At 55.2% G+C, this 56,783-nt stretch carries 56 protein-coding genes and 1 pseudogene (1 of these 57 running past the window's edge); 32 read left to right on the top strand and 25 right to left on the bottom strand.

Annotation, left to right across the window (positions count from 1 at the left end):
- A protein-coding gene (locus FHW74_RS16885; protein ID WP_183171535.1) for an OprD family outer membrane porin crosses the window boundary here: on the bottom strand, positions 1-1,114 show its 5' portion. It extends 284 nt beyond the left edge of the window; 1,114 of the gene's 1,398 nt are visible here — the first part of the coding sequence; it begins with the start codon at positions 1,112-1,114; its stop codon lies off the left edge, out of view.
- A gap of 497 nt (positions 1,115-1,611) precedes the next feature.
- On the opposite strand from FHW74_RS16885, the gene acnA reads away from it, so the two are divergent.
- A complete protein-coding gene (gene acnA, locus FHW74_RS16880) occupies positions 1,612-4,287 on the top strand; it encodes an aconitate hydratase AcnA (protein ID WP_183171534.1) in 2,676 nt (891 codons plus the stop codon).
- A gap of 46 nt (positions 4,288-4,333) precedes the next feature.
- On the opposite strand, the gene ribA is transcribed toward acnA, so the two are convergent.
- Positions 4,334-4,927 carry a GTP cyclohydrolase II gene (ribA, locus tag FHW74_RS16875; RefSeq protein WP_161658841.1) on the bottom strand — a complete coding sequence of 198 codons (594 nt, stop codon included), beginning with the start codon at positions 4,925-4,927 and terminating at the stop codon, positions 4,334-4,336.
- Positions 4,928-5,130: 203 nt separating this feature from the next.
- Here ribA and pgpB point away from each other — a divergent pair, with 203 nt between their 5' ends.
- The 5 genes from pgpB (at position 5,131) to yciH (ending at position 8,764) form a co-directional block, all read left to right on the top strand.
- Positions 5,131-5,892 (top strand): phosphatidylglycerophosphatase B, encoded by a 762-nt coding sequence (gene pgpB, locus FHW74_RS16870; RefSeq protein ID WP_183171533.1) that lies wholly within the window; start codon positions 5,131-5,133, stop codon positions 5,890-5,892.
- A gap of 152 nt (positions 5,893-6,044) precedes the next feature.
- Positions 6,045-6,350, top strand: a complete 306-nt coding sequence (locus FHW74_RS16865; protein ID WP_183171532.1) for a LapA family protein — start codon at positions 6,045-6,047, stop codon at positions 6,348-6,350.
- A 4-nt stretch (positions 6,351-6,354) separates the two neighbouring features.
- Complete coding sequence (lapB, locus tag FHW74_RS16860) at positions 6,355-7,524, top strand: lipopolysaccharide assembly protein LapB (protein WP_183171531.1); 1,170 nt, start codon at positions 6,355-6,357, stop codon at positions 7,522-7,524.
- A gap of 182 nt (positions 7,525-7,706) precedes the next feature.
- Positions 7,707-8,441, top strand: a complete 735-nt coding sequence (gene pyrF / locus FHW74_RS16855) for an orotidine-5'-phosphate decarboxylase (protein WP_183171530.1) — start codon at positions 7,707-7,709, stop codon at positions 8,439-8,441.
- Positions 8,438-8,764 carry a stress response translation initiation inhibitor YciH gene (gene yciH / locus FHW74_RS16850; RefSeq protein WP_183171529.1) on the top strand — a complete coding sequence of 109 codons (327 nt, stop codon included), beginning with the start codon at positions 8,438-8,440 and terminating at the stop codon, positions 8,762-8,764. The genes pyrF and yciH overlap by 4 nt, the downstream gene beginning before the upstream one ends.
- A gap of 108 nt (positions 8,765-8,872) precedes the next feature.
- Here yciH and osmB read toward each other — a convergent pair whose 3' ends face one another.
- From osmB to FHW74_RS16835, 3 genes are all read right to left on the bottom strand, one after another.
- Positions 8,873-9,088 carry an osmotically-inducible lipoprotein OsmB gene (gene osmB, locus FHW74_RS16845; protein ID WP_183171528.1) on the bottom strand — a complete coding sequence of 72 codons (216 nt, stop codon included), beginning with the start codon at positions 9,086-9,088 and terminating at the stop codon, positions 8,873-8,875.
- A 254-nt stretch (positions 9,089-9,342) separates the two neighbouring features.
- Positions 9,343-10,101, bottom strand: coding sequence for a DNA-binding transcriptional regulator YciT (locus tag FHW74_RS16840; protein ID WP_183171527.1), 759 nt, complete (start codon positions 10,099-10,101; stop codon positions 9,343-9,345).
- 176 nt (positions 10,102-10,277) lie between these two features.
- Positions 10,278-10,460 carry a hypothetical protein gene (locus FHW74_RS16835; RefSeq protein ID WP_183171526.1) on the bottom strand — a complete coding sequence of 61 codons (183 nt, stop codon included), beginning with the start codon at positions 10,458-10,460 and terminating at the stop codon, positions 10,278-10,280.
- Between the two features lie 209 nt (positions 10,461-10,669).
- Here FHW74_RS16835 and FHW74_RS16830 point away from each other — a divergent pair, with 209 nt between their 5' ends.
- Entirely contained in the window at positions 10,670-11,539 is an 870-nt protein-coding gene (locus FHW74_RS16830; protein WP_183171525.1) for a crotonase/enoyl-CoA hydratase family protein, read from the top strand.
- Here the strand turns inward: FHW74_RS16830 and pdeR are convergent.
- The 11 genes from pdeR to pspF form a co-directional block, all read right to left on the bottom strand.
- The gene (pdeR, locus tag FHW74_RS16825; protein WP_183171524.1) at positions 11,536-13,527 is read right to left on the bottom strand and encodes a cyclic di-GMP phosphodiesterase; all 1,992 of its coding nucleotides are present in this window, start codon (positions 13,525-13,527) and stop codon (positions 11,536-11,538) included. The two genes, FHW74_RS16830 and pdeR, sit on opposite strands and share 4 nt — an antisense overlap.
- 299 nt (positions 13,528-13,826) lie before the next feature.
- Positions 13,827-15,761 carry an exoribonuclease II gene (locus FHW74_RS16820; protein WP_183171523.1) on the bottom strand — a complete coding sequence of 645 codons (1,935 nt, stop codon included), beginning with the start codon at positions 15,759-15,761 and terminating at the stop codon, positions 13,827-13,829.
- 100 nt (positions 15,762-15,861) lie between these two features.
- On the bottom strand, positions 15,862-17,022 hold the full coding sequence (locus FHW74_RS16815; protein ID WP_183171522.1) for a carboxymuconolactone decarboxylase family protein: 1,161 nt from the start codon (positions 17,020-17,022) through the stop codon (positions 15,862-15,864).
- 206 nt (positions 17,023-17,228) lie between these two features.
- Positions 17,229-18,017, bottom strand: coding sequence for an enoyl-ACP reductase FabI (gene fabI / locus FHW74_RS16810; RefSeq protein WP_183171521.1), 789 nt, complete (start codon positions 18,015-18,017; stop codon positions 17,229-17,231).
- Positions 18,018-18,252: 235 nt separating this feature from the next.
- Positions 18,253-18,723: a helix-turn-helix domain-containing protein gene (locus FHW74_RS16805; protein WP_183171520.1), complete on the bottom strand. Its 471-nt coding sequence runs from the start codon at positions 18,721-18,723 to the stop codon at positions 18,253-18,255.
- A 693-nt stretch (positions 18,724-19,416) separates the two neighbouring features.
- Entirely contained in the window at positions 19,417-20,223 is an 807-nt protein-coding gene (gene sapF / locus FHW74_RS16800; protein WP_183171519.1) for a putrescine export ABC transporter ATP-binding protein SapF, read from the bottom strand.
- A 1-nt stretch (position 20,224) separates the two neighbouring features.
- On the bottom strand, positions 20,225-21,217 hold the full coding sequence (sapD, locus tag FHW74_RS16795; protein ID WP_183171518.1) for a putrescine export ABC transporter ATP-binding protein SapD: 993 nt from the start codon (positions 21,215-21,217) through the stop codon (positions 20,225-20,227).
- Complete coding sequence (gene sapC / locus FHW74_RS16790; RefSeq protein ID WP_183171517.1) at positions 21,217-22,107, bottom strand: putrescine export ABC transporter permease SapC; 891 nt, start codon at positions 22,105-22,107, stop codon at positions 21,217-21,219. Before sapC ends, sapD begins: the two co-directional genes overlap by 1 nt.
- Complete coding sequence (gene sapB, locus FHW74_RS16785; protein ID WP_183171516.1) at positions 22,094-23,059, bottom strand: putrescine export ABC transporter permease SapB; 966 nt, start codon at positions 23,057-23,059, stop codon at positions 22,094-22,096. Before sapB ends, sapC begins: the two co-directional genes overlap by 14 nt.
- The gene (gene sapA, locus FHW74_RS16780) at positions 23,056-24,696 is read right to left on the bottom strand and encodes an ABC transporter substrate-binding protein SapA (RefSeq protein WP_183171515.1); all 1,641 of its coding nucleotides are present in this window, start codon (positions 24,694-24,696) and stop codon (positions 23,056-23,058) included. Before sapA ends, sapB begins: the two co-directional genes overlap by 4 nt.
- Before the next feature lie 90 nt (positions 24,697-24,786).
- Positions 24,787-25,767, bottom strand: coding sequence for a phage shock protein operon transcriptional activator (gene pspF / locus FHW74_RS16775; protein ID WP_183171514.1), 981 nt, complete (start codon positions 25,765-25,767; stop codon positions 24,787-24,789).
- 175 nt (positions 25,768-25,942) lie between these two features.
- Here pspF and pspA point away from each other — a divergent pair, with 175 nt between their 5' ends.
- From pspA to tyrR, 7 genes are all read left to right on the top strand, one after another.
- Positions 25,943-26,611, top strand: a complete 669-nt coding sequence (gene pspA / locus FHW74_RS16770; RefSeq protein WP_183171513.1) for a phage shock protein PspA — start codon at positions 25,943-25,945, stop codon at positions 26,609-26,611.
- Between the two features lie 56 nt (positions 26,612-26,667).
- Positions 26,668-26,892 (top strand): envelope stress response membrane protein PspB, encoded by a 225-nt coding sequence (gene pspB / locus FHW74_RS16765; protein WP_125294389.1) that lies wholly within the window; start codon positions 26,668-26,670, stop codon positions 26,890-26,892.
- Positions 26,892-27,251, top strand: coding sequence for an envelope stress response membrane protein PspC (gene pspC, locus FHW74_RS16760; protein ID WP_183171512.1), 360 nt, complete (start codon positions 26,892-26,894; stop codon positions 27,249-27,251). The genes pspB and pspC overlap by 1 nt, the downstream gene beginning before the upstream one ends.
- Before the next feature lie 18 nt (positions 27,252-27,269).
- Positions 27,270-27,494, top strand: a complete 225-nt coding sequence (gene pspD / locus FHW74_RS16755; RefSeq protein WP_183171511.1) for a phage shock protein PspD — start codon at positions 27,270-27,272, stop codon at positions 27,492-27,494.
- 102 nt (positions 27,495-27,596) lie between these two features.
- The gene (locus FHW74_RS16750; RefSeq protein ID WP_183171510.1) at positions 27,597-28,994 is read left to right on the top strand and encodes a YcjX family protein; all 1,398 of its coding nucleotides are present in this window, start codon (positions 27,597-27,599) and stop codon (positions 28,992-28,994) included.
- Positions 28,991-30,043, top strand: a complete 1,053-nt coding sequence (locus FHW74_RS16745; RefSeq protein ID WP_183171509.1) for a YcjF family protein — start codon at positions 28,991-28,993, stop codon at positions 30,041-30,043. Before FHW74_RS16750 ends, FHW74_RS16745 begins: the two co-directional genes overlap by 4 nt.
- 148 nt (positions 30,044-30,191) lie before the next feature.
- Positions 30,192-31,754, top strand: coding sequence for a transcriptional regulator TyrR (gene tyrR / locus FHW74_RS16740; protein WP_183171508.1), 1,563 nt, complete (start codon positions 30,192-30,194; stop codon positions 31,752-31,754).
- Positions 31,755-31,806: 52 nt separating this feature from the next.
- Here tyrR and tpx read toward each other — a convergent pair whose 3' ends face one another.
- Positions 31,807-32,310 carry a thiol peroxidase gene (tpx, locus tag FHW74_RS16735; RefSeq protein WP_161658871.1) on the bottom strand — a complete coding sequence of 168 codons (504 nt, stop codon included), beginning with the start codon at positions 32,308-32,310 and terminating at the stop codon, positions 31,807-31,809.
- A 137-nt stretch (positions 32,311-32,447) separates the two neighbouring features.
- On the opposite strand from tpx, the gene ycjG reads away from it, so the two are divergent.
- Positions 32,448-33,413, top strand: a complete 966-nt coding sequence (gene ycjG, locus FHW74_RS16730; protein WP_183171507.1) for an L-Ala-D/L-Glu epimerase — start codon at positions 32,448-32,450, stop codon at positions 33,411-33,413.
- On the opposite strand, the gene mpaA is transcribed toward ycjG, so the two are convergent.
- A complete protein-coding gene (mpaA, locus tag FHW74_RS16725; RefSeq protein ID WP_183171506.1) occupies positions 33,404-34,117 on the bottom strand; it encodes a murein tripeptide amidase MpaA in 714 nt (237 codons plus the stop codon). The two genes, ycjG and mpaA, sit on opposite strands and share 10 nt — an antisense overlap.
- 204 nt (positions 34,118-34,321) lie before the next feature.
- On the opposite strand from mpaA, the gene FHW74_RS16720 reads away from it, so the two are divergent.
- Together FHW74_RS16720 and zinT are read left to right on the top strand one after the other, a co-directional pair.
- Entirely contained in the window at positions 34,322-35,941 is a 1,620-nt protein-coding gene (locus FHW74_RS16720; protein ID WP_183171505.1) for an ABC transporter substrate-binding protein, read from the top strand.
- Positions 35,942-36,069: 128 nt separating this feature from the next.
- The gene (zinT, locus tag FHW74_RS16715) at positions 36,070-36,717 is read left to right on the top strand and encodes a metal-binding protein ZinT (RefSeq protein WP_255459935.1); all 648 of its coding nucleotides are present in this window, start codon (positions 36,070-36,072) and stop codon (positions 36,715-36,717) included.
- A 50-nt stretch (positions 36,718-36,767) separates the two neighbouring features.
- Here zinT and FHW74_RS16710 read toward each other — a convergent pair whose 3' ends face one another.
- Together FHW74_RS16710 and FHW74_RS16705 are read right to left on the bottom strand one after the other, a co-directional pair.
- Entirely contained in the window at positions 36,768-37,115 is a 348-nt protein-coding gene (locus FHW74_RS16710) for a hypothetical protein (protein ID WP_183171503.1), read from the bottom strand.
- Positions 37,116-37,129: 14 nt separating this feature from the next.
- On the bottom strand, positions 37,130-37,732 hold the full coding sequence (locus tag FHW74_RS16705) for a helix-turn-helix transcriptional regulator (RefSeq protein ID WP_183171502.1): 603 nt from the start codon (positions 37,730-37,732) through the stop codon (positions 37,130-37,132).
- A gap of 43 nt (positions 37,733-37,775) precedes the next feature.
- Between FHW74_RS16705 and FHW74_RS16700 the strand changes: the two genes are divergently transcribed.
- Both FHW74_RS16700 and FHW74_RS16695 read left to right on the top strand, forming a co-directional pair.
- Entirely contained in the window at positions 37,776-38,471 is a 696-nt protein-coding gene (locus tag FHW74_RS16700; protein WP_183171501.1) for a B3/4 domain-containing protein, read from the top strand.
- Between the two features lie 205 nt (positions 38,472-38,676).
- Positions 38,677-38,943, top strand: coding sequence for a DksA/TraR family C4-type zinc finger protein (locus FHW74_RS16695; RefSeq protein ID WP_125294408.1), 267 nt, complete (start codon positions 38,677-38,679; stop codon positions 38,941-38,943).
- Here FHW74_RS16695 and FHW74_RS16690 read toward each other — a convergent pair.
- Positions 38,940-40,094, bottom strand: a complete 1,155-nt coding sequence (locus tag FHW74_RS16690; RefSeq protein ID WP_183171500.1) for a membrane-associated sensor domain-containing protein — start codon at positions 40,092-40,094, stop codon at positions 38,940-38,942. The genes FHW74_RS16695 and FHW74_RS16690 overlap by 4 nt on opposite strands.
- A gap of 183 nt (positions 40,095-40,277) precedes the next feature.
- Between FHW74_RS16690 and zntB the strand changes: the two genes are divergently transcribed.
- Both zntB and FHW74_RS22890 read left to right on the top strand, forming a co-directional pair.
- Positions 40,278-41,261, top strand: a complete 984-nt coding sequence (gene zntB, locus FHW74_RS16685) for a zinc transporter ZntB (RefSeq protein WP_183171499.1) — start codon at positions 40,278-40,280, stop codon at positions 41,259-41,261.
- Positions 41,262-41,536: 275 nt separating this feature from the next.
- Positions 41,537-41,668 (top strand): hypothetical protein, encoded by a 132-nt coding sequence (locus FHW74_RS22890; protein ID WP_255459938.1) that lies wholly within the window; start codon positions 41,537-41,539, stop codon positions 41,666-41,668.
- 29 nt (positions 41,669-41,697) lie between these two features.
- Here FHW74_RS22890 and ttcA read toward each other — a convergent pair whose 3' ends face one another.
- Positions 41,698-42,633 (bottom strand): tRNA 2-thiocytidine(32) synthetase TtcA, encoded by a 936-nt coding sequence (gene ttcA / locus FHW74_RS16680; protein ID WP_183171498.1) that lies wholly within the window; start codon positions 42,631-42,633, stop codon positions 41,698-41,700.
- A gap of 191 nt (positions 42,634-42,824) precedes the next feature.
- Between ttcA and FHW74_RS16675 the strand changes: the two genes are divergently transcribed.
- The 8 genes and pseudogenes from FHW74_RS16675 (at position 42,825) to dbpA (ending at position 47,984) form a co-directional block, all read left to right on the top strand.
- The gene (locus FHW74_RS16675) at positions 42,825-43,151 is read left to right on the top strand and encodes a four-helix bundle copper-binding protein (protein WP_183171497.1); all 327 of its coding nucleotides are present in this window, start codon (positions 42,825-42,827) and stop codon (positions 43,149-43,151) included.
- Between the two features lie 130 nt (positions 43,152-43,281).
- Positions 43,282-43,587: a DUF4156 domain-containing protein gene (locus FHW74_RS16670; RefSeq protein WP_183171496.1), complete on the top strand. Its 306-nt coding sequence runs from the start codon at positions 43,282-43,284 to the stop codon at positions 43,585-43,587.
- 8 nt (positions 43,588-43,595) lie between these two features.
- Positions 43,596-43,766 (top strand): annotated as a pseudogene (locus tag FHW74_RS22885) (hypothetical protein); the annotation flags it as partial.
- Between the two features lie 161 nt (positions 43,767-43,927).
- Entirely contained in the window at positions 43,928-45,073 is a 1,146-nt protein-coding gene (locus FHW74_RS16665; RefSeq protein WP_183171495.1) for an HNH endonuclease, read from the top strand.
- Between the two features lie 15 nt (positions 45,074-45,088).
- Complete coding sequence (locus FHW74_RS16660; protein WP_183171494.1) at positions 45,089-45,589, top strand: YrhA family protein; 501 nt, start codon at positions 45,089-45,091, stop codon at positions 45,587-45,589.
- Between the two features lie 227 nt (positions 45,590-45,816).
- On the top strand, positions 45,817-46,206 hold the full coding sequence (locus FHW74_RS16655; protein WP_183171493.1) for a DUF943 family protein: 390 nt from the start codon (positions 45,817-45,819) through the stop codon (positions 46,204-46,206).
- A gap of 104 nt (positions 46,207-46,310) precedes the next feature.
- Positions 46,311-46,508 carry a hypothetical protein gene (locus tag FHW74_RS16650; protein ID WP_183171492.1) on the top strand — a complete coding sequence of 66 codons (198 nt, stop codon included), beginning with the start codon at positions 46,311-46,313 and terminating at the stop codon, positions 46,506-46,508.
- Positions 46,509-46,610: 102 nt separating this feature from the next.
- Positions 46,611-47,984 carry an ATP-dependent RNA helicase DbpA gene (dbpA, locus tag FHW74_RS16645; protein WP_183171491.1) on the top strand — a complete coding sequence of 458 codons (1,374 nt, stop codon included), beginning with the start codon at positions 46,611-46,613 and terminating at the stop codon, positions 47,982-47,984.
- Between the two features lie 54 nt (positions 47,985-48,038).
- On the opposite strand, the gene nifJ is transcribed toward dbpA, so the two are convergent.
- A complete protein-coding gene (gene nifJ / locus FHW74_RS16640; protein WP_183171490.1) occupies positions 48,039-51,569 on the bottom strand; it encodes a pyruvate:ferredoxin (flavodoxin) oxidoreductase in 3,531 nt (1,176 codons plus the stop codon).
- Between the two features lie 262 nt (positions 51,570-51,831).
- On the opposite strand from nifJ, the gene FHW74_RS16635 reads away from it, so the two are divergent.
- The gene (locus tag FHW74_RS16635) at positions 51,832-52,098 is read left to right on the top strand and encodes a DUF333 domain-containing protein (protein ID WP_183171489.1); all 267 of its coding nucleotides are present in this window, start codon (positions 51,832-51,834) and stop codon (positions 52,096-52,098) included.
- Here the strand turns inward: FHW74_RS16635 and hslJ are convergent.
- Complete coding sequence (gene hslJ / locus FHW74_RS16630; protein WP_183171488.1) at positions 52,095-52,517, bottom strand: heat shock protein HslJ; 423 nt, start codon at positions 52,515-52,517, stop codon at positions 52,095-52,097. The two genes, FHW74_RS16635 and hslJ, sit on opposite strands and share 4 nt — an antisense overlap.
- 91 nt (positions 52,518-52,608) lie before the next feature.
- A complete protein-coding gene (locus FHW74_RS16625) occupies positions 52,609-53,598 on the bottom strand; it encodes a 2-hydroxyacid dehydrogenase (protein WP_183171487.1) in 990 nt (329 codons plus the stop codon).
- Between the two features lie 212 nt (positions 53,599-53,810).
- Between FHW74_RS16625 and FHW74_RS16620 the strand changes: the two genes are divergently transcribed.
- Entirely contained in the window at positions 53,811-56,450 is a 2,640-nt protein-coding gene (locus FHW74_RS16620) for a YdbH family protein (RefSeq protein ID WP_183171486.1), read from the top strand.
- Complete coding sequence (locus FHW74_RS16615; protein ID WP_183171485.1) at positions 56,447-56,653, top strand: YnbE family lipoprotein; 207 nt, start codon at positions 56,447-56,449, stop codon at positions 56,651-56,653. The genes FHW74_RS16620 and FHW74_RS16615 overlap by 4 nt, the downstream gene beginning before the upstream one ends.
- Positions 56,654-56,783: the final 130 nt, after the last annotated feature.

The raw sequence follows: 56,783 nt of genomic DNA, 5'->3' as shown, positions 1-56,783 counted from the left end.
CAAACCCGGCTAAATCCCAGTTGCTCAGATCGTACATTGCGCCAACGTACACGGCCTTTTCACCGTTGGCGTTAAAGTCGGAGCGGTTATCCCACCAGATATCGAGGCGGCCGTTGGAGGAAGCATAGGTTGGCGTCATACGTTGCAGGAAATAGCCCTGTTGGCCGTCAGCCTTAACCCAGGTGCCTTCGAGACGCAAATCCACCTGCCCGAGCTTATAGCCGAAGGTCAATGCCTGAAGCCACGCGGTACCGTCATAAATATCGTTAATGCCGCCGTTATCCACTTTATCGCGCGTGCCATAAAACTGATAACTGGTGGTCAACGGGTTTTTGCTGATAGGCCATTTGTAGCTGGCTTTAGCAAAATATTGATCGACATAGCCCTGCGCCTGTCCAAAGGCGGCTTCCAGTATCAGATCGTTTTTAAAATCATATTTCGCGCCAACGGAATGGAGATAGTCCACATGGGTGGTTTTATCGTTCTGATAAAAATCATCCATTTCCAGATGCCACGGCGATTTATATTCGTTGGTCCACATATACGAGAAGCTCAGCGCGCCAGCATCGCCGTAGTCAAAATTCGCGCCTGCCTCTGCGCCCTGATAGGTGCCAGGCATAAAACTCCAGTGCGGTGCCAGTAGCGTCTGGCCGGTTGGCTGAATATAACCGGCGCGCGCCCACACCGGGCCCAGTTTCATTTTCGCCGCAGCCTTATACAGGCTTATGCCGCTTTTATCCCCGGACCAGTCCTCGTCATACGCTTTATTGCTTGAGGAGAAGGCGATTTCGTTAGGATGCGCGCTGTCTCCCGCTTCTGCCATTTCAAGAGCAGTAAATGCCGCGATATCCAGACCAAAAACATCATTGATATAACCCGATTGAAAATCCAGGTTCGCGTTCCAGGTGGCATGGGAAAGATTGGTTTTGTATTTATCTTCGATAACATCTTTGCGGTCGCGCTCGCGCTGCCAGTAATAAATACCGCCCGTTAATGTTGAGTCTTCAACAAATCCTGCAGCGACGGCGTGGGGAATGAAAAAGCCGGATGATCCTGCGCTCAGGCAAAGTAACGCCCAGCCGAAGGCACGTCGTTTATTATTAAACGAATGCATAATAATTCCTTTTAAAATAATGAGAGAATAGAGGTATCAATTTTCTGAAATTAAAAATGATCTACAGGTGCGTGAATTCCTTTGTGGCGATGAAGTACATCAACCTTATTTTTCGCGACGCGAATTATCAATAGCCTTTAAGCAAGATATTTTGGCTTTATGATGTGGCGCACAAATTCTTGCTATTTAAGCGCGGATTTATGTTTTGGGATTGGTTTAGAATTATTATCTTAATATTTGCGTTAAATTATATTTTTATAATGTTATAAATTATAATTCTAGTTATTAATGCTAAATCTTGAGAAGGCAATCATTCAGCCAGATGCTGGGTTTATTATCATTAATTCGCATCGCGAATAATATCATTAACCCCCCATCTGTGCCGTCGATTTATCAATTTGGGTTGTTATCAAAACGTTACGATATGTATGTGTTATCTTTAATACAAACCCTGATTATCGTCAGGGTATCGCATCTCAGCTATTAAGGAGGAGCATATGTCGTCGACACTACGCGAAGCCAGTAAGGATACGCTGCAGGCACTCGATAAAACTTACCACTATTACAGTCTGCCGCTGGCTTCCAGGGTACTTGGGGATATTTCGCGCTTGCCCAAGTCGTTAAAAGTGCTGCTGGAGAACCTGTTGCGCTGGCAGGACGAAGATTCCGTTACCCATGAAGATATCGTGGCGCTGGCCGGTTGGCTGGAAAACGCCCATGCCGACCGGGAAATAGCCTACCGCCCGGCACGTGTGCTGATGCAAGACTTTACCGGCGTGCCCGCGGTAGTGGATCTGGCCGCCATGCGTGAAGCGGTAAAACGCCTGGGCGGTGATGTTTCTAAGGTGAACCCGCTCTCGCCGGTGGACCTGGTCATCGACCACTCGGTGACGGTTGACCATTTCGGTAACGATGACGCGTTTGAAGAGAACGTGCGTCTGGAAATGGAGCGCAACCATGAACGCTATGTGTTTCTGCGCTGGGGACAGCAGGCGTTCAGCCGTTTCAGCGTGGTGCCGCCGGGCACCGGCATTTGCCACCAGGTAAACCTGGAGTATCTCGGTAAAGCGGTATGGAGTGAATTGCAGGACGGCGAAATGGTGGCCTACCCGGATACGCTGGTCGGCACCGACTCCCACACCACCATGATTAACGGCCTCGGCGTCCTCGGCTGGGGCGTGGGCGGCATTGAGGCGGAAGCGGCTATGCTCGGCCAGCCGGTTTCTATGCTGATTCCGGATGTGGTGGGCTTCAAACTCACCGGTAAATTACAGGAAGGGATCACCGCCACCGACCTGGTGCTGACGGTGACGCAAATGCTGCGCAAACATGGCGTAGTGGGAAAATTCGTCGAGTTCTACGGCGATGGCCTGGACGATTTGCCGCTGGCGGACCGAGCGACCATTGCTAACATGGCGCCGGAATATGGCGCGACCTGCGGGTTTTTCCCGATTGACGGCGTAACCCTGAACTATATGCGGCTCAGCGGGCGCAGCGAAGAGCAGGTGGCGCTGGTGGAAGCCTATGCCAAAGCCCAGGGTATGTGGCGCAATACCGGTGATGAGCCGGTGTTCACCAGCACGCTGGCGCTGGATATGGCCGAGGTACAGGCGAGCCTTGCCGGGCCGAAACGCCCGCAGGATCGCGTGGCGCTGAATGAGGTGCCTGCCGCGTTTGCCGCCAGCAACGAGCTGGAGGTCAACCGCAGCCAGAAAGACCGCGAACCGGTGGATTATGTGATGAACGGGCAGCAGTATCAGTTGCCTGACGGGGCGGTGGTGATTTCCGCGATCACCTCCTGTACCAACACCTCCAACCCCAGCGTGCTGATGGCCGCCGGGCTGCTGGCGAAAAAAGCAGTTACCCTGGGGCTTAAACGCCAGCCGTGGGTAAAAGCCTCGCTGGCCCCGGGGTCGAAAGTGGTGTCTGATTATCTGGCCCAGGCGAAGCTGACCCCTTACCTCGACGAACTTGGCTTTAACCTGGTGGGCTACGGATGTACCACCTGTATCGGTAACTCCGGGCCGCTGCCGGATCCTATCGAGCAGGCCATCAAAAAAGGCGATTTAACCGTGGGGGCGGTGCTTTCGGGTAACCGTAACTTCGAAGGCCGCATTCATCCATTGGTTAAAACCAACTGGCTGGCCTCACCGCCGCTGGTGGTGGCTTATGCGCTGGCGGGCAATATGAACGTCAACCTGGCCACCGATCCGCTGGGCCATGATAAAAAAGGCGATCCGGTCTATCTGAAAGATATCTGGCCGTCATCGCAGGAGATCGCCCGGGCGGTAGAGCAGGTTTCCACCGATATGTTCCGCAAAGAGTATGCCGAAGTGTTCGAAGGCACCGACGAGTGGAAATCCATTGAGGTTGAACGCTCTGATACCTACGGCTGGCAGGATGATTCGACCTATATTCGCCTGTCGCCGTTCTTCGACGAGATGCTGGCGGAGCCGAAGCCGGTTGAGGATATCCACCAGGCGCGCATACTGGCGATGCTGGGCGATTCGGTCACCACCGACCATATCTCCCCGGCAGGCAGTATCAAACCCGATAGCCCGGCAGGCCGTTATCTGCAAAGCCACGGGGTAGAGCGGGGCGATTTCAACTCTTACGGCTCTCGTCGTGGTAACCATGAAGTGATGATGCGCGGCACCTTTGCTAATATCCGCATCCGCAACGAAATGGTGCCGGGCGTAGAAGGCGGAATGACGCGCCTACTGCCAGGCGATGAAGTGATGTCGATTTACGACGCGGCGATAGCCTATCAGGCCAAATCCACTCCGCTGGCGGTGATTGCCGGGAAAGAGTACGGTTCCGGATCCAGCCGCGACTGGGCGGCTAAAGGCCCACGTCTGTTGGGCGTGCGGGTAGTCATTGCCGAATCGTTTGAACGAATCCACCGTTCTAACCTGATTGGCATGGGCATCCTGCCGCTGGAGTTCCCGCAGGGCGTGACGCGTAAAACGCTGAATCTGACCGGGGAAGAGCAGATCGACATCAGCGGGTTGCAATCGCTGACGCCGGGCGCGACGGTGCCAGTGACGTTTACCCGGGCCGATGGCCGTAAAGAGGTGGTGGATTGCCGCTGCCGCATCGATACCGGCAATGAGCTCACCTATTACCAGAACGACGGCATCCTGCACTTTGTCATACGCAATATGCTGACTTAAAAGCAAAAGGCCTGCAAATGCAGGCCTTTTTGATCGTCTCGAAAACTCAGTCGCGGGACAGAAGATGGCCCATTTTCGCGGCTTTGGTATCCAGATAGTGTTCGTTGTTTGGGTTGCGCCCCACAATCAGCGGCACGCGTTCGACGATATTGATCCCCGCCTCGCTGAGGATTTCCACTTTGCGTGGATTATTGGTCAGCAGTCGGACTTCATTGACGCCCAGCAGCTTGAACATATCAGCACACAGGGTGAAATCTCGCTCATCAGCGGCAAAGCCGAGCTGGTGATTGGCTTCCACGGTATCGTAACCCTGGTCCTGTAACGCGTAGGCACGGATCTTATTCAGCAGGCCAATATTACGGCCTTCCTGACGATGGTACATCAGGATGCCGCGGCCCTCTTCAGCAATGTGGGACAGCGCGGCTTCAAGCTGAAAGCCGCAGTCGCAGCGCAGGCTGAACAGCGCATCGCCGGTTAAACATTCGGAATGTACGCGTGCCAACACCGGCGCGTCGCCAGTAATATCGCCGAACACCAGTGCGACATGATCGTGACCGGTAGCCAGTTCTTCAAAGCCTACCATCAGGAAATCGCCCCAGGGGGTTGGCAATTTGGCTTCCGCCACACGTTTAAGCTGCATGTGATTCTCCGGATCGTTATAGGGCGTTTTCACGCCAGCCATTATTTTGGCTTTCTGTTATTGACGCTATTTTGCCACAATGCACTGCCGTTCGCCTACTGTGAGCCCGGTCACGCAAATGTTAAGCGCACAAAACGGACGGTAAATGGGTGAATGTTAAATTTTCGGTTATCCTTGTGTGACAAAAAGAGGAAGGAGAGGTCATGCTGTCGATTGCTAAGCGCACCACCTTTGGCGCGGGATTGTTATTGGTGATGCCGCTGCTGGTTTGGATCTCCGGCTGGCAATGGGAGCCCACCGCCGGCTCATGGTGGCTAAAGGGCATGTTCTGGATCACCGAAACCGTTACCCAACCCTGGGGGATCATTACGCATGTGCTACTCTGCGGCTGGTTTTTATGGTGTTTGCGTTATCGCCTGCGCGCTGCGGTTGTGCTATTCCTGATCTTAGGCGCTGCCATTTTGATTGGGCAGGGCGTCAAATCCTGGATCAAGGATTCGGTACAGGAACCGCGGCCTTTTGTTATCTGGCTTGAAAAAACGCGCCACGTTCCGGTAGACGACTTCTACAATTTAAAGCGTAAAGATCGCGGGCACTTAGTCAAAGAGCAGTTGCAGAACGAGGCGAGCATTCCGGGCTGGTTACGCAAACACTGGCAGAAAGAGACCGGTTTTGCGTTTCCTTCGGGTCATACCCTGTTCGCCGCCAGCTGGGCACTGCTGGGCGTGGGGCTGTTATGGCCGCGCCGCCGCACCATTACGCTGGCGGTGCTGTTAGTGTGGGCCAGCGGCGTGATGGCCAGCCGTATGTTGTTGGGTATGCACTGGCCGCGTGATCTGGTGGTCGCCACGCTGATTTCCTGGCTGCTGGTCACACTGGCGGTTTGGATAGCGCAGAGATTATGTGGGCCATTCACGCCGCCGATGGAAGAGAAAAAAGAGATCGCGGAACGCGAAAATGAATAGCGTTGGCTTGAAAAGCGGGTGTCAGAACCGCATTTATTCCCTTTGTGATGGCGTATTCTGATTTCCCGATTAGCCAGGAAATGTTAATTTATAGCGTTACAAGAAAGGGTTGAACACGATTTATTCGCTCAAACCACATAACGGGAAGTAATGTGAAATATTTACTCATTTTCTTACTGGTATTAGCGATATTTGTCATTTCCGTCACGCTGGGTGCGCAAAATGACCAGCAGGTAACCTTCAATTATCTGCTGGCTCAGGGTGAATATCGTATCTCTACACTACTGGCCGTGCTGTTTGCGACGGGGTTTATCATTGGCTGGTTAATCTGCGGGCTGTTCTGGCTGCGGGTACGCGTGCAACTGGCGCGTGCCGAGCGCAAAGTTAAGCGCCTGGAAAACCAGCTCTCTCCGCTGCCGGAAACCACGCCGCCTGCCGCGCCAGCGGTAAAAGGCTGATTCGATGCTGGAACTGTTATTTCTGTTGCTGCCTGTTGCCGCCGCCTATGGCTGGTATATGGGGCGCAGAAGTGCACAACAGGCGAAGGATCAGGAAACCAACCGCCTTTCCAGGGACTACGTCGCTGGGGTTAACTTTCTGTTGAGCAATCAGCAGGACAAGGCGGTTGATCTGTTCCTCGAGATGCTGAAAGAAGATACCGGCACCGTTGAAGCGCACCTGACACTCGGTAACCTTTTCCGCTCGCGCGGGGAGGTTGATCGGGCTATCCGTATTCATCAGACTTTAATGGAGAGCGCCTCGCTGACCTACGAACAGCGCTTGCTTGCGGTACAGCAACTGGGCCGCGACTATATGGCCGCCGGGCTGTATGACCGTGCGGAAGAAATGTTTGGCCAACTGGTGGATGAAACTGATTTTCGCATCAGCGCGCTCTCACAGCTTCTGCAAATTTATCAGGCGACCAGCGACTGGCAAAAAGCGATCGACGTGGCCGAACGGCTGGTGAAGCTTGGCAAGGAAAATCATCGCGTAGAGATTGCCCATTTCTATTGCGAACTGGCGCTGCAACTGATGGCCAGTGACGAGATGGATAAAGCGCTGGGCCTGCTGAGAAAGGGCGCCGCCGCCGACAGCAACAGCGCGCGCGTCTCTATCATGATGGGGCGCATTTACATCAATAAGCAGGACTATGCCAAAGCGATGGAGTCGCTGCTAAAAGTGATTGAGCAGGATCGCGAGCTGGTGGGTGAAACCCTGGAGATGCTGCAAACCTGCTACCAGCAGTTGGGCAAGCACGAAGAATGGGCGGAATTTTTGAAACGCTGCGTTGAAGAAAACACCGGCGCGGTGGCGGAATTAATGCTTGCTGAGCTGATGGAGCAACAAGAAGGCTCCGATGCGGCGCAGGTGTATATCACCCGTCAACTGCAGCGTCACCCGACGATGCGGGTCTTCCATCGCCTGATGGATTATCACCTCAACGAAGCGGAAGAGGGCCGTGCCAAAGAGAGTCTGCTGGCGCTGCGCGATATGGTAGGCGAGCAGATGCGCACCAAACCGCGCTATCGCTGCCAGAAATGCGGTTTTACCGCCTTTACGCTGTACTGGCATTGCCCGTCCTGCCGGGCCTGGTCCACCATCAAGCCCATTCGCGGTCTGGATGGACAATAATTTTTTTAACCTATCAATTTAGTTACAACATACTTTAAAATCCCAAGGCAGCCTGACGCGACACCGTGCCGGTCTTTGTCGGGCAGGGCGTTAAGCGCCTGTAAATTTTCAGGCGCCGCAGGTAGAATGCTTGCCGTTTATTGTTTCGCGCCTTATCGGTGCCCCTATCAGAAGGTCTGGTCATGACGCTACTTGCCTCCACTTCCCGTTCTGCGACTGATTCACCGATTGTGGTTGCCCTGGATTACGATAACCGCGACAAAGCGCTGGCCTTTGTCGATCAGATCAATCCGCAGGATTGTCGGCTCAAAGTCGGCAAAGAGATGTTCACCCGGTTTGGACCGCAGCTGGTGCGTGATCTCCATAGCCGCGGATTTGACGTGTTCCTCGATCTTAAATTCCATGATATTCCCAACACGGCGGCGAAAGCCGTGGCGGCAGCGGCGGATCTGGGTGTCTGGATGGTGAACGTTCATGCCAGCGGCGGGGCGCGGATGATGCAGGCTGCGCGCGAGGCGCTGGTGCCGTTTGGCCAGGACGCGCCGTTGCTGATTGCCGTAACCGTGCTTACCAGCATGGAAGCCAGCGACCTGGCGGATATCGGCATCACGCTTTCTCCGGCGGAACATGCTGAGCGTCTGGCGCGCTTGACGCAGCAGTGCGGTCTTGACGGCGTGGTCTGTTCGGCGCAGGAAGCGGTGCGTTTTAAATCGGCGCTGGGTAACGCCTTCAAATTAGTGACGCCGGGTATCCGTCCTGAGGGCAGCGCGGCGGGCGATCAGCGGCGGATCATGACGCCACAACTGGCGCAACAGGCGGGAGTGGATTATATGGTGATTGGCCGCCCGGTGACCCAGTCGGAAAACCCATCACAAACCCTGCGCGATATTCTGGCCAGCCTGCGGGAGGCACAATGAAAGACGACAACAGCCGGTTAGTCTACTCCACCGAAACCGGGCGCATTGATGAGCCGAAAACGCAACCTGAGCGCCCGAAAGGGGATGGCATCGTGCGCATTCAGCGCCAGACCAGCGGACGCAAGGGGAAAGGCGTCTGTTTGATCAGCGGCATTGATGAAGACGACGCCACGCTGAATAAAATTGCGGCTGAGCTGAAAAAAAAATGTGGCTGCGGCGGTGCGGTAAAAGACGGGATTATTGAAATTCAGGGTGATAAGCGCGATGTAATCAAATCGTTGCTGGAAGCCAAAGGGATGAAAGTTAAACTGGCGGGCGGATAAAATAATATGGCCACGGAAATTACCGTGGCCATTAATTTCGACTGCCGTATAGCCTAACGTCAAATACTGTGTGTTCTTTACGTTAAAGCATTATTCTTGACATTATTATTAGTCAATCTGATGACCGATAATACCGCCAACCGCTGCACCGCCCAATGTACCCAGGGTGCTGCCATCAGTGAGTACGGAACCGCCAATTGCACCGGCGCCCGCGCCGATTGCGGTGTTACGATCGCGTTTAGACCAGTTAGAACATGCGCTCAGAGACATAACCAGCGTAACAGCGAGCATTGCAGCAGCGGTTTTTTTGTAATTAAATGTCATAATACTTTCTCCTGAATAATTGATTCACGGAAGGAAGTCACGCCTTAAGTATAGTGGCTCTCTGCCAAATAAAGCGTCGATCCGTGAAACGGGGTTGCGTCAGGTAATTCACATCACGCAGGTGATAGTTACTTCCTGTGATATCGCTACAGTAATTTTAAATTCTTTGTAACATTGATACAGGTAAATAGTCCTAATTGGACGATGGGAATAGTCTCAGAGAGAAGGCCCACATCACGCGCAGGCCCGAAATATTACGCGGCGGGGAATTGGGGGATTAAGTTTACTTCAAGCCCGGTGCTCCGCAGGTGATGCAAGGCGTCGGGTTTAATCCCGTCATCGGTAATGACGCGGCTAAAACTGTTGGCTGGGCTGAGCGTATAGGGATGCACCGCGCCAAATTTTGAACTGTCGGTCAGGACAATAGCTTCGCCGCCTTTTTCAAGCACGGCGTTGACCACATCGGTGCGCATCATATCCCGTCCGGTGAAGCCGGTTTCTGGTTGCCAGCCGTCGATGCCGATAAAGGCTTTGCTGAAATGCACCTGACGCACGTACTGGCGGGTCAGGGGGCCGACCATGCTTTCGCTTTTCTTTTGATAGATCCCGCCCAGCAAAATAACTTCGCAGTCCGTTTCTTTGAGCAGATGCGCAATGTAGCCGCTGACGGTAATCAGAGTGACGTTTTTCTGTTCGGCGAGAGTGCGGGCCAGTAACGCGTTGCTGCTACCGTTTTCGATAAACACGGTTTCACCGTCATTCACCAGCGAAGCGGCGAATTCTGCCAGACGACGTTTCAGGGCGTAGTTATTCAACATCCGCGTTTCCACATCGTCGCTGTCCAGCGGGACGGCATAGCCATGCGCGCGGCGCAAATAACTGTGTTTCTCCAGCAGATTCAGATCCTGGCGAATCGTCACTTCGGAAACCCCGGTGGTTTTCGCCAGGTCGGAGACGCTCATGCGGCCCTGGTCAATGACCATTTGCAAAATTATTTGTTGTCGAGAATTCATATCAGCAAGTTTAGCGTGGCTAAGCCATCTATCGGTAAAGCCTGCCGTCCTGAGCAATTCATGAGCAAGCAGGGCGGCAGCGCGAAAAGTTGAGTGTGACCGTTTACGCGCAGCGATTCAACGATAAAATATATCCCGATCAGGATACAGTCGGGTTTAGTACGGTTACGCAGCGACTATATTTCCCATGGCGCTTTGGGCTGAGAGGGGTATTCATCGCCGCGCTCCTGGTCCTGCGCCAGTAATTCGGCTTTCAGAATTTCGAGATTATTAATGGCGGAGTGGTAGTCACCGGCCACCAGAATATCCAGCACGGTGTCGATTCGATGGGCAAGGGCTTTGGCGTCGAGCGTTGACATGATGCGTCCTTATTCATTAAGCAGTCACCATGATGCTAAAAAGCGCCGCAAAAGAGAAGCCTTGATACCGTCTTTAAACCAGTCTTAACCAATTATTTGATCCTAAAACATAAAGAATAATTATAAATAACCGTAATCACTCACCGACGTAATTGCCTTGAATTAGTCTTTCTCTGCGGTTATCGCATTAACATAACAGAGGAATGACTATGACAGTTCTTAATCACCCCACCTGTAAATTATTCACCGATCCTGCACGTTTTACCCAGCTCAGCGGCTGGTATGAAGAGGAGCGTCGTACCGTCTGGATGATGCTGCGGGCGCAGCCGCGGCCCTGCTTTAATCATGCCCTGATTGAAGAGATCATGAACCTGGGTTATCTGGTGCAGAAAAGCGAGTATAAAGTCGATTTCTGGGTGACCGGTTCTCTGGTTCCCGGTATCTACAATGCAGGCGGCGATTTGCACTTTTTTGTCGATTGCATTCGCAACGGACGGCGCGAAGCGCTGCGCGCCTATGCGCGGGCCTGCGTGGATTGCGTACATGCGGCCTCACGGGGTTTTGATACCGGCGCGATTAGCCTTGCCATGGTCGAAGGCAGCGCGTTAGGCGGGGGATTTGAGGCGGCTCTGGCGCACCATTTTGTGCTGGCGCAGCGCGACGCGCGCCTCGGTTTCCCGGAGGTAGCGTTTAATCTCTTCCCGGGGATGGGCGGTTATTCACTGGTAGCCCGGCGGGCAGGGATGCGGCTTGCGGAGAATCTCATTTTTACCGGCGAGTCGCACACTGCCGAATGGCATCAGCAAAACGGCCTGGTGGATGAGTTATTCGAACCGGGGCAGAGTTATATCGCTACCCGAACCTTTATCGATACGCTGCAACCCCGGCTTAATGGCGTGCGCGCGATGCTGCGCGCCCGTCAGCGGGTACTGATGCTGCCGCGCGCTGAGTTGATGGATATTACTGAGGACTGGGTGGAGGCGGCATTCTGCCTGGAGCCAAAGGACATCGCCTATATGGAAAGGCTGGTGCTGTTGCAGAATCGCCACACCACCAGTGCGTTGCGTAAAGCCAGTTAACGCATCATTCGGGTTTGATAACGTTTGAGCCAGCGCTCGAGTGCGGCAGCGGGCATTGGCTTAGCAAATAAAAAACCTTGCCGTTCATTGACGCCGTTCTTAGTCAGAAAGGCGTCTTCTTTTGCGTTTTCCACGCCCTCTGCAATTACCTGCAAATTCAACGCCTGGGCCACCGCCACAATCGCGCGCACCAGTGACTGCGACACCGACTGCTTGTGAACATTGCTGACAAAGGTCTGGTCGAGTTTGATTGCGTCGATGGGGAAGCGCGCCAGTTGCGACAGTGACGAATACCCGGTCCCGAAATCATCCAGATGAATCTGCGCCCCGAGGCTGCTGAACTGTTGGATGACCGATAGCGCCAGTTCTTCGTTTTCAATTAAACAGCTTTCGGTGAGCTCCACATCGATGGGGCAGTATTCAAAATCCAGATCCGCCAGCGCCTGTTTTAAATCGGTAAAAATGGTTTGATCGGCGAGTTGGCGCGCAGAGACGTTGACCGCCACCCGCAGATTCAACCCCTTATCGCGCCATTTTGCCACCTGGCGCACCACATCGAGCATCACCCAGCGCCCAAGCGGCACAATCAGCCCGGATTCTTCCGCGTAGGCAATAAAATCCTGCGGCTGGATCATGCCGCGCTCCGGCGATTGCCAGCGCACCAGTGCTTCAACGCTGCGCACTTCGCCACGCCAGGTTATCTTCGGCTGATAGTGAATAACCAGTTGATCGTTATCCAGGGCTTTGCGCAGGTTAGTATCGAGCCACAGATACTCAAACACCCGCTGGTTCATCTCCGGTGAGAATACGCAAAACTTGCCGCGCCCGCCTTCTTTAGCGGTATACATGGCGGTATCGGCATTGCGGATCACGCTCTCATGATCCAGCCCGTGCTGGGGCGCCAGGGCGATGCCCAGCGAGCAACTGGTATAAACCTCGATAAGCCCGATGCGAAACGGCTGCTTCAACCGGGTAAGAATGCGCGACGCCATGGCTTCCAGCGCGCTTTGGGAGGTGTCGTTGGCCAGCACGATAAACTCGTCGCCGCCGAGCCGCGCCAACACCTGGCCCTCTTCCAGACAGCTTAATATCGCCAGCGAAACCGACTGGAGAAGCTGATCGCCAAACAGATGCCCATAGGCGTCGTTTACTTTTTTGAAATTATCCAAATCCAGATATACCACGCCGACTTGGGTTTCGCCGCGTTGAGTAATCGCTTCGGTAATCATTTCATAAATGGCGTTGCGGTTGGGCAAGCCGGTAACCGTATCGGTATTGGCTAATACCCGTAAACGCTCCTGGGCGCGGCGCTCTTCAGTAATATCGGTGCCGGAGCAGATAAGAAAAATTTCATTCTTACCGCTGCCGCTGTGGACAAATTTATTGCGGAATAAAAATAGCCGTTGCCCTTTGCGGGTTTTTATCCAGCGCTCGACTTCATAAGAACTGCCATCACGGAAGAACATGGATATATTCTGGCGGGACGCTGCGGCTTCCGACGGGCTCATAAATAATTTATACACATTCTGGCCGATAACTTCGTGCTCTTTTAGCCCGGTGTATTCTTCGCACAGTCGATTAAAGCGTTGGATATTTCCCATCTTATCGAGAATAACGATCACCGAATTCGCTTCAGACACCACCTGTTCGGCGAATGACAGCCCCTGAACTAAATCCCGGGCGACGGAAGGGGTATCATTCCACGCGGAGGCTGTCCCCGCCCATTCACGCCGGGAGATTTTTCGCCCCACCAAATGTAATGGCATGGTCACGCCGAAAAGGGAAATGTTCAGAGTGACGCTGGAGGTAATCACCGTCATTTCGCGTATTTGCAACGCCTGTTCCGGCGTCAGGCTAATAACCTGATTGCTGTCGCCATTTTCCGTGGTGGATAATTGCAAAGCGTTACTATCCAGTGGCAGTCGCCAGTAAGGGCTGGCCGTTCCCAAATAGCGATACAGCAAGTTTTGTTCCAGGTCATCTTTCATGGGTTCTCCTGAACACCGTTTCATCATCGCAACCGCTGAATTTTATAGCGAAAATTAAGGGTTACTGGCAAGCAGGATTAAGACGTCAAAAGTTTGTTTTCGGAGAAGTTAATTAATTTAGCGTGGCAATGTGAAGTGTAGCACTATCCGCTTAGTTCACCGTTTTTAATGAATAACAACACTAAAGGCTATTTTAGCGGTCACTTTCAGCCGAAACGGGAAGCAGCAACAGCATTCATGGGCTGCTTTCGCGGTGAAAATCTGGAATGACTCCCCGGCGCAAACCGGGGAGAAAGGTACTATGCTGCCGGACGCGCGATGACGCTACGGGTTTCCATGCGTACTTCCGCGATGGTCACATCAATAACGTCAGTGACCTTGTAAGCCACTTCGCCCTTAATTTGTACGGTGCCGTTTTCCTGGCTGCATACCAGCTCGTCGCGCACCGCATGAAGGAACGGCGCGGGGATAAACGCGACGGCGCCATTATCCACCAGACGCACGCGCATACCGCCGCGGCTAATATCAATAATTTCTGCCGCAAAACGGGTATCGGTCCCGGCTTTATCCTTCAGGAAACGGGCATAAAGCCAGTCGCCGACGTCACGCTCAGCCATTCGGTTGGCGCGACGGCGCTCTGCCATCGGCGTCAGGACATCATCCTGCGGACGCTCTGCGGTTTCGCCTTTGATGATGGCTTTCAGCAGGCGATGGTTGATCATGTCGCCATACTTACGAATCGGCGACGTCCAGGTGGCATAGGCTTCAAGGCCAAGGCCAAAGTGCGCGCCGGGTTCGGTGCTGATTTCCGCAAAGGACTGGAAGCGGCGGATGCGGCTGTCCAGGAAACCGGTGGGCTGGGCGTCCAGTTCGCGGCGCAGTTTACAGAAGCCTTCCAGCGTCAGCACTTCCTGGGCATCAACATGCATACCGTGAGATTGCAGCAGAGTAGCCAGTTGCTCGGTATTGGCCGGATCGAAACCAGCGTGAACGTTGTAAATGCCGAAGCCAAGCTTGTCACGCAACACGCGCGCGGCGCAGACGTTGGCGGCGATCATCGATTCTTCAACGATGCGGTTGGCGATACGGCGCGGTTCAGCCACGATATCCAACACTTCGCCTTTTTCGCCCAGCACAAAACGGTAATCCGGGCGGTCCTTAAACACCAGCGCATGTTGGTGACGCCAGCTGTTGCGGCGTTCGCACACCTGTTGCAGCAGGCGGATCTGCCGGGCAATCGCCTCGCTTTCCGGTTGCCACTCGCCGCTGTTTTCCAGCCAGTCGGAGACGTTGTCGTAGGCCAATTTGGCTTTGGACTCCACGGTGGCGGCGAAGAAACGAATATCATCGGCGATAGCGCCGTCCTGCTGGATCACCATGCGGCAGGCCAGCGCCGGACGCGATTCATGGGCGCGCAGCGAGCACAGGTCGTCTGACAGTTCGCGCGGCAGCATCGGGATATTAAAGCCAGGCAGGTAGTTGGTAAACGCGCGGACTTTCGCCATACCGTCGAGTTTACTGTTCGGCGCAATCCATGCGGTGGGATCGGCAATCGCCACGGTCAGCGCCAGGCTGCCGTCTTCACCCTGTTCAACGTACAGCGCGTCGTCCATATCTTCGGTGCTGGCGCTGTCGATGGTGACAAAATCCAGTGCGGTGAGATCTTCGCGCACCAGGCCTTCATCCAGCATCTCTGTCGCCACGCCGTTCGGCGCTTCACGTTCCAGATTGTGGCGCGCCAGCGTCACCCACCACGGGGCGAAATGGTCATCGCCAAAGGTGATGTACTGGGTGAGTTCCGCATAGAAACCGCGATCGCCTTTTAGCGGGTGGCGGCGCATTTCCGCCACTGCCCAGTCGCCGTTCTGGAACTCATGCTCAACATTCCGGGCAGCGCGGCAGGAGATAACGTCTTTAATCAGGGGATGATCCGGTACGATGGAGAGACGGTCGTCTTTTTTTTGCACCCGGCCAACGAAGCGGGTCAGGAAAGGTTCGATCAGCGTTTCGGGTTCCGCGCTCTCTTTCTCTTTTTCAGTGTGAATCACGGCGCTAATCCGGTCGCCATGCATCACTTTTTTCATCTGCGGCGGCGGAATGAAGTAGCTTTTTTGCGCGTCAACTTCGAGAAAACCAAATCCTTTTTCGGTGGCTTTAACCACGCCTTCGGCGCGCGGTGTTTGGGAATGCAGTTGCTGTTTAAGCTGCGCTAGCAGCGGGTTATCCTGAAACATATATTCGCATTTTCGTGGCCAATTGAGCGGCTGACAGTTTTACGCGATTCCGGGGGTGTCAGCAAGCGCTCTTTAGCCTGAAATCGCAAGTGCAGGCGGTTTATGCGACATCGCCAAACCCCAGTTTTAGCCGGTTGAGCCAGCCGCAAAATCCTGCCCAAATCAGTAAGCGTAACGCCTGATCGGTCGAGAATCCCTGTTCGATTAACGGCTGGAGATGCGTCTCACTAAAGCGGTCAGGCGCGCGAGTCAGCCACTGGGTCGCCTGGATAACGGCCCGCTCCGCCGGATGATGATGGCTCCAGGCATTGAGGGCCCGTTCGCCGTTGCGCACCGCGTCCACCAGGCCCGCGTCGCCGCGCCATGCCTGGGCTGTATCGTTAAAACAGGCAACGCTGCCGTTGATCCGGGCGCTGACCAGCGCGGTGAGGCTGGCGACAGGGTGGATATCCTGCGCAGGCTGCAACTGCTTAGTGAGTTGCACAAAAGGCTCCAGCGCCAGCGGATCCTGAATCAATAAACCCGCCAGTTCGCGCAACAGCGGCTGTTGAGCGCATAGTAACGCGCGTTCTGAAAGCCGCTCATTAGCTAGCGGCACGTCGTATTGAGGGAAATCGGCGCGCCAGATCGCCGGCGTTTGATGAAACCGTTCCATGGGGGCGTCCTGCTGAATATCAAAACCGGGCAGCCAGCGTACCGGTATCCCCATCGCGGCCTGAAACGCCGCAACGACCCGCGCCTGAAAACCCACGAAGCCGATAATCTGGTTAAAGGCGACGATATCTCCGGTGGACAGCCCGGCCTCTTCGAGCTGGCGGCGCAGATTGCTGTCAATCAATGTCGGCTGGCTGGCAAGCTGGCGGGCGTACTGGGTGATCAGCGTCAGGCGGCGATTGCTTTCGCGGGAGGAGTCGGGGCCGGGCAAAGGGGTGAGGCGAGCGGCGTAATGATTACACAGCCGCTGTACGCCATACACCTGCGCCACCGTGAGCGCGGTGCTCAGGCGGTCATAGCTGCTCAGGGTATTAAGCCGGTTGGGTACAAGATGTTCGGGGAAAAACAGCGCGCTGAGCTTACGGGCAGTGGCCAACCATAACCGGTGCGGAGCCAACAGGGCGTCATCTACCGCTAAATCAAGCAAAAAACGATCCTGGACATAGGCAGCTTCCGGTACCAGCGATACCACATCATCAGGAAGGCGGCTTGACTGAGTTTCATGATACCAGTGGTTACGACCGGTTTCGCGGCGGCGTTGTTCCATGAGCTTTCCTTGAAAAAATGAAAGATCCGAGCCCGGTCGGCTGACCGGGCCTGGTTCGCAGCCATATCCTGGCGTAAGGGCAACGGCCCACAAAAGATTGTTCAGTGATATTTAAGATCGGAAAGCTATAAACAGGGGAAGGGCAGAGACGTGCGGGGAATAAAAAAGGCGGGCCGTAGCCCGCCTTAGCAAAACAGCCGAGGGGATTATTTCAGTTCCAGCTCGTTCATCGCCGCAATGCTGAAGCCGCCGTCGACGTGAACCACTTCGCCGGTGATGCCCGCAGAGAGATCGGAGCACAGGAATGCTGCGCTGTTGCCCACGTCTTCAATGGTGACGGTGCGGCGAATCGGAGTAACCGCTTCGCAATGCGCCAGCATTTTACGGAAATCTTTAATGCCGGAAGCCGCCAGGGTGCGGATCGGGCCTGCTGAGATACCGTTGACGCGCACGCCTTCCGGACCCATCGCATTAGCCATATAACGCACGTTGGCTTCCAGAGACGCTTTCGCCAGACCCATTACGTTGTAGTTCGGGATTGCGCGTTCTGCGCCAAGGTAGGAGAGGGTTAACAGGGCAGAGCCCGGGTTCAGCATCTCGCGGCTGGCTTTCGCCAGAGCAACAAAACTGTAAGAGCTGATATCGTGAGCGATTTTAAAGCCTTCGCGGGTCACGGCGTTAACATAATCGCCATCCAGTTGATCGCCCGGCGCGAAACCGATTGAGTGCACGAAACCGTCAAATTTCGGCCAGACTTTCGCCAGTTCCACGAACAGCGCGTCAATGCTGTCATCTTCAGCTACGTCGCACGGCAGCACAATGCTTGAGCCCAGTTGAGCGGCAAACTCTTCCACGCGGCCTTTCAGCTTGTCGTTTTGATAGGTGAACGCCAGTTCAGCCCCTTCGCGGTGCATCGCCTGCGCGATGCCAAAGGCGATGGAAAGTTTGCTGGCGACGCCAGTCACCAGAATGCGCTTACCGGTAAGAAAACCCATAGCTTTTAATCCTTATCGTCGTTACTTATTTTGTTTTAAATTCATACAATTATGAGTCTAAAACCAAATTGCATGGAATGCAGAATGAAATTATAGCCTTTTACAGGCAGGAGTTGTCACGCCTTTTTGCTAAGACCAATGCGTCAGGAATCGCGATATGCCATTCACCGTACTCATTCATTTCTTTAATATACCATGCGGATAACGCTGCACTGATCCAACCTTTGAAACAGCATCAATATTTTAATGGCAAATGCTTGATTTCCTTGAGGCGTCCCACTTCAATCACGATGTAACCGCCGGTTTTCAGGTCGGAGAGAATTTTCATCACGCAGGTGCGAGAAAGATGCACTTTATCGCGGATGTAACGTTCGACTGAAATGCTGTTGCGCAGGGATTCAGGCTCATTGATCAACTCAATGAGTTGCTTACGGACCAGTTCATACGACGTCGGCGCGCTAATCTGATTACTGTACAGGTATATTTTATTAGTCTGTACCATCATATGGCGGGCTAAAAGCTCCCACAGCCCTCGCTCTTCGATGCGCTGAAGCACCTCTTCCTGGGGGAGAGTACATATTGTCGCGGTCTCTTTAACCACCAGATAGGCATCGGAAACAGCGATGCCCAGCACCGTCGGTGCGGTTAATCGCACAATCAGTATCTGGTCTACGCTACGGCGCAGTTCAGCGATACCGCTTTCCATAATATGGCATACTTTTACGCCACCCTGAATGAAATCAAGCCGGGTGCCCCGCGGATAATGGCGGGACGGGTAAGGTTTTAAAGAATCAATTAACTGTGCCGCATGAGGTGATGGGTTATTTACTGCAGCTATTAAACTATTCTCGCTCATCTATTATAAATTGCCTGTGACTTTCAGGTTTATCTCATGACTGGCACGCCAACCGCATAACGCGATCAAACGGGGTTGTTATTGTTGATAACCTGTAAAGATGATTAATGTTGTTTGTGTGAACAAATAAAGGCGTTATTGCAACTATCCTGACGAAACCCATTGAACGTAGGGGCAGAATAGCATGTCATGCAAAATGGGGGATTTACGCTTACTACACGATTCCTTTAAAGAAGTTAATTCCATAACACCAAGGCTTTAGCGAAATAGATGTTCTAAAAAAGACAATGTATGATGTTTTATTCAATAATATTGAGGAAGAATAATTTTGTTCAAAAACGAACAATTTTATTTTCAATAATTATAGTTTCTTTGGAATTATTGATTAACTTGATTTATAAAGACGCGTGGTGGGATGAGTAAGATAGGTGAATATTTCTCTCAGGCAATTAATATAAGATAAATATTAAAGCGCCGATAGTAATTTCAGGTAATCAGCACGGCTTTTTAATTGGCTTGCAGGCGGGTTGCCCCGCCCCTCGATCAGCGATCTTTACGCCAGGCGTCAGCCGTCAGCGCCTCGCCAAAATGGCTGGCGATTAAACGCTTAGTCAGATCGTGCAGCGGCGAGGCCAGCACATCTGCAGTGCTGCCGCGCTCCACCACTTCGCCCTGGTGCATTACCATCACCAGATCGCTGATATGCTTCATCATGCCGATATGTTGGGTCACGTAGATATACGAAATTCCCTGCTTTTCCTGCAATTCCAGCATCAGGTTGATTAACTGGGAGCGCATCGACATATCCAGCGACGCCAGCGCCTCGTCGGCGATAATCACTCTGGGACGTAAAATTAACGCGCGCGCCAGCCCAAGACGCTGCTTCTGTCCTGGCGCCAGCATATGCGGGTAATAGCTGGCATGGTCAGGCAGCAGGCCCACCATGCGCAACGTCTCAAGGATCTGTTTTTTGCGCAGCTCCGGCTCCAGATCGGTGTTCAGCCGCAGGGGGAAATCGAGGATTTGCGAAACACGCTGGCGCGGGTTCAGCGATGTCGACGGGTCCTGGAAAATCATCCGGATGCGCTGGCTGCGGAATGAGTAATCGCCGTAATGCAGTTTATGATCGTCAATCACCACCTCTCCGCTGGTGGGCTCTACCATCCCGGCCAGCATTTTTGCCAGCGTCGATTTTCCCGAACCGTTTTCGCCGATAATCGCCAGGGTCTGCTTTTCCCGCAGGGTAAAGCTTAATGGCTTGACGGCTTCCACGGTCTGGCGGTGAAACCAGCCGGTGCGATAACGAAAGGTTTTACTCAGATTGCGCACTTCTAACAGCGTCTCGACCATTTCACTCTTTCTCCATGTTTAGCGGGAAATGGCAGGCGAAAAGATGGCCTCTCGGCCCGGCCAGACGCGGCGTTTCAACGCATTTTCGCTGGGCGTAAGGGCAACGTGGCCCCAGGCGGCAGCCAATCGGTAATTGTTCCAGCAGCGGGATCGCGCCCTGTAACGTATTCAGGCGGCTTTTATGCGGCATCGCGCTGCCGAAATCGGGAATCGCGCGGATCAACGCCTGGGTATATGGATGATGCGGCATGGTGATCAGCTCTTCACTCGGCGCGGTTTCCACCGTCTGGCCGCAGTACATCACGTTAATGCGATCCGCCCACTGACTGAGCATCTGCAAATCATGGCTGATTAGCAGAATCGTGGTGTTGTTATTCTGATTCAGCCGGGTCAATAGCCGGAATATCTGCGCCTGAGTGGTGGGCTCCATGGCGTTGGTCGGCTCATCGGCGATCAGCAAGCGCGGCTGGTTGGCCAGCGCGATGGCGATCATCACTTTCTGGCACTCCCCGTCGGTCAGCTCATACGGGAAGCTGTTCATCGCGTCCTTATGATCTTTAATCCCCACCCGATGCAGCAGCTCGATGGCGCGCTGTTTGCGCCAGCCGAAGCGCTGCCACCAGCGGCCTTTCCAGGTCCAGGCGGGAATGTTCTGCATCAGCTGGCGGCCCACTTTCTCAGAGGGATCAAGACAGGACTGCGGCTCCTGGAAGATCATCGACACGTTATGGCCCACCAGCCGCCGACGCTCCCGCGCCGACAGGCGCAGCAGGTCGATATCGTCAAACCGCATTCGGTCAGCAGTCACGCGCCAGTTGTCTTTGGTCACGCCGCAAATCGCTTTGGCGATTAAACTCTTACCGGAACCCGATTCGCCGACCAGCCCACGGATTTCCCCCTCGGCCAGCGTCATGCTGACGCGATCGACAGCTTTTACCCACTCGTCACCGGCTTTAAATTCGATGGTGAGATTACGGATATCAAGTAACGGCATTATTCCACTCCCGCATTAATGGCGCGTCGGATACCTTCGCCAAGCAGGTTGATCAGCAACACGCTGACCATAATGGCGGCGCCGGGCAGCATGACCGTCCACGGCGCGACATAAATCAATTCTAGCGCATCCCCCAGCATTGCTCCCCACTCGGGCGAGGGCAACTGCGCGCCGAGATCGAGAAAGCCGAGCGCGGCGATATCCAGCACCGCCATCGACAGCGCGCGCGTCACTTCGCTGACAAACACCGACGCGGTATTCGGCAACACTGCGAACCAGAGAATATTCAGGGTTGATGCGCCGTCAAGGCGGGCCGCTACCACGTACTCTTTTTCCAGTTCGTCATGCACCATGCTGTAAACCGAACGCACGATGCGCGGCAGCAATGCCAGCCACACCGCGAACATCGCATGGGACAGCCCCGGCCCGGCAAACGCCACCACGATAATCGCCAGCAGCAGGGAAGGGATCGACAACAACGTATCGAGAATATGGTTCAGCAGCGCTGAGCGCAGCCCGTGGGTGGACCCGGCGATAACGCCCAGCACTAACCCGACGATCGCCGCGCCCAGCGTCACCACGAACGCGCCGCCGACGGTAGGGGCCGCGCCGCTCAGCAGGCGGCTTAATACATCGCGGCCTAAATCATCGGTGCCTAAAAAGAACGACACCTCGCCATAGCGCGACCATGACGGCGGCAGCAACTGATAACCCAGAAACTGCTGGTTGATGTCGTAAGGGGAAAACAGCGAGCCAAACAGGCACAGCAGCACCAGCCCGGCGCAGCCGTACAGGCCGACCATCGCCATGGTATCGCCATAGAATTTGCGCCATACCGTACGTAATGCCCCCGGTGGGCGCTTTTCGCTGTAAACATTATCGTAGGGCATACCATTCCTTATGCTTCAGCGGGTTCGCCATGGCCCCGAGGATATCCGACAGCACGTTAACCGCGATCACCAGTGCGCCAATCACCATCACGCCAGCGGAAATCGCCGCAAAATCTTGCTGGCGGATAGCGTTAATCAGCCAGCGCCCCAGCCCCGGCCAGCTAAATACCATCTCAGTGATCATCGCCAGCGTCAGCATGGTGGAGAATTGCAGGCCCAGACGCGGGATCACCGGCGGCAGGGCGTTATGCAACACGTGGCGGCGCAAAATGGTGATCCGCGACAGGCCGCGCGTGGCCGCTGCTTTCACATAGTTTTGATCGAACACCTCGATGGTGCTGATGCGCATCAGGCGGATCACTTCGGTCGTCGGCGCCAGCGCCAGCGTCAGCACCGGCAGCACCATATGGCGCATGGCGCTGATAATCATCTCATCGCGCCACGGCGAATCCGACAGCCAGGCGTCAACCAGCGCGAAACCGGTCACCTGTTTTACTTCATACAGCAGGTCGAAGCGCCCGGACACCGGTAGCCAGCCCAGGGTGAGCGAGAAAAATAGCGTCAGCAACAGCGCCAGCCAGAATACCGGAATCGACAGGCCCACCAGCGCCAGCCCGCTGATAAAGGTGTCCTGCCATTTATTGCGCAAAATCCCCGCCAGCATCCCCACCGGGATACCCACCAGCAGCGCAAAGCCAAACGCCAGAATGCACAGCTCCATGGTGGCCGGGAAAACTTCCCGCAGCTGGGCGGTAATCGGTTGGCCGTTAATGCTGGACACGCCGAAATCCCAGTGCAGCACGCCGTCAAACCAGAACCACCAGGCGTTCCACAGCGATGCGCCCTGAAGCGGGGCGTGCGGTGTAAAATAGCTCAGGCAGAAGCCGACGATACTTAAAAACAGCAGCGTCACCAGCAACAGCAATAAGCGACGCAGGGTAAAAATAATCATGGCGCTTTCACCTCCGCCTCGTCCCGGGATACGCCAGCGAATGACGCATTACCGAACGGGCTCAATACCAGCCCTTTGATATCATAGCGCGATGCCTGCAGACGCAGGGAAGACGCCAGCGGCAGCACCGGCAGTTCTTTCGCCAGCATCCGCTGGGCCTCATCGTAGGCTTCGATGCGCGCCGCCAGTTGCTGGGAGGAGAGCGCTTTTTGCAGCACCTCGTCAAATTCCCGATTACACCAGTGCGCCACGTTGCTCTGGGAGCGAATGGCCGCGCAGCTCAGCAACGGACGGAAAAAACTGTCCGGGTCGTTACTGTCGGTGGCCCAGCCGGCAAGCGTGAGATCGTGATTCATATCCATCAACCGCGCTTCCTGGAAACGGCCTTCGACCGGCACGATCACCACCGTCACGCCCACCTGGGCCAGATCGGCCTGAATCAGCTCGGCGGTTTTTAGCGGGCTGGGGTTCCAGGCCTGAGAGCTGGTCGGCACCCACAGTTGCAGGGTTAAATTCTGCACCCCCAGCGCCTCAAGCTGCGCTTTGGCCCTGGCGGGATCGTATTCAGTGATTTTCGCATCGTTATCGTAGGCCCACGACGCGCGCGGCAAAATTGAGGCGGCGGTTTCGGCGGTGCCGTAATAAATCGACTGCATCAGGCGTTGATTATTGATTGCCAGCGCCAGCGCGTGGCGTACCGCCGGGTTATTCAGCGGCGCTTTATTGGTATTGAATCCGAGATAGGCGATGTTCATCCCGGGGCGTAGCGTCAGGCGCAGGCGCGGGTCGTCGCGTAAAATCGACAACTGGCTGGCGGCAGGCCAGGCCAGCACATCGCATTCGCCAGTGAGCAATTTTGATAAACGCCCGGTGCCGCCGGAACCCAAATCGATGACCACCTGAGGCATCAGCGGCTTACCGCGCCAGAAGTTATCGTGACGCGCCAGGCGGATAAATTGCCCGGCTCGGTACTCACGCAGTTTAAAGGGGCCGGTGCCTACCGGTTCGCGGTCCAGCATCTCCTGGCGATCGGCCTTAGTGAGTTTCGCCGCGTATTCCGCCGACATCACCGACGCGTAATGGGTCGCCAGATGCCATAAGAACGAGGCATCGGGCTGGGCGAGGCGAAACTCAACGCTGTATTCGCCAATTTTACGCACGCTTTTCACGGTATCGGCAAATTGCAGGCTGTCGAAATAGGGATAGCTCGCGCCGTTAACGCTGTGCCAGGGATTATTGCGATCGAAAATACGCTGGAAACTGAATACCACATCATCCGCATTGAGCGGACGGGTCGGCGTAAACCAGGCGGTGGTCTGGAACTGCACGTTTCGGCGCAGGTGAAAGCGATAGGTCGCGCCGTTATCCAAAACTTCCCAACTGTCCGCCAGTTCGGAAACCAGCCGGTAGGTATAAGGGTCGACGTCCAGCAGCCGGTCATACAGTTGCGCGGCCAGGGTATCAACGGTCAGACCGCTCCCCGCTTTTTGTGGATTAAAGGTATTTACCTGTCCGTTGACGCAATAGACAAACCCGCTCTGGCGAATATCGGCAAGGGGTTTTGGGGCAGGAGCCGCATGGGCATACCCGCCAGAAATGCCGAGCGCCATTATCAGGGAAGACAAAAATACGCGCATAAGTTTTTGAGTTATTTTGACCAATAGTCAAAGTGTATCGCACTTAGTGGGGCCAGGGAAAAATCTCTGCGCCAGTTGGTGCAAAAGCCATCACTGGGCGGCGATCTGATGCTTTTTCAACAGGGCGCGTAGCTGGTGATAAGTCACCCCCAGTAACTGCGCGGCGCGTTTCTGATTGTACTTCGCCTGCGCCAGGCTGGCTTCCACCAGCGCTTTTTCGCTCTGCTGTTGCCACTGGCGTAAATCGAGCGGCAGGGTGGGCAAGCCGTTATCCGCCGTTTCAGCTTTTAGCGTCGCGGGACGGGAAAACGGGTCGACAATAATGGTATCCACCGGCGTATCGCTGGTGCCGTGGCGATAAATCGAACGCTCCACCACGTTTTTCAGCTCGCGGATATTGCCTGGCCAGCCGTAGTCCAACAGGGTTTGCTCCGCCTCTGGGGTAAAACCAGGGAACAACAGCCAGCCGAGTTCGCGGCACATCTGGATAGCGAACTGTTCGGCCAGCAGCATGATATCGCTGCGTCGCTCGCGCAGCGGCGGGAGCTGAACCACATCAAATGCCAGCCTATCCAGCAGGTCGGCGCGGAATTTCCCTTCTTCGACTAACTCCGGCAGGCTGGCGTTGGTGGCGCACACCAGACGCACATTGACCTGTAACGGCTGGCTGCCCCCTACGCGCTCCAGCTCGCCATATTCGATGACCCTGAGCAGCTTTTCCTGGACCATCATTGGCGCGGTCGCCAGCTCATCGAGAAACAGCGTTCCGCCGTCGGCGCGCTCAAACCGGCCTGGGTGGCGCTTCTGCGCGCCGGTAAACGCGCCCGCTTCATGGCCAAACAGCTCGGAATCGAGCAAATTTTCATTCAGCGCCGCGCAGTTCAAAGAAATAAACGGCCCCTGCCAGCGGCGCGACAGAAAGTGAATGCGGCTGGCAATCAGCTCTTTACCGGTGCCGCGCTCACCGATCACCAGCACCGGTTTATCCAGTGGCGCCAGCCGCGATACCTGTTCCAGTACTTCCAGGAAGCTATTGGCCTCGCCAATCAAGTTATCTTTGTATTCTGCCATGATGAAATTGACCACTTGTTGGTGGATATGACTACCATTAAAGATATCATACCTGACGGCAATCTGTTCAAATCCAGTAAAAACAATAAATTATAAAACTGGCACGATGTTTGTATTAGTTAAAACGAAATCGAGCAGGGCGCGTGACGCCCGGATAATCAAAGAGGATTGAGTTATGGGTATTTTTTCTCGTTTTGCCGACATCGTGAACGCCAACATCAACTCCCTGCTGGAAAAAGCAGAGGACCCGCAAAAGCTGGTGCGTCTGATGATTCAGGAAATGGAAGACACCTTAGTTGAAGTGCGTTCCACCTCCGCGCGCGCGCTGGCTGAAAAGAAACAGCTCAGCCGTCGCATTGAACAGGCGACCGCCCAGCAGGCCGAGTGGCAGGAAAAAGCCGAACTGGCGCTGCGTAAAGATAAAGACGATTTAGCCCGTGCGGCGCTGATCGAAAAACAAAAGCTGACCGACCTGATCACGGTACTGAGCGACGAAGCCACGCAGGTTGACGAAACCCTGGCGCGGATGAAAACCGAAATCGGCGAACTGGAGAACAAACTTCAGGAAACTCGCGCTCGCCAGCAGGCGTTGACCCTGCGCCACCAGGCCGCATCGTCATCCCGCGACGTGCGCCGCCAGCTCGACAGCGGCAAAATTGATGAAGCCATGGCGCGTTTCGAATCGTTTGAGCGCCGTATCGATCACATGGAAGCAGAAGCCGAAAGCCAGCGTTTTGGCAAACAAAAAAATCTTGATCAGCAGTTTGCCGATCTCAAAGCGGACGATGAAATCAGCGCCCAACTGGCTGCGCTTAAAGCCAAAGTACAGCGCGACGTTGAATAATAAAATAGCTGCGGCGGAGTGAAGCGCCGCAGCGCCTTTACTGTCAAGGAGTACACATGAGCGCACTTTTTCTCGCCATCCCGCTAACCATTTTCGTGCTGTTCGTCGCGCCGATCTGGCTGTGGCTGCACTACAGCAACCGCAGCTCGCGCAGCGAGTTAACCCAGAGCGAGCAGCAGCGCCTGGCGCAACTGACTGAAGAGGCTCGCCGGATGCGCGAACGCATTCAGTCGCTGGAGCAGATCCTGGATGCTGAACACCCTAACTGGAGAAACGACTAATGAGCTCCTCTTTTGGAAATCGCAAACTGTGGCGTATTCCCCAGCAGGGCATGGTTAAAGGGGTATGCGCGGGCATCGCTCAGTATCTCGACGTGCCGGTGAAGCTGGTGCGCCTGATCGTGGTGCTGTCGATGTTTTTTGGTCTGTTCTTTTTTACCCTGGTGGCGTACATCGCCCTGACATTTATTCTCGACCCGATGCCGGAAGGCGCAGAGCAGGGCGAAGGCGCGCCGCGCAGCAGCGATTTGCTGAACGACGCCGATGCCCAACTGGCTGAATCCGAGCAGCGCTTACGCGCCATGGAGCGCTACGTGACCTCAGACACCTTCACGTTGCGCAGCCGTTTTCGTCAGCTTTAACTCTTAACTGGAGAGCGAATGAAACCAACCCGTTGGCAGCAGGCTTCTGTGAAAGCGCGTCCCGGCCTGAAACTGGCCGGTAAACTGATCATTCTCGGCGCATTGCGTTACGGGCCTGCGGGCGTCGCAGGCTGGGCGGTGAAGTCGGTCGCGCGCCGGCCGGTTAAAATGCTGTTAGCTTTCGCCCTCGAACCGCTGTTAAAGCGACTGGCGACCCGATTGTCGCGCAATATCAAACCCTGATTGACAAAAAACGCATCGCAAGGGCACAACGGGGACGTGCCTGACCGCTAAATCATCCCCATAATAGCCTTATCAATACGCTTGCTCGAAAACAGGATGACGATGAAGCGAATCAAGACTGAACTCAATGCATTGGTCAACCGCGGCGTCGATCGCCATCTGCGGCTGGCCGTCACTGGCCTGAGCCGCAGCGGCAAAACGGCGTTTATCACCGCCATGGTGAATCAACTGTTAAACCTCCACGCCGGCGCGCGCCTGCCGTTGTTGAATGCGGTGCGCGAAGAGCGGCTGCTGGGCGTGAAGCGCGTGCCGCAGCGCGATTTGGGCGTGGCGCGCTTTACCTACGATGAAGGGCTGGCGCAGCTGTACGGCGAGCCGCCGGCCTGGCCAACGCCCACCCGCGGCGTCAGCGAGATGCGCCTCGCGCTGCGCTATCGTTCAAATGAATCCCTGTTGCGTCATTTTAAAGATACCTCGACCCTGTACCTGGAAATTGTTGATTACCCGGGCGAATGGCTGCTGGATTTGCCGATGCTGGCCCAGGATTACCTGAGCTGGTCGCGGCAGATGACCGGGCTGCTCAAGGGGGATCGCGAAGGCTGGTCGCAGCAGTGGCGCAAGCTGTGCGACGGCCTCGATCCGTTAGCGCCCGCCGATGAAAACCGTCTGGCGGCGATTGCTGAAGCCTGGACCGACTATCTGCATACCTGTAAACGCGAAGGGCTGCACTTTATCCAGCCGGGGCGCTTTGTGCTGCCCGGCGATATGGCGGGCGCGCCCGCGCTACAGTTCTTCCCCTGGCCGGATGTGGACGGCGTGGGTGAATCGCGTCTCGCCCAGGCGGATAAATCCACCAACGCCGGGATGCTGCGCGAACGCTATCGCTACTATTGCGAAAAAGTGGTTAAAGGCTTTTATAAAGATCACTTCCTGCGCTTTGACCGCCAGATTGTACTGGTGGACTGCCTGCAGCCGCTCAACAGCGGGCCGCAGGCGTTTAATGATATGCGGCTGGCATTGACTCAGCTTATGCAAAGCTTCCATTACGGGCAGCGCACGCTGTTTCGTCGCCTGTTCTCGCCGGTGATCGACAAGCTGCTGTTTGCCGCCACCAAAGCCGACCATATCACCGCCGATCAGCACGCCAATATGGTGTCGCTGCTCCAGCAACTGGTGCAGGATGCCTGGCAAAATGCCGCCTTTGAAGGTATCAGCATGGACTGCCTCGGGCTGGCGTCGGTACAGGCCACGCAAAGCGGGTTGGTGGACGTGAAGGGTGAAAAAATCCCGGCGTTACGCGGTCACCGATTAAGCGACGGCGCGCCGCTGACGGTCTATCCTGGCGAAGTCCCGGCGCGTTTACCGGGCAACGCCTTCTGGGAAAATCAGGGGTTCCAGTTTGAACAGTTCCGCCCGCAGCGGATGACGGTGGATACGCCGTTGCCGCATATCCGGCTGGATGCGGCGCTGGAGTTTTTAATAGGAGATAAATTGCGATGAGCGAGCCGTTAAAACCGCGAATCGATTTCGCCGAGCCGCTCCAGGCGGACCGGGAACCGCAGATCAAAAGCGCCCAGGCGTTTAGCGAGCCGGAAGCGGAGCTGTTCACCCCGGCGCTGACCACTGCGCCTGATCCCGACGACGGCCAGGCCGAAGCCGTGGTGGAAGCCGCGCTGCGGCCCAGACGCAGCCTGTGGCGGCGTATGGTTACCGCCGGGCTGGCGCTGTTTGGCGCCAGCGTAGTGGCGCAGGGCGTACAGTGGACCCTCACCGCGTGGCAAACCCAGGACTGGATTGCCCTTGGCGGGCTGGCGGCGGGCGGGCTTATCGTCGCGGCGGGCGTTGGCGCGGTGGGCACCGAATGGCGGCGTTTGCACCGTCTGCGCGAGCGCGCCACCGAGCGCGATGAGGCGCGGGAGTTGCTGACCAGCCACGGCATGGGCAAGGGCCGGGCGTTTTGCGAAAAACTGGCGCGCCAGGCCGGGCTGGATCAGGGCCATCCGGCGCTACAGCGCTGGTATGCCGCCATTCATGAAACCCATAACGACCGGGAGATCGTCGAGCTGTACGCGCATCTGGTGCAGCCGGTGCTGGATAGCCAGGCGCGGCGTGAAATCAGCCGCTCGGCGGCGGAATCCACGCTGATGATCGCCGTCAGCCCGCTGGCGCTGGTGGATATGGCGTTTATCGCCTGGCGCAATTTACGTCTGATCAACCGCATCGCTGCGCTGTACGGCATTGAGCTGGGCTACTTTAGCCGCATCCGGCTGTTCCGGCTGGTGCTGCTGAATATCGCCTTCGCCGGCGCCAGCGAAATGGTGCGTGAAATCGGCCTGGACTGGATGTCCCAGGATCTGGCCGCACGCCTCTCCGCACGGGCAGCGCAGGGCATTGGCGCAGGATTGCTGACCGCGCGTCTCGGCATTAAGGCCATGGAGCTGTGCCGCCCGCTGCCGTGGCTTGATGATAAGCCGCGCCTCGGTGATTTCCGCCGCCAGCTCCTGACTCAGGTCAAAGAAACTCTGCAAAAGAAACCGCGTGAGAGTTAACCCTTCGGCGCTGTGAACGTTTAACTTTACGGCGCAGCGCCCAATTTTCCGCCATACTGTCAATGATTGTTGACAGACATCTTCCTGGTGAAGGTTATCTTGAGTATCATCGCCCCGTCATTGGCCCTTAAGCATGAAGGTTACCCCCATGCGTCTGGAAGTATTTTGCGAAGACCGAATCGGTCTTACCCGAGAATTACTGGATTTACTGGTGCTGCGTAGCATTGACCTGCGCGGCATCGAAATTGACCCTATCGGGCGTATCTACCTCAACTTTTCCACCCTTGATTTTGATTCATTCAGCAGCCTGATGGCGGAAATTCGCCGCATCTCAGGCGTGACCGACGTGCGCACCGTGCCGTGGATGCCGTCAGAGCGGGAAAACCGCGCCCTGGCAGCGCTACTGGAAGCGTTGCCGGAAGCGGTGCTATCGCTGGATTTAAAAAGCAAAGTGGAACGGGCTAACCCTGCCAGCTGCGCGCTGTTCGCCATGAGCGAGGCGAAGCTGCGCAACCATAACGCCGGTGCGCTGATTAACAGCTTTAACTTCCAGCGCTGGCTGGATAGCGACCCGGTGGACTCCCATTCAGAACATGTGATCATCAGCGGCCAGAACTTCCTGATGGAAATCACGCCGGTGCATCTGGAAGAAGATAAAGGCGTGAACACGCTGATTGGCGCGGTGGTGATGCTGCGCTCCACGGTGCGTATGGGCCGCCAGCTGCAAAACCTGTCGAGCCTGGATACCAGCGCGTTCAGCCAGATCGTCGCGGTCAGCCCGCGGATGCGTCAGGTGGTGGAGCAGGCGCGTAAATTCGCGATGCTCAACGCGCCGTTGCTGATTGTTGGCGATACCGGCACCGGCAAGGATCAACTGGCCCGTGCCTGCCATCAGGCCAGCCCGCGCGCCGAGAAGCCCTATCTGGCGCTTAACTGCGGCTCCATCCCGGAAGACGTGGTGGAAAGCGAGCTGTTCGGCCACGCGCCGGGCGCCTACGCCAACGCGACGGAAGGTAAAAAAGGCTTCTTCGAGCAGGCCAACGGCGGCTCGGTACTGCTGGATGAGATCGGCGAAATGTCGCCGCGTATGCAAACCAAGCTGCTGCGCTTCCTGAATGACGGCACCTTCCGGCGCGTCGGCGAGGAGCACGAAGTCCATGTGGATGTGCGGGTGATTTGTGCCACGCAGAAAAACCTGGTGGAGATGGTGCAGAAGGGCACGTTCCGTGAGGATCTCTACTATCGCCTTAACGTACTGACCCTTAACCTGCCGCCGCTGCGCGATCGTCCGCAGGACATCATGCCGCTGACCGAACTGTTTGTGGCGCGTTTTGCCGATGAACAGGGCGTGGCGCGTCCCAAGCTATCCAGCGATCTGAGCAATATGCTGACTCGCTACGGCTGGCCGGGTAACGTGCGCCAACTGAAAAACGCCGTATACCGCGCACTGACCCAACTGGAAGGCTATGAACTGCGCGCGCAGGATATCCTGCTGCCGGACTTTGACGCCGGATCGCTGCCGGTTGGCGAAGAGGCGATGGACGGTTCGCTGGACGAGATCACCCGGCGTTTCGAACGCTCGGTATTGACCCAGCTTTATCGTAGTTATCCCAGCACCCGCAAGCTGGCGAAGCGCCTCGGCGTGTCGCACACTGCGATTGCCAACAAACTGCGTGAGTATGGCTTAAGCCAGAAGAAGGGCGAAGAGTAGCGATTATTCGCTATCTCAGGTGAAGAAGAAGGGGGCTGAACGCCCCCTTTTGTTATTTCAGAGCTTCCAGAGCGGCGTCGTAGTTCGGCTCATGGGTGATTTCATTCACCAGTTCGCTGAATACCACTTCGTCCTGCTCGTTGATCACCACCACGGCGCGAGCGGTCAGGCCTTTCAGCGCGCCTTCTTCGATACCCACGCCGTAGTCCTGCTGGAATTGCGGGTTACGCAGAGTGGACAGGGTGATGACATTGCTCAGGCCTTCCGCGCCGCAGAAGCGGGACTGGGCGAACGGCAGGTCGGCGGAGATGCACAGCACCACGGTGTTATCCACGCTGGTCGCCAGCTGGTTGAATTTACGCACTGACGCAGCGCACACGCCGGTATCAATGCTCGGGAAAATATTCAGGACCTTACGTTTGCCGGCGAATTGGCCAAGCGTAACGTCAGACAGATCTTTTGCCACCAGGCTGAAGGGTTGTGCTTTGCTACCTTGCGCCGGGATCTGACCGACTACGGATACCGGATTGCCCTGAAAATGAACGATTTGTGACATAGTTATCTTCCTGTTTACATATAGTTAACGTCGCCGACAGTGTATGCCATCATTCAGGCGTTGAATATAAAAAACTGATTCGGCGGCCGGTAAATTCGCTCGCTATAATGGAGCAAACCATTGGAGAGGCTAAATAAATGCGCAGCGTAAAGGTCTATCAGGAATCCTGGCCCCTGCATTCGCCGTTTGTGATTTCGCGCGGGACGCGCAATGAAGCGGTGGTTGTGGTGGTGGAAATTGAGCAGGACGGCGTAAAGGGCGTGGGCGAATGTACCCCTTATCCGCGTTATGGTGAAAGCGTTGAATCAGTGATGGCGCAAATCATGACCGTGGTGGAACCGCTGGAAGCCGGTGCCAGCCGCGAGGCGCTTCAGACACTGCTTCCCGCCGGCGCGGCGCGCAACGCCCTGGACTGCGCGCTGTGGGATCTGGAGGCGCGTCGTGAAGGGAAGCCGCTGAGCGGATTGCTCGGCGTTACGCTGCCGGAATTTGTGCTGACCGCGCAAACGGTGAGCATCGGCACGCCGGAGCAGATGGCGAGTTCAGCGGCGGTGCTGTGGGATAAAGGCGCACGGCTGCTGAAAATCAAGCTCGACGACCGGCTGATTACCGAACGGATGGTGGCGATCCGCGCTGCGGTGCCCAACGCGACGCTGATTGTCGATGCTAACGAGTCCTGGTCCGCCGATGGTCTGGCGGCACGCTGCCAGTTGCTGGCGGATCTGGGGGTGGCGATGCTGGAACAGCCGCTGCCTGCGGCAGAAGACAGCCAACTGGAAAACTTTATCCACCCGCTGCCGATCTGCGCCGATGAAAGTTGCCATACCCGGGCATCGCTGCCAGGGCTGACGCGGCGCTATGAGATGGTCAACATCAAGCTGGATAAAACCGGCGGCCTGACCGAGGCGCTGCTGTTAAGCGAGGCGGCGCGGGAGCAGGGTTTTGAAGTGATGCTTGGCTGCATGCTGTGCACCTCCCGCGCTATCAGCGCTGCTTTGCCGTTAAGCGTTCAGGCGCGTTTCGCCGATCTCGACGGCCCCACGTGGCTGGCGGTAGACGTGGAGCCGGCGCTGAATTTCTCGACCGGGGCGATTCACCTGTAAGGCTGCCAGTGCAGTAGCGCCGTCATGGCGTCAAGATAGCGCTCGCTGGCTTCGTCAGCGGAAATAGGCGGGAACTCGGCGGTGATGCAGGGCAGGTTGATGTCTGCGCACCAGCTGCCGAAGGAGCCGGGAGTGGCGTAGCCGACGCTGGTGACCAGCGGTAAATCGAACGCCTGCGCCAGCCACTGCCCGAGGGCGCTGCTGCCCGGATCTTCAATACAGGCCAGCGGGTCGTGGAATGAGACCACCCAGCGCGGCGCAATCTGATGAATCAGCTGGCACAGCGCCACGGTCTCTGGCTCTGAGCCGGGCTTTTCGCCGGTGGACAACACCACATCGCGCTTATCCGCCGCGCTGTTCCAGCGATACACCGTGTCGCCCGCCTTCCAGTTAGCCGCCGGAAAGTTGCGATTTAAATCCACGCCGTGCGCATTGGCGCGCAGGCCAAGCTGGCAACCGTCCGGATTGACCGCCAGCACCACATGATGCTGACGATGTTTAGGCTCCAGGGCGCGCAGGGCGCAGGAGAGCGTCACCATGGCGGCGTTTTCATCGCCATGGGTGCCCGCCAGGATCAGCCCGGCATTTTCACTGGCTTCCGGCGCCGGGAACCACAGCAGCGGCGCGCCTAAGACGCTTTTTCCGTAGCGTTCCGCGCCCGGAGGGAAATGGCCACGCTGCGAGCGAGGGCGTAACGTTGTCATAGCTCTCTTTCCTTGAAGGGATGATGTGATGAGTGTTGAGCAAAAGCGCCCGGAAATCAACTGCCTGCGCCTGTCCACATTTCTGAAGATAAATCGTCGGCGGCGTTTGCATTTCACTACGTCAAAACAAATAATTAACGCCAATTAATAATCAGCTGGCCGCCTGTAAAGACGCGTCGGTATCGTTGAGTTTAGGGGGTTGGTATGGAATTACCGGTGCGAATCATATCCGGCGTGTTGCTGGCGGGGAGTGCGTTAACGCCTGCTGTTGCGGCGGACGTCCCACAGGGCACGGTGTTGGCGGACAAACAGGAGCTGGTGCGCCATATTAAAGATGAACCGGCCTCGCTGGATCCGGTTAAAGCCGTGGGGCTGCCGGAAATCCAGGTGATCCGCGATCTGTTTGAAGGACTGGTAAACCAGAACGAGAAAGGCGAACTGACGCCAGGCGTCGCCACCAAATGGCAGAGTAGCGACAACCGCGTCTGGACCTTCAGCCTGCGCAGCGATGCCCGCTGGTCCGATGGCACGCCGGTCACCGCGCAGGATTTTGTGTATAGCTGGCAGCGCCTGGTGGACCCTAAAAACACCTCGCCTTTCGCCTGGTTCGCCGCGCTGGCGGGCATCACCAATGCCCAGGCGATTATCGACGGCAAAATGCCTGCCGATAAACTGGGCGTCTCCGCGCCCGACGCCGCCACGTTGCGGGTGGAGCTGGACAAGCCAGTGCCTTATTTCCCGAACTTGACGGCCAATTTCTCCCTCTATCCCACCCCGAAAGCCGCCATTGAAAAGTGGGGCGGCGAGTGGACAAAACCGGGCAATCTGGTGGGCAACGGCGCGTATACCCTGACCGAACGGGTGGTGAACGAAAAGCTGGTGGCGACGCCGAATAAAAACTACTGGGACAACGGCAAAACGGTGATTAGCAAAGTCACGTTTATTCCAATTAACCAGGAATCCGCTGCCACCAAACGCTATCTGGCGGGCGATATTGATATCACCGAATCCTTCCCGAAAAACATGTACCAGAAGCTGCTGAAGGATATTCCCGGGCAGGTGTATACGCCGCCGCAGCTTGGCACCTATTACTACGCGTTTAATACCCAGAAAGGCCCGACGGCGGATCGACGGGTCAGGCTGGCGCTGAGTATGACCATCGACCGGCGCATTATGGCGGAAAAAGTGCTGGGGACCGGGGAGAAACCGGCCTGGCGATTTACGCCGGACGTGACGGCGGACTTCAAACCGACGTCGTCAATGTTTGAGGAGATGAGCCAGCAGGAGCTGAACGCGCAGGCCAAAACTCTGCTTCAGGCCGCAGGCTACGGCCCGAACAAGCCGCTAAAACTGACGCTGTTGTATAACACCTCGGAAAACCACCAGAAAATCGCCATCGCGGTGGCCTCGATGTGGAAAAAGAATCTTGGCGTAGATGTGAAGCTGCAAAACCAGGAGTGGAAAACCTACATCGACAGCCGCAATACCGGTAATTTCGATGTGATCCGCGCCTCCTGGGTGGGCGATTATAACGAGCCGTCAACCTTCCTCTCACTGTTGACCTCGACCCACAGCGGCAATATCTCGCGCTTCAACGATCCGGCGTATGACAAAGTGCTGGAGCAGGCCAGCCGGGAAAATACCCTTGCAGCGCGTAACAGTGATTACAACCATGCGGAAAAAATCATTGCTGACCAGGCACCGATTGCGCCAATTTATCAGTACACCAACGGGCGTTTAATTAAGCCCTGGGTCAAAGGTTATCCGATCAATAACCCGGAAGACGTGGCCTATACCCGCACGATGTATTTGATTAAACACTAATTTTTCCCTCTTATTTCTCCTCTCATAAAGCACCCGGCGCGAAAAACTTGCGCCGGGTGCTTTTCATCATCCAAAAACATGTTATGTTATATTATAACTTTTTTCTGGGAATGGATGAGGGACGTATTTTGGCAGGTCAATTTTCTAAAATCGCTGTGGCGCTGGGTGCGCTTATGTTCAATGGTTACGTGCTGGCACACGGTCATTCGCACGGCAAACCGCTGTCCGAGATGGAGCAGAAAGCCGCCGAGGGTGTGTTTGATAATAAAGATGTTAAAGACCGTAATCTGTCCGACTGGGACGGCGTCTGGCAGTCGGTTTATCCGTATTTACAGAGCGGCGATCTGGACCCGGTATTCAAAAAGAAAGCCGAAAAAGATAAGCAGAAAACCGTTGAAGAGATCAAGGAGTACTATCGTAAAGGGTATATCACGGATGTGGAGATGATCGGCATCGAAAACGGTGTGATGGAATTCCATATCGGCGACAACGTGAACGCCTGTAAATATGACTACGCCGGACACAAAATCCTGACCTATCAATCCGGCAAGAAAGGCGTACGTTATCTGTTTGAGTGTAAGGATGCCAGCAGCAAGGCGCCGAAATTCGTCCAGTTCAGCGATCACATCATCGCGCCGCGTAAGTCCGCGCATTACCACATCTTTATGGGCAACACGTCTCAGGAAGCGCTGCTGGAAGAGATGGACAACTGGCCGACCTATTACCCTTACCAGCTCACCAAAGAGCAGGTGGTGGATGAGATGTTGCACCACTGATTATTGCCAACACCAGAATCAGGCCGCTCACCTCGAGCGGCCTGGTTTATTCAACGCGATGGCCGGTAAGGCAAAGTGAATTCTGCAAGGGGATGTTCAAGATTCGCGTTATGCGCACCCTGAATTTCAGCCACGATGACCTGATAACCCTTAATCCATTTCTGGCTCTGGTTTTTGGCTTTTTTATGGCTAATCTCGGTCATCAACTTGTCCATATCTTCGCGATTGCGCCAATAGTAGTTATTGATGGTTTTACCGCTGACTGAATCCGTGACGCTTTCCATGCCAATAAACCCCGGTAATGTAAAGGTGTAAGATTCAATTAGCGCATCAAGCTGGTAAAATTCCTGGTCATATTCTTTCTTTTCAAAAATAAAACTGCTGAGAAACAGGCTCATGTGTTTCGCCTCGTTTAGTGATGAAATTCCGCCACCGTCATGGTGAACACCAGACGGGTAGTGTGCTCGTTAGCGTATCGATGCGCGGCTTCGGTTTTCGCTACCGCCGAACTGCCGGCCTGCAACACGCTGACGTTCTCATCCACGGTTAAGGTCAACACGCCTTCGTCAACGTGAAACAGTTCAACGGTGCCGGCAGGGTGACCCGGAGAAGTAAAGGCCTCGCCTGGCTCCAGCACCCAACACCACAGTTCAATCATCGTTGGGCCTGCGGTGCCTGCCAGCAGACGCGCATTGCCGCCGTGATCGCCTTTCCAGAGAACCGGAATTTTCTCCGGTTCGATAACATGGATGGCCGGTTCGCTGGAGACATTAACGATATCGGCGACCGAAACGCCCAGCGCGGCGGACAATTTGCATAAAATGGCGATGCTGGGATTGGCGCTGCCTTTTTCGATTTCTACCAGCATTCCTTTGCTTACCGTGGCGCGGCGTGAAAGCTCATCGAGAGAGAGTTTCTTCTCTTTGCGATACGCCTTGATGCGGCTCGCCACGGCCTGATTCACGTGCGAAACATCCGCCCCTTTCTCGGTCATTATATTGACTTTTTCAGTCATCGGTCACTACCATGATACAAAATAGTCGATACAGGATTATCCAATGCTAGCCGTTACCCCGTCAATTGATTCCACCCTGGCGCGCATCGCACCCGGTTTTCGCGCGCTGAGTATCAGCGTTGAAGCCGCGACGATTGCCACGCCAGCGCTTGCCACGCAGGCGTTGCAGGATGCCTGCGACGCCATGCTTCGCCAGGATGTCCCCTGGGCGCAGGACCATCTCGACGCATGGAGCGAGGTGTTTAAAGCCTTCGGCGCGAAACCGAAGCGCACGCCGTGTTCCGCTGAAGCCTTACGCAAACGCGTTCTCAAAGATGGCACCCTGGGCTCTATTGATCCCGTGGTGGATATCTATAACGCCATTAGCATCCGCTATGCGATCCCGGTAGGAGGTGAAAATTATGCGGCTTACGTTGGCAGCCCGCGCCTGACGCTGGCAGAAGGCAGCGAACCGTTTGACACCATGAAAGACGGCATGCCAGCCCATGAATTCCCCGACGCGGGCGAAGTTATCTGGCGAGATGATATCGGCGTGACGTGCCGGCGCTGGAACTGGCGGCAGGGCGTCAGAACCCGCCTCGACAGCGAGGCGCAGCAGATGTGGTTTATTCTCGAAAGCCTGCCGGCCATGCCGTTATCCGCACTGGAAGAGGCAGGCGACAGGCTCATCGAGTTGCTCGAGCAACTAATGCCGGGAATGAAAAGCCAGCGCCAACTGATTAGCCTGGCGCAGGCGTGAAAGCCTGCACTTTAAGCCCATGCCTAAAGGCAAATTCCTAAAACCCGATATACTTACTGATCTGTGAGGCGAAATGGAAAATCGATATGTGGTGGAGCGTAGCGGTCATTGCATTACTGGTTTTCATAGCTGCCGTATGGATATTTCTGTCAGCAGCCGATGATTGTGAACACGATTATTAAGCGTAACGCTTGAGGAGGCTGTGATGGCATCGGGTTGGGCGAATGATGATGCAGTTCAACAACAGATAGACAGTACCATTGAAGATGCGATTTCGCGGGCGCGCCAGGACTTAACCTCGGGTGAAAGCCTGACGCACTGCGAAGAGTGTGGCGAGCCGATTCCGGAAGCCAGGCAAAAAGCGGTGCCTGGCGTGCGGCTTTGCATCAACTGCCAGCAAAAGGCGGATGCGGAAAAGCAACGTTTCTCAGGCTATAACCGCCGGGGCTCCAAAGACAGCCAGCTACGTTAATCGGTATGGCGCGCGGCGTCATACTCATTCCAGCGGTTACGGCCGCTCTCCTTGGCGTGATACAACGCCGCATCCGCCTGGGCAATAAACACCGTGCCTGACATGGTGGGCTTCCAGACAGAGATCCCCTGGCTTACCGTCACATGCTGATTAACCGGTGACGCAGCGTGCTCAATCGCCAGATTTTGCAGCCGCCACGCCAGCCGACGCGCTACCCGGTGCGCCGCCTCGCTGCCGCCGCCCGGCAACAGGATCGCGAACTCCTCGCCGCCCAGGCGCGCCACGCTGTCGCCTCGTTTGCGTACCGCGCTTTTCAGCTGATTGGCCACTTCTTTCAGACAGATATCCCCCGCCTGGTGGCCGTAATGATCGTTGAAGCGTTTAAAATGATCGACGTCCACCATGATCATCGCCAGTTCGCCGCCGGTCTGCGTGGCGTCATGGATAGCATTATCCAGTTGCTGTTGAAAATTGCGCCGGTTAGCGATGCCGGTCAAGGGATCGTAGCTCGCCAGGGTTTCCAGTTGTTTAATCAGATCGCGTTTCTCCTGGCCGCGCCGTAGCGCCAGTAAAAACCAGTTATTGAGCATCCGGCGGCCCGACTCCAACAGCGCGGCCAGCAGTAGCCACAGCACCGCATTCAGCGCGGTGGGACTTTGGGCGTAAATAAAGGCGCTGACCAGAATCGAAAGCCAGATTGGCACAATAAAGCTGAGCAGGACGCGGGCATCGAAATAGAGCGAAATCAGTGCGGTGAACAACAGCAGCGCCGCTAGCGGAAAAATGACCCGTATATCGCCGCTGGCGATAAACACATAAAACGAGAGGGCCCAGGCCAGGCTTAAAAACAATACCGTGCCTTTGGCTAACTGACTCAACCAGACCGCTTCGCGATCCGGCGCCATGCGCAGAATAAACAGCACGCTTGACGAGGCGGCGAGCACCAGCACCATCGTGCTTGCCAGCACATGAAGAGGGCGATGCACGACAGCGACCAGATGCTCCGGCGAAAAATAATTACGGCCCAGTATAAACAACGAAAACAGGATGTTTACCCACAGAAACCAGCTTGTGCTGACGGTAATCGCCTGGCGGCGCATTTCAGCGGCATGACGTTCAAAATTAAGGCAGGGTGGCTGTTTAGCAGTCACTCAAAGCTCCTGGTAAAAAGAAAACAACAGAATTTATAGGTTTGGATTAGGTGATTTTTATTGCATATGTTAACCGTTTGCTTTCGTTATGAGCAAACGGTATGACAACACCGGGCAGGCTCTTGCCAGCCGGAGGCAGAAGGCTAGACTGACACCATTGCCCGGTCAACTCAGGAGGCTTACGTGCAGGCGATAAAGGGATCGGAACTGAATGTACCGGATGCGGTATTCGCATGGATACTGGATGGAAATGGCGGGGTCAAACCGCTGGATAACGACGACATCATTGATAAAGAGCACCCTTGCTGGCTGCATCTCAACTATACCCACCCCGAAAGCGCGCAATGGCTGGCGACCACGCCGCTGCTGCCGAATACCGTGCGCGACGCCCTGGCAGGGGAAAGCACCCGTCCGCGCGTGACCCGGTTGGGTGACGGTACCCTGATCACGTTGCGCTGCATTAATGGCAGCACTGACGAGCGCCCGGATCAGCTGGTGGCGATGCGCCTGTATATGGATGAGCGGCTGATTGTCTCTACGCGCCAGCGCAAAGTGCTGGCGCTGGATGACGTGATTCAGGATCTCAACGACGGCACCGGGCCGACGGACGGGGGGAGCTGGCTGGTGGATGTCTGCGATGCGCTAACCGATCACGCCAGCGAATTTATTGAAGAACTGCACGATAAAATCATCGATCTGGAAGATAATCTGCTCGATCAGCAGATCCCGCCGCGCGGTTTTCTGGCGCTGTTACGCAAACAGCTGATTGTGATGCGCCGCTATATGGCACCGCAGCGTGATGTCTACGCGCGGCTCGCCAGCGAACGTTTGCCATGGATGACCGACGATCATCGTCGCAGAATGCAGGACATCGCGGACCGGCTGGGGCGTGGGTTGGATGAAATCGACGCCTGTATTTCGCGTACCGCTATCATGGCTGATGAAATCGCCCAGGTGATGCAGGAATCACTGGCGCGCCGGACTTATACCATGTCGCTGATGGCGATGGTGTTTTTACCCAGCACCTTTTTAACCGGTTTGTTCGGCGTAAACCTGGGGGGGATTCCCGGCGGTGAATGGCGTATGGGTTTTAGCCTGTTTTGCCTGATGTTAGTGGTGCTGATTGGCGGTGTTACCTGGTGGTTGCATCGCAGTAAATGGCTGTAAAAATTCACATTTTTAACAATATTGGAACCTTTTAAAGCGTTTCTTATTGAGCGAAGTCAATAAAAAAAGCGGCTACTGCGGGCAAACTCTCTCTTGCAGGTGAATGCAACGTCAAGCGATGGGCGTTGCGCTCCATATTGTCTTACTTCCTTTTTTGAATTACTGCATAGCACAATTTAATTCGTACGACGCCGACTCTAATCAGTCGGCTTTTTTTTTGCCAGCCGGAAAGGGGCTTCTACGCTTAAGGAGTACAGCCACTTCCGGAGGTAATGATGATCACCACCATGAGCGACCCGGTTCCCACCGATCCTGTTCCGATCCCGGAGCCGATTCCACACCCTCAGCCGATTCCTGAACCCACGCCCGATCCGGGGCCAATCATGGCCGCGCCGCCGCAGCGATAAAAAAACGCCCTCGTGAGAGGGCGCTTCGCTTATTTCACTTCGACGATATCCAGTCGGTTACTGATCGCCAACTGTTCATCCTCATCCGGCTGCCAGCCCACCGGCTGCATCGGAATTTCATCGCGGTCAAACGCCAGATCGCCGCCGTCCACCACGTCACTGCCGTGGGTGATGGCTTTAAAATCAAACAGGCTGGTATCGCTCAGATGCGACGGCACCACGTTTTGCATGGCGCTGAACATGGTCTCAATGCGCCCCGGATAGCGTTTATCCCAGTCGCGCAGCATATCGGCGATCACCTGGCGCTGAAGATTAGGCTGCGAGCCGCACAGGTTGCACGGAATAATCGGATACGCTTTCGCTTCGGCAAAACGCTCGATGTCTTTTTCGCGGCAGTAGGCCAGCGGACGGATCACGATATGCTTACCATCATCGCTCATCAGCTTCGGCGGCATGCCTTTCATCTTTCCGCCGTAGAACATATTCAGGAACAGGGTTTGCAGGATGTCGTCACGGTGATGGCCCAGCGCGATTTTAGTGGCGCCGAGTTCCGTGGCGGTGCGGTACAAAATACCGCGGCGCAAGCGGGAGCAGAGCGAGCAAGTGGTTTTGCCCTCCGGGATTTTATCTTTCACGATCCCGTAGGTGTTTTCTTCAACGATTTTGTACTCAACGCCGATGCTTTCCAGATATTCCGGCAGCACATGCTCCGGGAAACCCGGCTGCTTCTGGTCGAGGTTAACCGCCACCAGGCTGAAGCTAATCGGCGCGCTTTGTTGCAGATTGCGCAAAATCTCCAGCATGGTGTAACTGTCTTTGCCGCCCGACAGGCAAACCATAATCCGGTCGCCATCTTCAATCATATTGAAATCGGCAATGGCTTCGCCGACGTTGCGGCGCAGGCGCTTCTGGAGTTTGTTCAAATTGTATTGCGTTTTTTTATCAATCTGCTGGTTATCTTGCATAGTTGGCGTGACCGGTTGATTCAGGGACGATACGGAGCGCGTCCGTATCCGTTGCTTCGTTAGCATAGCGTTGCGTGGCGTGTATGGTACGGATTACGGCGACGATTGCCAGCAGGATTTCGCGTTGCGCCTGGCACAACCGCAGAATATGTGCAGACTTAACAGTCCCTAAACAATAACAGGAGAGAAGCATGCAACACGATCTGAAAGCCTGTATCAACGCCTGTTACCAATGCGCTGAAGCCTGCGACCACTGCGCCGCGTCCTGCCTTCAGGAGCCCGATATCGACATGATGCGCGGCTGTATTGGTCTTGATATGCAATGCGCGGCGATTTGCCGCCTGGCCGCGCAGTTTATGACCCTCGAAAGCAAGCATGCGCGCCAGCTTTGCCAGGTATGCGCTGAAGTATGCCAGGCCTGCGCCGGGGAGTGCGGTCAGCATCAGCACGAACACTGCCAGCAGTGCGCACAGGCCTGCCGCCAGTGCGCCGAGGCATGCAGAAGCATGGCGGCATAACGCGCGATGATTCGCGCAGGGCGCGCAGCTTTTGCGCGCCATTCGGATATTTCTTTCCCTGTTACCCTTCGTTTAAGTATTCACGCCGTTTATAAATTATGCTGCGCGCAAATCAATCAGAGGTGACATGATGAAAAAATTATTCGCAGCGCTTGGATTCATTAGCCTTGCCGGATGCGCAACGGTCAACCCGCAGGCGGACCAGGTCGGCATTATCAAAGGGAACAGTGCATTCTCCGCGCAGTGCCAGTTCGTCGGCAACGTGGTGTCACACCGTAATCCAATGGCTTTCCTGGATATGGCGGAATACCAGCAGCAGGTGAAAAACGATCTGCAAATGGAGGCCTTAAAACTGGGCGCGGATTCGGTGGTATTGCAAACGCTCGATGAACGCGGCGGCACGGGCAGCGCGTTAAAGTGCGCGAAAACAGAATGAAAAATATTATCTGGCAGGCGCTTCACGACACGATAACGCGCAATCATCAGTGTCGTTCAATGTGGCAACCGTTGAATAAGATTGACCATTTTATAGAGACCGTCAATCCATTCTCCGGAGGTAAACATGGGCTGGCAAAACCTTTTAGTGCCAATGTTAAGAAAACACGCCATACATAAAGTTGGGTTGTTCTTTTACTTCTCAATCGTTCCTTTACGCCTTTCCACCTATTTTTACTCCCAGCTTGTGAAATATTTTAAGGCGTATTAATTCATAATCTAAATGATTGACCATATAGCAAGCAATGCTAATATACCCATTGACATTGTGAGGGTAATACATGAGCGATTTCAGATTATTAATGATATGGGATGCAGCAAGAGAGCTTAGCCCTGAAGATTTTCAATACATACTAAGGCCAGAATTAGCCTTTGAAAGAGCTAGAATTTACTACGATCTTGATTCTGACAATTATTCACACGATAGCCTTCACCATATGCCAAAAAGGAAAAGCGGCTTTATAAACCCTTTTTCCGCTAAGTATGATCGCAAGCGTAACGGTATGTATGACGGCGTTTATGATCATACCCAGCATAATTTAGATACTGGTTGGTTTATCGGTATAGATGAATCTGAACAATGGGATTACTTTAAGCATCCATTTTATTTTGATGAAAATGGCGATCTTATCTATGATTGTTTTATGCAGCATTGGCATGAATGGTTTGAAATGGAAGTTAGGAATGCCTACCGAAAGTGCTTAGATGACCATCAAGGAAGAAAACCAGCGCCAACACAAAAGATTCATTCATCAGATGCCCCGATACAACACCCTCAAGCCGCTAAAACAATCAATAACAAAGCAGCAGGACGTCTGTTAGCTGCTGGTGGCGTATATAACGGTAATATTGAAGATTTCAGGAAAACTGCAGAACAATTAGGTGGTGAAGCTGTACAAGGCTATGACCAAGTTTTAAATGAAAAAACAGCAGGCACTGCGATAGTAGCGGCTTCTATCCTGTTAGCTAAAAGACCGAATGATAATCTATATGAAGAGATGAATAGTTACTTAGGAAAGCTGAGAGGTGAAACTAAGTTGCTTGATGGAATGGAAATCAAGCAAATTAACTATATCAAGCGTGATCCTGCCGAAGCAGCAGCATTAAGACAAGAATTTAATAGTTCTATTAGGAGGAGTTTCCTTAAAGATATTTCTGGTACGCCGGAAGCTACAAACAAGTTTAATCCATCCGATTTATTGCGTATGTCAGAAGGTAGTGTTCCTGGCGGTTGGAGCGTTCACCACAAGTTATCGTTAGATGATAGCGGTACTAATACTTTTGATAATCTATTATTGATTCAAAATGAACCGTTTCATAAAGTGCTTACCAATATGCAATCATCCGCAACAAGGGGTATGATAGCAGGTGAGAGTAAGATAATTCCATGGGCTATGCCAACTGGTTCAATTTATCCGCTTAATTGATTATTAGGAATTAAAATGAGCAATAACATTAGTGAAATCCTGATTGATTTAAAAAGCAAGATGGATAATTGGGGATATCCAATAGAAAAGCCTATAACAGATCAGTACATTGAGAGTATTACTAAGCGAAAATCAACATTGGATATTAGTCCAATGCTTGAAAAGCTAGGAGATGAAGTTTGCTTATTATTCGTAAATCAGCCTGAGTATGTTACGTTCTTAAAAACAATGGATGGTTTTGAATTTAATGGACTAATTTTATTCAGTTTATCCATACCAGAACCATTAGTAAAAAACTTGTTCGTAATGAATGATTTCTATAGGGATAACGACGATTTCATTAACCCTGACTTAGCAGAAAGATTAGTTATAGGTAATGACAGTATATCTATTTTTACTTATGACATCAAAACAAATTTATTTGAAATTAGAGATAATGTAGGTACAGAAACTGTATTTGGTTCATTCTATAAATTCACTGATTTCCTGTCTGCGATATTAAGTACAGTAGCTTAAATGGGAAAGGGGCAAACATGCCCTTTCTCTTCTACCTGCAATCCTATAAACAATGCAGAAACAATTCATGATTATTCCTTTAGCATATATTGTATTGCGGCGCATCTATTTAGAACGTGGCACTATTATGATGTCATTCAGTTTAACAAGGCGTTGTATTGATGACATACATAATGGTGACTTATAACACATATAAGTGCCAGTATAATAACTTTTGGCGATATGTGATGAAAAAACTATATTCAATAACGGGTGTGGTGATTATCAGCCTAATATTTTATTTTATCTTACGGCCTGTTCATGTTATTCATGCCGAACAATATGAATCAAATGCGGTTATTGTTGTCGACCATCTACCACTCACTAATAAGGGGAAGATATCGTGGTGGAAGAAGACTAAATCTTCAATTGCGATGCGATATCAGTTTGTTAATGCCCCTGAAAACGCATCGGAAAACTATATTATCTTTTCGATTGGCAGTGGTTTCCACTCAGAAGCTCAGAAAGACCGCTTCTGTCTTAGAAATGTCAAGCCTCCCCAAAACTGCATTGATAAGATTCCGCTAATGACAATCCATAAATCTCCGTATGGAAGAGAAGAGTTTATGATGGATTAGATGCCGATAACAGGTGAGATATTTTACGGTCTGCTGCCCTTTGCGAATAATTGTACTTTCCCAAATCGTCTACACTTGATAAACGACATCAACGGGAGGAAGCCATGTCAGATAAAACCAACTATGAACGCAATAAAGAAGGTGAAGTGAGCAAAGGGCTGCCTGAAGTTGCGCCGAATGCGGGAAATGCTTATGAAGAGGATGAGCTTCAGGTGAAAGACGCGCCCAATAAGCAGGGAGAAATCCCCCGCAAGCGCGACGACAGCGAAGACGATGAAAAAGACCCGTTTAACGCGCAATAACCGTCAGGCCCGATTATCGGGCCTGATTGTTTTTGACGGCCAAATGACCGCGCCGCGCGAATCTGCTAGCATAACGGCCCGCTTGAATTCAGAGAGATGACCGTGACTGCCTTTTCAACTTTAAACGCTTTGCCTGCCGAACTGCTCGCTAACCTTAACGAGCTGGGCTACCACACCATGACCCCGGTCCAGGCGGCGGCATTACCGGCCATTCTCGCGGGAAAAGACGTGCGTGCGCAGGCGAAAACCGGCAGCGGCAAGACGGCGGCGTTTGGCCTGGGTCTGCTCCAGCATATCGACGCCAGCCAGTTTATTACCCAATCGCTGGTATTGTGCCCGACGCGCGAGCTGGCGGATCAAGTGGCTAAAGAGCTGCGCCGCCTGGCGCGCTATCTGCCGAATATCAAAGTGCTGACCCTGTGCGGTGGCCAGCCGTTCGGCGCGCAGCGCGATTCGTTACAACATGCTCCGCATATCATCGTCGCCACGCCGGGGCGTTTGCTCGATCATCTGGACAAGGGCACCGTGTCGCTGGAAGCGCTCAAAACCCTGGTGCTGGATGAGGCCGATCGGATGCTCGATATGGGCTTTAGCGACGCCATCGACGATGTGATCCGCCATGCGCCGGCGCAGCGCCAGACGCTGCTGTTTTCCGCCACCTGGCCGGACTCTATCGCCGCCATCAGCAGCCGCGTGCAGCGCAACGCCGAACATATTGAAATCGACAGCGTCGACGAACTGCCCGCCGTCGAGCAGCAGTTTTACGAAGCCTCACGCCGTCAGAAAATCCCGCTGCTGTTGAGCCTGCTCAGCAAGCATCAACCGGCCTCCTGTGTGGTGTTCTGCAACACCAAAAAAGATTGCCAGGAGGTGTGTGACGCGCTGAATGAGCACAGCCAGAGCGCGCTGGCGCTGCATGGCGATATGGAACAGCGCGACCGCGATCAAACTTTGGTGCGTTTCGCCAACGGCAGCAGCCGGGTGTTGGTCGCCACCGATGTCGCCGCCCGTGGGCTGGATATCAAATCGCTGGAGATGGTGATCAATTACGAACTCTCCTGGGACCCGGAAGTCCACGTCCACCGCATTGGCCGCACCGCGCGCGCCGGGCAGAGTGGGCTGGCGGTCAGCCTGTGCGCCCCGGAAGAGGCGCAGCGCGCGACGATACTGTCTGAAATGCTGGGCCTGTCGCTGGACTGGCGCGAGCCCGTTATCAGCAATAATGTGAAGCCACTGGAGCCGGAAATGGCGACGCTGTGCATCGACGGCGGTAAAAAAGCCAAAATGCGGCCGGGGGATATTCTCGGCGCGCTGACCGGTGACATGGGGCTGGATGGCGCGGACATCGGCAAAATCGATATGCATCCGATGCACGCTTACGTGGCGGTGCGCCAGTCGGTGGCGCGTCATGCCTGGAAGCAGCTTCAGCAGGGGAAAATCAAAGGCAAGTCCTGTAAGGTGCGTCTGCTGAAATAACCTTCGCCACAAAAAAATCCCCGCTCTTGAGCGGGGATTTTTCATCGTGCCTGCTTATTCGCTGCTGGCTTTCTCGGCCTTACCGGCCATCTGCGCCAGGAAGTCATAGCGTTTTTGCAGATCCGCTGTCGCGTCTTTCCACAACTGCTCCGCCACTTCCGGCTGCTGCGAATTGAGCCTGCGGAAGCGCTGCTCGTTGAGCAGCGTTTCCGCCAGCGCGTCCGAAGGCGGACGCGAGTCCAGCGCCAATGGCAGTTTGCCTTCATCGGCGCGGCGCGGGTCGAAGCGGTACAGCGGCCAGAAGCCGGTCGCCGTCAGCTGGCGCATTTGATCGTGGCTGAGCGCCAGATCGTAGCCGTGCTCCTCGCAGGGGCTATAGGCAATAATCAGCGATGGCCCCGGATAGGCTTCCGCCTCCTGAATCGCTTTTACCGTCTGGTTAAGCTGGGCACCCAGCGAAATCTGCGCTACGTAAACGTGCCCGTACATCATCATGCTGACGCCGAGATCTTTACGCGCTTTACGCTTGCCATGCTCGCCAAATTTGGTCACCGCGCCGAGCGGGGTGGCTTTTGACGCCTGACCGCCGGTATTGGAATAACACTGGGTATCCAGCACCAGAATATTGACGTTCTCGGTCAGGCTCAGCACATGGTCGAGGCCGCCGAAGCCGATATCGTAGGCCCAGCCGTCGCCGCCGATAAGCCAGATAGATTTTTCCACCAGCGCGTCGGCATCAATCAGCAACTGGCGCGCATCGGCGCTGGTTTCACCGGCAAGATGCTGGCGCAACCGGGCCACCTGCTCACGGCGCACTTCCGGCGTGGCCTCTTCGTGCAACTGCGCGTTGAGTTCCGCCGGGATCTTATCGGCAAATTGTTCCAGCAGGCGCATCACGCGGGCCCGGTGCTGATCTACCGTTAAGCGGAAACCGAGGCCGAATTCGGCGTTATCCTCAAACAGCGAGTTGGCCCAGGCCGGGCCGCGCCCGTTGGCGTCGGTGGTATACGGCGTTGAGGGCAGGTTGCCGCCGTATATCGACGAGCAGCCGGTGGCGTTGGCAATCAGCAACCGGTCGCCATACAACTGGGTCAGCAGTTTAATGTACGGCGTTTCGCCGCAGCCGGAACAGGCGCCAGAATATTCAAACAGCGGGGTGATCAGCTGCGAGGTACGAATATCAATGCGTTCCAGCTTGCTGCGGTCAATTTCCGGCAAATTGAGGAAGAAGTCGTAATTCACTTTCTCTTCTTCCACATGCTCAAGGCGCGACATCATATTGATGGCCTTGATATCCGGGTTCTGGCGATCTTTCGCCGGGCAGACTTCCACGCACAGGTTACAGCCGGTGCAGTCTTCCGGCGCGACCTGTAGGACATATTTCTGACCGCGCATATCGCGAGATTTCACGTCCAGCGATTGCAGGGCGTCCGGTGCGTTTTCCATATCCTCAGGCGAGACCACTTTGGCGCGGATCGCTGAGTGCGGGCAGGCGGCGACGCAGTGGTTACACTGGGTGCACAACTCCGGTTTCCAGATGGGGATCTCTTCGGCGATATTGCGTTTTTCCCAGCGAGTGGTGCCCACCGGCCAGGTGCCGTCCGGCGGCAGGGCAGAAACCGGTAGCGCGTCGCCGAGGCCCGCCAGCATCGCGGCAGTCACGGTTTTGACAAAATCCGGCGCAGCGTCGGAGACCACCGGCGGGCGGTTGGCGCTCTGGCTGTTCACCGGCTGCAACGGCACCGCGGAAATCGATTCCCGCGCCAGCGCCAGTGCCTGCCAGTTACGTTCCACCAGTTCCTGGCCTTTGCTGCTATAACTTTTGGCGATGGCGCCCTGAAGCTGTTGCAGGGCGCTGTCGCCTGGCAAAATTTGGGTCAGATGGAAAAATGCCATCTGCATCACGGTGTTAATACGCGCGCCCAACTGGCATTCGCGGGCGATTTTCTGGGCGTTGATAATATAAAAACGCGCCTGTTTCTGGTTCAGCACCGCCTGCACATCCTGCGGCAGACGGTCCCACACCTCTTCGGCGCTGTATGGCGTGTTGAGCAGGAAAATGCCGCCGGGTTTCAGCCGCTCGGCCATCTGGTATTTATCGATAAACTGCAACTGGTGGCAGCCGACGAAATCAGCTTTATCCACCAGATAGGCGGAATTAATCGGTTTTTCACTGACGCGCAGATGGGAAACCGTCAGGCCGCCCGCTTTTTTCGAGTCATAGACAAAATAGCCCTGAGCGTACCACGGCGTGGCGTTACCGATAATTTTGATGTTGTTTTTGGTGGCCGATACGCTGCCGTCGCTGCCCAGACCGTAGAACAGCGCTTCCAGTTTGGCGTGAGACGGCAGGGTGTTTTCCGGCAGCGGCAGCGAGAGATTGGTGACGTCGTCGTAAATCCCCACCGTAAAGCGCGATTTTGGCTTCGCCTGGCGCAATTCGTCGAATACCGCCAGCGCGCAGTCCGGCCCGAATTCTTTCGATGACAGGCCATAACGGCCACCAATGACGCGCGGCAGGGTTTCGCGCTCGCCCCGGTTGAAGGCTTCCGCCAGGGTGGTCATCACATCCAGATACAGCGGTTCCGCCAGCGCGCCGGGCTCTTTGGTGCGATCCAGCACGGCGATATGACGCACGCTTTGCGGCAGCGCATCCAGCATCTGGCTGGCGTTGAACGGGCGGAACAAGCGGACTTTCAGCACGCCGACCTTCTCGCCGCGGGTCAGCAGTTCGTCCACCACTTCTTCACAGGTGCCAATGGCGGAGCCCATCAGCACGATGACCCGTTCCGCTTCCGGGTGGCCATAATAGTCAAAAGGCCGGTAGTGGCGGCCCGTTGCCGCCGCGAAGTCATCCATCGCCTGTTGAACGTGGTCGTACACCGCGTCGTACCACGGGTTGGTGGCTTCACGGGACTGGAAATACGTATCCGGGTTGGCGGAGGTGCCGCGGATCACCGGATGTTCCGGGTTCAATGCGCGTGCGCGGTGGGCGTCAATTTCCTCCTGCGGCAGCAGGCTTAACAGCGTCTCGTTGGAAAGAGGGACGATTTTATTGATTTCATGAGAAGTGCGGAAACCATCAAAGAAATGGATAAACGGCACCCGGCTTTTCAGGGTGGCGATATGGGCAATCAGGGCGAAATCCTGCGCTTCCTGGACGCTGCTGGCGCACAGCATGGCGCAACCGGTCTGGCGTACCGCCATCACATCGGAATGATCGCCGAAAATCGACAGCGCGTGGGTCGCCACGGTGCGCGCCGCCACGTGTAGCACAAACGGCGTGAGCTGCCCGGCAAGTTTATACAGAGTCGGGATCATCAATAACAATCCCTGCGAGGAGGTGAACGACGTCGACAGCGCGCCGGTTTGCAGCGCGCCGTGTACCGTGGCGATCGCCCCGGCTTCTGACTGCATTTCCACTACGCGCGGGACATCGCCCCAGACGTTTTTCACCCCGTTGCCCGCCCAGTCGTCGGCCTGCTCCGCCATGGTGGAGCTGGGGGTGATCGGGTAAATGGCAATCACTTCGCTGGCGCGAAACGCCACCGAGGCGACCGCGCCATTGCCGTCAATTGTGATCATATGACACCCTTACATTGCGCAAAATTAAATAAACTCCCTCAACGTGGAGTCCTGAAATAATGCATTAAGTTTAGCAAAGCGCCGCCCGGGCCATTTTCGCTTTTGTGTCCTCGATATATCTTGTGAAGTTTGCGGCGCGAAGCACCCTAAAAGTGCTAAAAAATGTGTCCAGACGCCGAAAGTGGCGAGGGGGATCTCGACGTGACGGCGTTGGCTCGCCTATATTGCAGGGGTTTTGCTGTTTATTAATGAGGGGAGCGTCATGCGTGCAGCGTTTTTAGTGGGGTGTGCGGCACTGTTTTTGTCCGCGTGCAGTAACGAACCGGTTCAACAGGCAACGGCGGCGCACGTGGCGCCAGGGATGAAGGCCGCGATGTCCAGCTCCGGCGAGGCAAACTGCGCGATGGTGGGGGGCGCAGCGCTTACAGTACGCCAACTGGACGGTTCGTTAATCGGCATGTGCGCGCTACCCAACGGCAAACGCTGTAGCGAAGCCGCGCTGGCGTCCGGTAGCTGCGCCAGCTATTAATTGACCCAGTCGGCCTGCTTATAAACCAGAGTATGTTGCGGATTTTTTAACGTCAGCGACTGCGGCTTGACGTCTACTGTTGCGCCGGTGGTCAATAACTCGCCGATCAGGTTATCCAGCTGGTTAAGCTCCGGCTCGGCGCACAGCATCCGGGTAGAGGCCATGCCGTCTACTTTCAGTACGTTGCCGTCCAGTTTGCCCTGGCCCATAAAGCGGTTGCACATGCTGCCTGCGACGTGCAGATTTTCGCCAAAGCTGATGTCCAGCTGACGCTGGCCTGCAGTAAGCGGTTTACCATCCACGCTTTCCAGCACGTAACGGCGATGCTCAAGGTCTTTTGGGGCCAGCGCGTCGCTGGCGGATTGCGCGCAACCGGCAAGCAGGGCAACGCCCAGTGTCAAACAGGTTAATTTTATCATTACTCCTCCGTAAGTATTCATGCCATCAATGATTACGCGGTGAGTGTGCCATGTTATGTCCGCGTAATCATTGAGGATTGTCTTAAAAGAGTTACACCAGCGCGTTCGGGCACTCGCCGCCGCTTTCCAGCTGGCGCAAATTATCCAGCGTTGTTTCAGAAATGCTGATCAGCGCTTCTTCGGTGAGGAACGCCTGATGGCCGGTAAACAGAACGTTATGGCAGGCGGACAGGCGGCGGAATACGTCATCCTGGATCACGTCGTTGGATTTATCTTCAAAGAACAGATCGCGTTCGTTCTCATACACGTCCATCCCCAGCGAGCCGATTTTTTGGTTCTTCAGGGCATCAATGGCGGCTTGCGAGTCGATCAAGCCACCACGGCTGGTGTTGATGATCATCACGCCATCTTTCATCTGATCGAACGCCGCCTGGTTTAACAGGTGGTAGTTTTCCGGCGTGAGCGGGCAGTGCAGGGAGATCACGTCCGATTGTGAGAACAGCGTCGGTAAATCGACATATTCCACGCCGATATCCAGCGCCGCCGCGCTCGGATACGGATCAAACGCCAGCAGGCGCATCCCGAAGCCTTTTAAAATTCGCAGCGTTGCGACGCCGATTTTCCCGGTGCCGATAATCCCGGCGGTTTTACCGTGCATGGTAAAACCGGTTAACCCTTCCAGAGAGAAGTTAGCATCGCGGGTGCGCTGATAGGCGCGGTGAATGCGGCGGTTAAGGCACATCATCATCCCGATGGCGTGTTCGGCAACGGCTTCCGGGGAGTAGGCTGGGACGCGCACCACGCGCAAACCCAGCTCTCTGGCGGCGTCTAAATCGACGTTGTTAAACCCGGCGCAGCGCAGGGCGATAAACTTCACCCCGTGATTTTTCAGCTCTTCAAGCACCGGGCGGCTACCGTCGTCGTTCACGAAAATACATACACCGTCGCAGCCGTGCGCGGTTTTAGCGGTCTTTTCAGTGAGCAGGAAGTCATAAAATTCGAGATCGTAACCATATTCCTGGTTAACATGCTGCAAATACTTCTTGTCATACTGTTTTGTGCTATACACGGCCAGTTTCATAAGACATTCTCCAGTGATTTTCTGTGATCACGTTAGCATGATTCAAATTTTCTTACAAAGTCTAAAAAAGCTGATATGAAAGTTAGGGTTATCAATAATTTTAGGCCAACTACGCTTAAATCAATGGCCGGGTTCACCCTGTCGGGCAAAAATGGCACAATGCGCGGGATAGCCCGTTTAAATCTCTATCAATATCAGGATATTAATCACCCATGAGGGGTAAATACCGAGCCCTTATCGCCCTTGCGTTGCTGCTGGTTCTGCTGCCGCTGGCGCTGCTGTTAACGGTGGCGCACTGGTTGCCGGGGCTGGTGGGGATTTGGCTGCCACCGGGCACCCGCATTGCGCTGGAAGAAAGCCCACGCTTTACGCGCAATAGCGTGGTGATCCCGCATCTCAGCTATCTGGCGGGGGATTGCGAGCTGGCGAAAGTGACTCACGCCACGCTCAGCCATCCCAGCCGCTGGAAACTCGACGTCGACGCGCTCGATCTTAACAGCGCCTGTTTTAACCAACTTCCCGCCGGGGAAGAGAACCCCGCTGCGCCGCGCACCCTGGCGGAATGGCAGGCGATGCTGCCTTACAGTTGGCTGACGATAAAAAAATTCAGCTTAACGCCGTGGCAACAGTTTGCCGGGGAATTACAGGTAGGATTGACCCCGACGCGCCAGACCATCCGTTACCGGGGCGATGCCATTTCTCTGGCTGCGCAAATCGACGGGCAAACCGCCACGATCACCTCCTTCTCCTTGCAGGCCATTGAAGGGCAACAGCCCTTATCGCTGGCGGGCGAAGTGACGCTGGGCCTGCTGCCGGACGGCTTGCCGACCCAGGGGCATCTCAGCACCCGTGTGCATCTGCCCGGGCCGCTGCCGCTGGCGGATGCCGAACTGGAGTGGGAGCAAAATCGTGGTCAGTTGCTGATTAGCTCGCCGGACGATCCCGATCCGCTGCTCGATCTGCCCTGGACCGTGACCGCCGATCGGCTCGCTATTAGCGACGGGCGCTGGCACTGGGCGCTGGAGGGAATGCCGCTGAGCGGTCGGCTGGCTATTAATGCCGACAACTGGCAGCAGGGGCTGGATGCGGCGCTGATTAGCGGGCGGCTGAACGTGGTGACTCAGGGGGCCGCCGGGAAAGGCAACGCGGTGCTCAATTTTGGCCCCGGCAAATTGAGCCTCACGGATAGCGCCATGCCGGTGCAGCTCACCGGAGAAGCCAAGCAGGATCAGATGATTTTTTACGCGGTGCTGCCAGGGGCGCTGAGCGGTCCGCTGCTCGACCCGCAGCTACGCTTCGCCCCCGGCGCGCTGCTGCGTTCGCGCGGGCGGGTCATCGATTCGTTGAATATCGATGAGATTCGCTGGCCGCTGGCGGGGGTGAAAGTCGCCTCGACCGGCGTGGACGGCAGGCTGCAAGCTATTTTGCGCGCCCATGAAAATCAAATGGGCGACTTTGAACTGCACCTGGATGGCCAGGCGAACGACTTTTTGCCTGACAGCGGCCTGTGGCAGTGGCGCTACTGGGGCGAGGGTGGCTTTACGCCAATGCAGGCGCGCTGGGACGTAAAGGGAACCGGCGAGTGGCGCGACAGCACAATTACGCTGAATACGCTCTCTACCGGGTTCGATAAGCTGCAATACGGCGCGATGCGCATCCACGCGCCGCGCCTGACCATGAACAAACCGGTGCGCTGGGTGCGCGAAGAGGCACATCCGCGGTTTGAAGGGGCGCTGACTCTGGATGCCGGTGAAACCACCTTTACCGGCGGTAGCGTACTGCCGCCGTCGCGGCTTAACTTCAGCGTTCAGGGCAGTGACCCGACGTCATTCCAGTTCAAAGGCGATCTGCATGCCGATGAGATTGGGCCGGTGCAGGTTAACGGACGCTGGGATGGCATTCGACTGCGCGGCCAGGCGTGGTGGCCCGCGCAGCCGCTGGCGGTTTTCCAGCCGCTGATCCCGCCTGACTGGAAAATGGCGCTGCGCGACGGCAATTTCTACGCCCAAATCGCGTTCTCGGCGGCGGCGGAGCAGGGTTTCGAAGCGGGTGGCCACGGCGTTCTCAAGGGCGGCAGCGCCTGGATGCCGGATAACAAATTCGATGGCGTCGATTTTGTGCTGCCGTTTCGCTTCAGCGATTCGACCTGGCAACTGGGTACCCGCGGCCCGGTGAGGCTGCGGATTGGCAGCGTGGAAAATCAGGTGATTGCGCGGCACCTTACGGCGGATCTGGAAGGCTGGTATCCGTGGAGTGACCAGCAGCCGCTGATCCTGAGCAACGTCAGCGTCGAGGTGCTGGGCGGTACTATCAGTATGCAGCAGTTGCGGATGCCCCAGCACGACGCGGCGCTACTGCGGGTAAACAATATCTCCTCCAGCGAGCTGATTACGGCGGTGAATCCAAAACAGTTTACCCTGTCCGGGCGGGTAAACGGCGCATTGCCGCTGTGGCTGGATGACCCGCAGTGGATTATCAAAGACGGCTGGCTGACCAACCCAGGCCCGATGACGCTGCGGCTGGACAAGGACATGGCCGACGCCATCGTCAAAGACAATATGGCGGCGGGCGTCGGCATCAACTGGCTGCGTTATATGGAGATCGCCCGCTCCTGGACGCGGCTCAATCTCTCCAGCCTCGGCGTGCTGACGCTGCATGCTGAACTGCAAGGCACCAGCCGCATTGAGGGCAAAAGTAATACCGTGAAGTTGAACTACCAGCATGAAGAGAATCTCTTTATGCTGTGGCGCAGCTTGCGGTTTGGCGACAATCTTCAGGCCTGGCTTGAACAACACGCAAGTTTGCCGGGAGGCGAGTGCAAAACTGGCGAAACCTGTGAGGAACCCCAATGAGAGTGATGTTAGCAACCGGGCTGGCGCTGCTGTTTCCGGCGCTCAGCGGCTGCACGCCGCGTATTGAGGTGGCGGCCCCGAAGGAACCGATCACCATCAATATGAACGTGAAAATTGAGCACGACATTAATATCAAAGCTGATAAAGACGTTGAAAGGCTGCTTAAAAACCGCAGCGATCTCCTGGAAAGTGATCAGCCCTGACGCCAGATAGCGCTGCTACCCCTGACGGGTAGTCTCCGTGTATGAACCGGTCACATGGGTTACAGATCTGACCGGTCACATGGGTGACACTTTTTGCTCTAATCGGCCCGGATTATACGATGATTTCGTC

Origin of the sequence: Atlantibacter sp. RC6 (genome assembly GCF_014193285.1) — a bacterium.
Classification (GTDB): Bacteria; Pseudomonadota; Gammaproteobacteria; order Enterobacterales; family Enterobacteriaceae; genus Atlantibacter.
This window is presented reverse-complemented; position numbering and strand designations above follow the sequence as displayed.

Bases quoted from the DNA above. Each gene is read 5' to 3' on its own strand.
- acnA (WP_183171534.1), top strand. From the start codon at position 1,612: ATGTCGTCGACACTACGCGAAGCCAGTAAGGATACGCTGCAGGCACTC.
- ribA (WP_161658841.1), bottom strand. From the start codon at position 4,927: ATGCAGCTTAAACGTGTGGCGGAAGCCAAATTGCCAACCCCCTGGGGC.
- pgpB (WP_183171533.1), top strand. From the start codon at position 5,131: ATGCTGTCGATTGCTAAGCGCACCACCTTTGGCGCGGGATTGTTATTG.
- lapB (WP_183171531.1), top strand. From the start codon at position 6,355: ATGCTGGAACTGTTATTTCTGTTGCTGCCTGTTGCCGCCGCCTATGGC.
- pyrF (WP_183171530.1), top strand. From the start codon at position 7,707: ATGACGCTACTTGCCTCCACTTCCCGTTCTGCGACTGATTCACCGATT.
- yciH (WP_183171529.1), top strand. From the start codon at position 8,438: ATGAAAGACGACAACAGCCGGTTAGTCTACTCCACCGAAACCGGGCGC.
- osmB (WP_183171528.1), bottom strand. From the start codon at position 9,088: ATGACATTTAATTACAAAAAAACCGCTGCTGCAATGCTCGCTGTTACG.
- FHW74_RS16840 (WP_183171527.1), bottom strand. From the start codon at position 10,101: ATGAATTCTCGACAACAAATAATTTTGCAAATGGTCATTGACCAGGGC.
- FHW74_RS16835 (WP_183171526.1), bottom strand. From the start codon at position 10,460: ATGTCAACGCTCGACGCCAAAGCCCTTGCCCATCGAATCGACACCGTG.
- FHW74_RS16830 (WP_183171525.1), top strand. From the start codon at position 10,670: ATGACAGTTCTTAATCACCCCACCTGTAAATTATTCACCGATCCTGCA.
- pdeR (WP_183171524.1), bottom strand. From the start codon at position 13,527: ATGAAAGATGACCTGGAACAAAACTTGCTGTATCGCTATTTGGGAACG.
- FHW74_RS16820 (WP_183171523.1), bottom strand. From the start codon at position 15,761: ATGTTTCAGGATAACCCGCTGCTAGCGCAGCTTAAACAGCAACTGCAT.
- FHW74_RS16815 (WP_183171522.1), bottom strand. From the start codon at position 17,022: ATGGAACAACGCCGCCGCGAAACCGGTCGTAACCACTGGTATCATGAA.
- fabI (WP_183171521.1), bottom strand. From the start codon at position 18,017: ATGGGTTTTCTTACCGGTAAGCGCATTCTGGTGACTGGCGTCGCCAGC.
- FHW74_RS16805 (WP_183171520.1), bottom strand. From the start codon at position 18,723: ATGGAAAGCGGTATCGCTGAACTGCGCCGTAGCGTAGACCAGATACTG.
- sapF (WP_183171519.1), bottom strand. From the start codon at position 20,223: ATGGTCGAGACGCTGTTAGAAGTGCGCAATCTGAGTAAAACCTTTCGT.
- sapD (WP_183171518.1), bottom strand. From the start codon at position 21,217: ATGCCGTTACTTGATATCCGTAATCTCACCATCGAATTTAAAGCCGGT.
- sapC (WP_183171517.1), bottom strand. From the start codon at position 22,107: ATGCCCTACGATAATGTTTACAGCGAAAAGCGCCCACCGGGGGCATTA.
- sapB (WP_183171516.1), bottom strand. From the start codon at position 23,059: ATGATTATTTTTACCCTGCGTCGCTTATTGCTGTTGCTGGTGACGCTG.
- sapA (WP_183171515.1), bottom strand. From the start codon at position 24,696: ATGCGCGTATTTTTGTCTTCCCTGATAATGGCGCTCGGCATTTCTGGC.
- pspF (WP_183171514.1), bottom strand. From the start codon at position 25,767: ATGGCAGAATACAAAGATAACTTGATTGGCGAGGCCAATAGCTTCCTG.
- pspA (WP_183171513.1), top strand. From the start codon at position 25,943: ATGGGTATTTTTTCTCGTTTTGCCGACATCGTGAACGCCAACATCAAC.
- pspB (WP_125294389.1), top strand. From the start codon at position 26,668: ATGAGCGCACTTTTTCTCGCCATCCCGCTAACCATTTTCGTGCTGTTC.
- pspC (WP_183171512.1), top strand. From the start codon at position 26,892: ATGAGCTCCTCTTTTGGAAATCGCAAACTGTGGCGTATTCCCCAGCAG.
- pspD (WP_183171511.1), top strand. From the start codon at position 27,270: ATGAAACCAACCCGTTGGCAGCAGGCTTCTGTGAAAGCGCGTCCCGGC.
- FHW74_RS16750 (WP_183171510.1), top strand. From the start codon at position 27,597: ATGAAGCGAATCAAGACTGAACTCAATGCATTGGTCAACCGCGGCGTC.
- FHW74_RS16745 (WP_183171509.1), top strand. From the start codon at position 28,991: ATGAGCGAGCCGTTAAAACCGCGAATCGATTTCGCCGAGCCGCTCCAG.
- tyrR (WP_183171508.1), top strand. From the start codon at position 30,192: ATGCGTCTGGAAGTATTTTGCGAAGACCGAATCGGTCTTACCCGAGAA.
- tpx (WP_161658871.1), bottom strand. From the start codon at position 32,310: ATGTCACAAATCGTTCATTTTCAGGGCAATCCGGTATCCGTAGTCGGT.
- ycjG (WP_183171507.1), top strand. From the start codon at position 32,448: ATGCGCAGCGTAAAGGTCTATCAGGAATCCTGGCCCCTGCATTCGCCG.
- mpaA (WP_183171506.1), bottom strand. From the start codon at position 34,117: ATGACAACGTTACGCCCTCGCTCGCAGCGTGGCCATTTCCCTCCGGGC.
- FHW74_RS16720 (WP_183171505.1), top strand. From the start codon at position 34,322: ATGGAATTACCGGTGCGAATCATATCCGGCGTGTTGCTGGCGGGGAGT.
- FHW74_RS16710 (WP_183171503.1), bottom strand. From the start codon at position 37,115: ATGAGCCTGTTTCTCAGCAGTTTTATTTTTGAAAAGAAAGAATATGAC.
- FHW74_RS16705 (WP_183171502.1), bottom strand. From the start codon at position 37,732: ATGACTGAAAAAGTCAATATAATGACCGAGAAAGGGGCGGATGTTTCG.
- FHW74_RS16700 (WP_183171501.1), top strand. From the start codon at position 37,776: ATGCTAGCCGTTACCCCGTCAATTGATTCCACCCTGGCGCGCATCGCA.
- FHW74_RS16695 (WP_125294408.1), top strand. From the start codon at position 38,677: ATGGCATCGGGTTGGGCGAATGATGATGCAGTTCAACAACAGATAGAC.
- FHW74_RS22890 (WP_255459938.1), top strand. From the start codon at position 41,537: ATGATCACCACCATGAGCGACCCGGTTCCCACCGATCCTGTTCCGATC.
- ttcA (WP_183171498.1), bottom strand. From the start codon at position 42,633: ATGCAAGATAACCAGCAGATTGATAAAAAAACGCAATACAATTTGAAC.
- FHW74_RS16675 (WP_183171497.1), top strand. From the start codon at position 42,825: ATGCAACACGATCTGAAAGCCTGTATCAACGCCTGTTACCAATGCGCT.
- FHW74_RS16670 (WP_183171496.1), top strand. From the start codon at position 43,282: ATGAAAAAATTATTCGCAGCGCTTGGATTCATTAGCCTTGCCGGATGC.
- FHW74_RS16665 (WP_183171495.1), top strand. From the start codon at position 43,928: ATGAGCGATTTCAGATTATTAATGATATGGGATGCAGCAAGAGAGCTT.
- FHW74_RS16660 (WP_183171494.1), top strand. From the start codon at position 45,089: ATGAGCAATAACATTAGTGAAATCCTGATTGATTTAAAAAGCAAGATG.
- FHW74_RS16655 (WP_183171493.1), top strand. From the start codon at position 45,817: ATGAAAAAACTATATTCAATAACGGGTGTGGTGATTATCAGCCTAATA.
- FHW74_RS16650 (WP_183171492.1), top strand. From the start codon at position 46,311: ATGTCAGATAAAACCAACTATGAACGCAATAAAGAAGGTGAAGTGAGC.
- nifJ (WP_183171490.1), bottom strand. From the start codon at position 51,569: ATGATCACAATTGACGGCAATGGCGCGGTCGCCTCGGTGGCGTTTCGC.
- FHW74_RS16635 (WP_183171489.1), top strand. From the start codon at position 51,832: ATGCGTGCAGCGTTTTTAGTGGGGTGTGCGGCACTGTTTTTGTCCGCG.
- hslJ (WP_183171488.1), bottom strand. From the start codon at position 52,517: ATGATAAAATTAACCTGTTTGACACTGGGCGTTGCCCTGCTTGCCGGT.
- FHW74_RS16625 (WP_183171487.1), bottom strand. From the start codon at position 53,598: ATGAAACTGGCCGTGTATAGCACAAAACAGTATGACAAGAAGTATTTG.
- FHW74_RS16620 (WP_183171486.1), top strand. From the start codon at position 53,811: ATGAGGGGTAAATACCGAGCCCTTATCGCCCTTGCGTTGCTGCTGGTT.
- FHW74_RS16615 (WP_183171485.1), top strand. From the start codon at position 56,447: ATGAGAGTGATGTTAGCAACCGGGCTGGCGCTGCTGTTTCCGGCGCTC.